At 61.7% G+C, this 57,671-nt stretch carries 44 protein-coding genes and 4 pseudogenes (2 of these 48 running past the window's edge); 25 read left to right on the forward strand and 23 right to left on the reverse strand.

What is annotated here, in order from left to right:
* From hisF to AC0V2S_RS01595, 3 genes are all read left to right on the forward strand, one after another.
* Positions 1-743, forward strand: partial view of an imidazole glycerol phosphate synthase subunit HisF gene (hisF, locus tag AC0V2S_RS01585; RefSeq protein WP_475508212.1) — the 3' portion only. Its footprint begins 28 nt before the window's first position; 743 of the gene's 771 nt are visible here — the last part of the coding sequence; its start codon lies off the left edge, out of view; it ends in the stop codon at positions 741-743.
* A gap of 232 nt (positions 744-975) precedes the next feature.
* The gene (locus AC0V2S_RS01590; protein WP_475508213.1) at positions 976-1,731 is read left to right on the forward strand and encodes a substrate-binding periplasmic protein; all 756 of its coding nucleotides are present in this window, start codon (positions 976-978) and stop codon (positions 1,729-1,731) included.
* A 256-nt stretch (positions 1,732-1,987) separates the two neighbouring features.
* The gene (locus AC0V2S_RS01595; protein ID WP_475508214.1) at positions 1,988-2,746 is read left to right on the forward strand and encodes a substrate-binding periplasmic protein; all 759 of its coding nucleotides are present in this window, start codon (positions 1,988-1,990) and stop codon (positions 2,744-2,746) included.
* Positions 2,747-2,867: 121 nt separating this feature from the next.
* Here AC0V2S_RS01595 and AC0V2S_RS01600 read toward each other — a convergent pair whose 3' ends face one another.
* From AC0V2S_RS01600 to AC0V2S_RS01610, 3 genes are all read right to left on the reverse strand, one after another.
* A complete protein-coding gene (locus AC0V2S_RS01600; RefSeq protein ID WP_475508215.1) occupies positions 2,868-4,199 on the reverse strand; it encodes a S41 family peptidase in 1,332 nt (443 codons plus the stop codon).
* A gap of 34 nt (positions 4,200-4,233) precedes the next feature.
* Positions 4,234-5,508 (reverse strand): murein hydrolase activator EnvC family protein, encoded by a 1,275-nt coding sequence (locus AC0V2S_RS01605; RefSeq protein ID WP_475508216.1) that lies wholly within the window; start codon positions 5,506-5,508, stop codon positions 4,234-4,236.
* 243 nt (positions 5,509-5,751) lie between these two features.
* On the reverse strand, positions 5,752-7,116 hold the full coding sequence (locus AC0V2S_RS01610) for a formimidoylglutamate deiminase (protein ID WP_475508217.1): 1,365 nt from the start codon (positions 7,114-7,116) through the stop codon (positions 5,752-5,754).
* Between the two features lie 137 nt (positions 7,117-7,253).
* On the opposite strand from AC0V2S_RS01610, the gene hutC reads away from it, so the two are divergent.
* Both hutC and AC0V2S_RS01620 read left to right on the forward strand, forming a co-directional pair.
* Entirely contained in the window at positions 7,254-7,985 is a 732-nt protein-coding gene (gene hutC, locus AC0V2S_RS01615; RefSeq protein ID WP_475508683.1) for a histidine utilization repressor, read from the forward strand.
* Positions 7,982-8,545: a HutD/Ves family protein gene (locus tag AC0V2S_RS01620; RefSeq protein ID WP_475508218.1), complete on the forward strand. Its 564-nt coding sequence runs from the start codon at positions 7,982-7,984 to the stop codon at positions 8,543-8,545. The genes hutC and AC0V2S_RS01620 overlap by 4 nt, the downstream gene beginning before the upstream one ends.
* Before the next feature lie 2 nt (positions 8,546-8,547).
* Here the strand turns inward: AC0V2S_RS01620 and hutH are convergent, their stop codons facing one another.
* The gene (hutH, locus tag AC0V2S_RS01625) at positions 8,548-10,080 is read right to left on the reverse strand and encodes a histidine ammonia-lyase (protein WP_475508219.1); all 1,533 of its coding nucleotides are present in this window, start codon (positions 10,078-10,080) and stop codon (positions 8,548-8,550) included.
* A gap of 213 nt (positions 10,081-10,293) precedes the next feature.
* On the opposite strand from hutH, the gene AC0V2S_RS01630 reads away from it, so the two are divergent.
* Positions 10,294-10,716, forward strand: coding sequence for an SDR family NAD(P)-dependent oxidoreductase (locus tag AC0V2S_RS01630; protein WP_475508220.1), 423 nt, complete (start codon positions 10,294-10,296; stop codon positions 10,714-10,716).
* Between the two features lie 2 nt (positions 10,717-10,718).
* On the forward strand, positions 10,719-11,126 hold the full coding sequence (locus AC0V2S_RS01635) for an SDR family NAD(P)-dependent oxidoreductase (protein ID WP_475508221.1): 408 nt from the start codon (positions 10,719-10,721) through the stop codon (positions 11,124-11,126).
* Positions 11,127-11,240: 114 nt separating this feature from the next.
* Here the strand turns inward: AC0V2S_RS01635 and AC0V2S_RS01640 are convergent, their stop codons facing one another.
* From AC0V2S_RS01640 to AC0V2S_RS01650, 3 genes are all read right to left on the reverse strand, one after another.
* Positions 11,241-11,699 (reverse strand): DUF2214 family protein, encoded by a 459-nt coding sequence (locus AC0V2S_RS01640; protein ID WP_475508222.1) that lies wholly within the window; start codon positions 11,697-11,699, stop codon positions 11,241-11,243.
* A gap of 62 nt (positions 11,700-11,761) precedes the next feature.
* Positions 11,762-12,823, reverse strand: coding sequence for a sensor domain-containing diguanylate cyclase (locus tag AC0V2S_RS01645; protein WP_475508223.1), 1,062 nt, complete (start codon positions 12,821-12,823; stop codon positions 11,762-11,764).
* Complete coding sequence (locus tag AC0V2S_RS01650; protein ID WP_475508224.1) at positions 12,798-14,177, reverse strand: MATE family efflux transporter; 1,380 nt, start codon at positions 14,175-14,177, stop codon at positions 12,798-12,800. Before AC0V2S_RS01650 ends, AC0V2S_RS01645 begins: the two co-directional genes overlap by 26 nt.
* 140 nt (positions 14,178-14,317) lie before the next feature.
* Between AC0V2S_RS01650 and AC0V2S_RS01655 the strand changes: the two genes are divergently transcribed.
* Positions 14,318-14,494 (forward strand): hypothetical protein, encoded by a 177-nt coding sequence (locus tag AC0V2S_RS01655; protein WP_475508225.1) that lies wholly within the window; start codon positions 14,318-14,320, stop codon positions 14,492-14,494.
* Between the two features lie 66 nt (positions 14,495-14,560).
* On the opposite strand, the gene AC0V2S_RS01660 is transcribed toward AC0V2S_RS01655, so the two are convergent.
* Together AC0V2S_RS01660 and AC0V2S_RS01665 are read right to left on the reverse strand one after the other, a co-directional pair.
* Positions 14,561-15,691 (reverse strand): M14 family metallopeptidase, encoded by a 1,131-nt coding sequence (locus AC0V2S_RS01660; RefSeq protein ID WP_475508226.1) that lies wholly within the window; start codon positions 15,689-15,691, stop codon positions 14,561-14,563.
* 135 nt (positions 15,692-15,826) lie between these two features.
* Complete coding sequence (locus AC0V2S_RS01665; RefSeq protein ID WP_475508227.1) at positions 15,827-16,120, reverse strand: hypothetical protein; 294 nt, start codon at positions 16,118-16,120, stop codon at positions 15,827-15,829.
* 327 nt (positions 16,121-16,447) lie between these two features.
* Between AC0V2S_RS01665 and AC0V2S_RS01670 the strand changes: the two genes are divergently transcribed.
* The 6 genes and pseudogenes from AC0V2S_RS01670 (at position 16,448) to AC0V2S_RS01695 (ending at position 22,023) form a co-directional block, all read left to right on the forward strand.
* Complete coding sequence (locus AC0V2S_RS01670; protein WP_475508228.1) at positions 16,448-17,578, forward strand: MlaE family ABC transporter permease; 1,131 nt, start codon at positions 16,448-16,450, stop codon at positions 17,576-17,578.
* Entirely contained in the window at positions 17,575-18,366 is a 792-nt protein-coding gene (locus AC0V2S_RS01675) for an ABC transporter ATP-binding protein (protein WP_475508229.1), read from the forward strand. The genes AC0V2S_RS01670 and AC0V2S_RS01675 overlap by 4 nt, the downstream gene beginning before the upstream one ends.
* A gap of 1 nt (position 18,367) precedes the next feature.
* On the forward strand, positions 18,368-19,306 hold the full coding sequence (locus tag AC0V2S_RS01680) for an MlaD family protein (protein WP_475508230.1): 939 nt from the start codon (positions 18,368-18,370) through the stop codon (positions 19,304-19,306).
* The gene (locus AC0V2S_RS01685; protein WP_475508231.1) at positions 19,303-19,926 is read left to right on the forward strand and encodes an ABC-type transport auxiliary lipoprotein family protein; all 624 of its coding nucleotides are present in this window, start codon (positions 19,303-19,305) and stop codon (positions 19,924-19,926) included. Before AC0V2S_RS01680 ends, AC0V2S_RS01685 begins: the two co-directional genes overlap by 4 nt.
* 210 nt (positions 19,927-20,136) lie before the next feature.
* A pseudogene (locus AC0V2S_RS01690) lies at positions 20,137-21,159 on the forward strand (cache domain-containing protein); the annotation flags it as partial.
* 135 nt (positions 21,160-21,294) lie between these two features.
* Entirely contained in the window at positions 21,295-22,023 is a 729-nt protein-coding gene (locus tag AC0V2S_RS01695) for a methyl-accepting chemotaxis protein (protein ID WP_475508684.1), read from the forward strand.
* 120 nt (positions 22,024-22,143) lie between these two features.
* Here AC0V2S_RS01695 and AC0V2S_RS01700 read toward each other — a convergent pair whose 3' ends face one another.
* Complete coding sequence (locus tag AC0V2S_RS01700) at positions 22,144-23,496, reverse strand: 3-oxoacyl-ACP reductase (protein ID WP_475508232.1); 1,353 nt, start codon at positions 23,494-23,496, stop codon at positions 22,144-22,146.
* Positions 23,497-23,655: 159 nt separating this feature from the next.
* Between AC0V2S_RS01700 and AC0V2S_RS01705 the strand changes: the two genes are divergently transcribed.
* Complete coding sequence (locus AC0V2S_RS01705; protein ID WP_475508233.1) at positions 23,656-24,933, forward strand: acetyl-CoA C-acetyltransferase; 1,278 nt, start codon at positions 23,656-23,658, stop codon at positions 24,931-24,933.
* A 622-nt stretch (positions 24,934-25,555) separates the two neighbouring features.
* On the opposite strand, the gene AC0V2S_RS01710 is transcribed toward AC0V2S_RS01705, so the two are convergent.
* The 3 genes from AC0V2S_RS01710 to AC0V2S_RS01720 all read right to left on the reverse strand — a co-directional run bounded on the left by AC0V2S_RS01710 (position 25,556) and on the right by AC0V2S_RS01720 (position 27,558).
* A complete protein-coding gene (locus AC0V2S_RS01710; RefSeq protein ID WP_475508234.1) occupies positions 25,556-25,999 on the reverse strand; it encodes a PaaI family thioesterase in 444 nt (147 codons plus the stop codon).
* Positions 26,000-26,095: 96 nt separating this feature from the next.
* Positions 26,096-26,530, reverse strand: a complete 435-nt coding sequence (trxC, locus tag AC0V2S_RS01715; protein WP_475508235.1) for a thioredoxin TrxC — start codon at positions 26,528-26,530, stop codon at positions 26,096-26,098.
* A gap of 50 nt (positions 26,531-26,580) precedes the next feature.
* Positions 26,581-27,558 (reverse strand): sulfite exporter TauE/SafE family protein, encoded by a 978-nt coding sequence (locus AC0V2S_RS01720; RefSeq protein WP_475508236.1) that lies wholly within the window; start codon positions 27,556-27,558, stop codon positions 26,581-26,583.
* 267 nt (positions 27,559-27,825) lie between these two features.
* Between AC0V2S_RS01720 and AC0V2S_RS01725 the strand changes: the two genes are divergently transcribed.
* Positions 27,826-28,530 (forward strand): aspartate/glutamate racemase family protein, encoded by a 705-nt coding sequence (locus AC0V2S_RS01725; RefSeq protein WP_475508237.1) that lies wholly within the window; start codon positions 27,826-27,828, stop codon positions 28,528-28,530.
* A 121-nt stretch (positions 28,531-28,651) separates the two neighbouring features.
* Here the strand turns inward: AC0V2S_RS01725 and selO are convergent, their stop codons facing one another.
* A complete protein-coding gene (gene selO, locus AC0V2S_RS01730) occupies positions 28,652-30,106 on the reverse strand; it encodes a protein adenylyltransferase SelO (RefSeq protein ID WP_475508238.1) in 1,455 nt (484 codons plus the stop codon).
* A gap of 141 nt (positions 30,107-30,247) precedes the next feature.
* On the opposite strand from selO, the gene AC0V2S_RS01735 reads away from it, so the two are divergent.
* On the forward strand, positions 30,248-30,670 hold the full coding sequence (locus AC0V2S_RS01735; protein ID WP_475508239.1) for a hypothetical protein: 423 nt from the start codon (positions 30,248-30,250) through the stop codon (positions 30,668-30,670).
* Between the two features lie 17 nt (positions 30,671-30,687).
* Here AC0V2S_RS01735 and mscK read toward each other — a convergent pair whose 3' ends face one another.
* The 3 genes and pseudogenes from mscK to AC0V2S_RS01750 form a co-directional block, all read right to left on the reverse strand.
* Positions 30,688-34,023, reverse strand: coding sequence for a mechanosensitive channel MscK (gene mscK / locus AC0V2S_RS01740; protein WP_475508240.1), 3,336 nt, complete (start codon positions 34,021-34,023; stop codon positions 30,688-30,690).
* Between the two features lie 34 nt (positions 34,024-34,057).
* On the reverse strand, positions 34,058-35,803 hold the full coding sequence (locus AC0V2S_RS01745) for a potassium/proton antiporter (RefSeq protein WP_475508241.1): 1,746 nt from the start codon (positions 35,801-35,803) through the stop codon (positions 34,058-34,060).
* Between the two features lie 219 nt (positions 35,804-36,022).
* Positions 36,023-37,824, reverse strand: a pseudogene (locus AC0V2S_RS01750) (acyl-CoA dehydrogenase).
* A gap of 174 nt (positions 37,825-37,998) precedes the next feature.
* Between AC0V2S_RS01750 and AC0V2S_RS01755 the strand changes: the two are divergent.
* Entirely contained in the window at positions 37,999-38,835 is an 837-nt protein-coding gene (locus AC0V2S_RS01755) for a 23S rRNA (adenine(2030)-N(6))-methyltransferase RlmJ (protein WP_475508242.1), read from the forward strand.
* 97 nt (positions 38,836-38,932) lie between these two features.
* Here AC0V2S_RS01755 and AC0V2S_RS01760 read toward each other — a convergent pair whose 3' ends face one another.
* The 4 genes from AC0V2S_RS01760 to AC0V2S_RS01775 form a co-directional block, all read right to left on the reverse strand.
* Positions 38,933-40,198, reverse strand: a complete 1,266-nt coding sequence (locus AC0V2S_RS01760; RefSeq protein ID WP_475508243.1) for an HD-GYP domain-containing protein — start codon at positions 40,196-40,198, stop codon at positions 38,933-38,935.
* 112 nt (positions 40,199-40,310) lie between these two features.
* On the reverse strand, positions 40,311-41,327 hold the full coding sequence (locus tag AC0V2S_RS01765; RefSeq protein WP_475508244.1) for a TRAP transporter substrate-binding protein: 1,017 nt from the start codon (positions 41,325-41,327) through the stop codon (positions 40,311-40,313).
* A 159-nt stretch (positions 41,328-41,486) separates the two neighbouring features.
* On the reverse strand, positions 41,487-42,131 hold the full coding sequence (gene msrA / locus AC0V2S_RS01770) for a peptide-methionine (S)-S-oxide reductase MsrA (protein WP_475508245.1): 645 nt from the start codon (positions 42,129-42,131) through the stop codon (positions 41,487-41,489).
* Between the two features lie 84 nt (positions 42,132-42,215).
* Entirely contained in the window at positions 42,216-44,912 is a 2,697-nt protein-coding gene (locus tag AC0V2S_RS01775; protein WP_475508246.1) for a sensor domain-containing protein, read from the reverse strand.
* A 65-nt stretch (positions 44,913-44,977) separates the two neighbouring features.
* Between AC0V2S_RS01775 and AC0V2S_RS01780 the strand changes: the two genes are divergently transcribed.
* Positions 44,978-45,511 carry a hypothetical protein gene (locus tag AC0V2S_RS01780; RefSeq protein ID WP_475508247.1) on the forward strand — a complete coding sequence of 178 codons (534 nt, stop codon included), beginning with the start codon at positions 44,978-44,980 and terminating at the stop codon, positions 45,509-45,511.
* 229 nt (positions 45,512-45,740) lie between these two features.
* On the opposite strand, the gene aceF is transcribed toward AC0V2S_RS01780, so the two are convergent.
* Together aceF and aceE are read right to left on the reverse strand one after the other, a co-directional pair.
* Positions 45,741-47,381: a dihydrolipoyllysine-residue acetyltransferase gene (aceF, locus tag AC0V2S_RS01785; RefSeq protein WP_475508248.1), complete on the reverse strand. Its 1,641-nt coding sequence runs from the start codon at positions 47,379-47,381 to the stop codon at positions 45,741-45,743.
* Between the two features lie 12 nt (positions 47,382-47,393).
* Positions 47,394-50,039: a pyruvate dehydrogenase (acetyl-transferring), homodimeric type gene (gene aceE, locus AC0V2S_RS01790; protein WP_475508685.1), complete on the reverse strand. Its 2,646-nt coding sequence runs from the start codon at positions 50,037-50,039 to the stop codon at positions 47,394-47,396.
* A gap of 263 nt (positions 50,040-50,302) precedes the next feature.
* Here aceE and glnE point away from each other — a divergent pair, with 263 nt between their 5' ends.
* The 6 genes and pseudogenes from glnE to AC0V2S_RS01820 all read left to right on the forward strand — a co-directional run.
* Positions 50,303-53,236 carry a bifunctional [glutamate--ammonia ligase]-adenylyl-L-tyrosine phosphorylase/[glutamate--ammonia-ligase] adenylyltransferase gene (gene glnE / locus AC0V2S_RS01795; protein ID WP_475508249.1) on the forward strand — a complete coding sequence of 978 codons (2,934 nt, stop codon included), beginning with the start codon at positions 50,303-50,305 and terminating at the stop codon, positions 53,234-53,236.
* Positions 53,237-53,330: 94 nt separating this feature from the next.
* A pseudogene (waaF, locus tag AC0V2S_RS01800) lies at positions 53,331-54,364 on the forward strand (lipopolysaccharide heptosyltransferase II).
* Positions 54,364-55,364: pseudogene (waaC, locus tag AC0V2S_RS01805) on the forward strand (lipopolysaccharide heptosyltransferase I). Before waaF ends, waaC begins: the two co-directional pseudogenes overlap by 1 nt.
* Positions 55,364-56,485, forward strand: coding sequence for a glycosyltransferase family 4 protein (locus AC0V2S_RS01810; RefSeq protein WP_475508250.1), 1,122 nt, complete (start codon positions 55,364-55,366; stop codon positions 56,483-56,485). The pseudogene waaC and the gene AC0V2S_RS01810 overlap by 1 nt, the downstream one beginning before the upstream one ends.
* On the forward strand, positions 56,482-57,303 hold the full coding sequence (gene rfaP, locus AC0V2S_RS01815; RefSeq protein ID WP_475508251.1) for a lipopolysaccharide core heptose(I) kinase RfaP: 822 nt from the start codon (positions 56,482-56,484) through the stop codon (positions 57,301-57,303). Before AC0V2S_RS01810 ends, rfaP begins: the two co-directional genes overlap by 4 nt.
* On the forward strand, positions 57,303-57,671 hold the 5' portion of the coding sequence (locus AC0V2S_RS01820; RefSeq protein WP_475508252.1) for a lipopolysaccharide kinase InaA family protein. 366 nt of this gene lie beyond the right edge of the window; the window shows 369 of its 735 coding nt (coding positions 1-369); its start codon is at positions 57,303-57,305; its stop codon lies beyond the right edge, outside the window. Before rfaP ends, AC0V2S_RS01820 begins: the two co-directional genes overlap by 1 nt.

A 57,671-nucleotide genomic window follows, 5' to 3' on the forward strand; every position in this document is an offset into this window, starting at 1 on the left:
GCCTCGACGTCGACAATGGCCGCGTGGTCAAAGGCGTCAAATTCGAGAACATCCGTGATGCCGGCGACCCGGTGGAAATCGCACGTCGCTACGACGAGCAGGGTGCCGATGAAATTACCTTTCTCGACATCACCGCCAGCGTCGATGGCCGCGACACCACGCTGCATACCGTGGAGCGCATGGCCAGCCAGGTGTTTATTCCGCTGACCGTCGGCGGCGGTGTGCGCACCGTGCAAGACATCCGCAACCTGCTCAATGCCGGTGCCGACAAGGTGTCGATCAATACCGCCGCTGTGTTCAACCCGGAGTTCGTCGGCGAAGCCGCTTCGCGGTTTGGCTCGCAGTGCATCGTGGTCGCCATCGACGCCAAGAAAGTCTCGTTGCCGGGCGAAACCCCGCGCTGGGAAATCTTCACCCACGGCGGGCGTAAACCCACCGGCCTCGATGCCGTGCTGTGGGCCAAGAAGATGGAAGACCTCGGCGCCGGTGAAATTTTGCTCACCAGCATGGACCAGGACGGCATGAAAAACGGTTTCGACCTGGGCGTTACCCGCGCTATCAGCGAAACCGTGGGCATTCCAGTTATTGCCTCGGGCGGGGTGGGCAATCTGCAGCACCTGGCCGACGGCATTCTGGAAGGCAAGGCGTCGGCGGTGTTGGCCGCGAGCATCTTCCACTTTGGCGAATACACGGTGCCGGAAGCCAAGGCTTATATGGCCAGCCGCGGAATCGTCGTTCGTTAGTTTTTTAATCGGCTCCCTATCCTGGATTCCGAATCGTCGGACCGCGGCCTACGCCGGAATGACGGTGGACTAACAGACACCTCCGTCATCCCGGCGTAGGCCGGGATCCAGGTACGCCGATCGGCAGGGGTTCGTTCTGGCTGCTAAGTTGCATAGTGCTTCACAGGGCGTGATCTAAAGCCACCAGGCCGAGGACCGCGCCTTCCAGATCCTAAATACCTAGAGAATCGACATGTTCAAACGCCTGCTGCTTGCGCTGGCAAGCACCGTTATGGTGCTCGCTGGCAGTGCTCGTGCTGAAGTAGACCCGGATTACAGCGTTGTGCTGCTGACCGAAAACTTCCCCCCTTACAACATGGCCATCAACGGCAAGAACTTCGCTCAAGAAGACAATATCGACGGCATCGCCGTGGATATCGTCAAAGAGATGTTCAAGCGCGCCGGCATCAAATACAGCCTGACCCTGCGCTTCCCGTGGGACCGCATCTACAAGCTGGCCCTGGAAAAACCCGGCTACGGTGTGTTCGTCACCGCCCGCCTGCCGGAGCGCGAGCAGTCGTTCAAATGGGTTGGCCCGATCGGCCCTGACGACTGGATCATGCTGGCCAAGGCCGACAGCCCAATCACCCTCACCACCCTCGACGACGCCAAGAAGTACAACGTAGGTGCGTACAAAGGTGACGCCATCGCCGAGTACCTGACCGAGCACAAGCTCGAGCCTGTTACCGCTCTACGCGATCAGGAAAATGCGCAGAAACTGCGCGATGGTCAGATTGATCTGTGGGCCACCGGCGACCCTGCCGGCCGCTATTTGGCCAAGCAGGAAGGCGTGACCGGTCTGAAAACTGTGCTGCGCTTCAACAAAGCCCAACTGTACCTCGCCCTCAACAAGGAAACGCCTGACGACGTGGTACAGAAGCTGCAGGGTGCATTGGACAAGATGCGAAGTGAGGGTTTCGTCGACGAAATCCTCAATAGCTATCTGTAGGATCGAGCTGATCGCGGCAGCCCCCGTTTACGGCGGGGTGCCCGGTCGAGCGTTCCAGATGCAACTTAGGCAATCCAAGAAAAAGAGCACGGTGATGCGCGCCACAAGCCCGCATTACGCCGACCTATATGCTCGATTTCAGCCCTCCAGCGAACGGCGGCCTTACCTGCCGCGTGCCGACTTATTGCATGCACAGGTGAGCGCTTAGCTATTGCGTTCTGGGCTGGATCGATGCGATCGCAGACAGGACAAAATCATGCTGAAAGTGTTCTCCCGTTCGTTGTTGCTGGGCCTGGCACTGGCTGCCAGCAGCGTCGCCCACGCCGAGTTGCCGTATGGCTACAAGGTGGTGTTGCTGACCGAAAACTTCCCGCCTTTCAACATGGCCATCGACGACAAGAACTTTGCCCGTGACGATGGTATCGACGGCATCAGCGCCGAGATCGTGCGCGAAATGTTCAAACGCGCCGGCATCGACTACTCCCTGAGTCTGCGTTTCCCCTGGGACCGCCTGTACAAGCTGACCCTCGACAAACCCAACTACGGCCTGTTCTCCACCACCTACACCGAAGAGCGCAAACCGCTGTTCAAGTGGGTCGGCCCGCTGGCGAAAACCGGCTGGGTATTGCTGGCCAAACCGGGTAGCACCCTCAAGCTCAATAACCTCAAAGAGGCGAGCAAATACACCGTGGGCGCGTACAAGAACGACGCCGTGAGCCAACACCTGGAAAGTCAGGGCATGGCCCCGGTGAACGCGCTGCGTGACCAGGAAAACGTCAGCAAGCTGATGGAAGGCAAGATCGATCTGTGGGCGACCACCGACCCGGTCGGGCGCTATCTGGCCAAGCAGGAAGGGGTGAGCGGGCTATCCACCGCACTGCGTTTTAACGATGCGCAGCTGTATCTGGCGTTGAACCTGGATACGCCGGATGAAGTGATTCAGCGCCTGCAAAAGGCATTGGATGAAATGCGTGCGGATGGGTATGTGGACGAAGTGACCAAGAACTACCTGTAAGCCTAAAAGCTTCGCGAGCAAGCTCGCTCCTACGAAAGACGGTGTGTCTGCCGGACCGTAGGAGCCAGCTTGCTGGCGAACCCTGGAAACGCTGGTTTTCCGGGGCTCGCTGCAATTAGCGTTACTCGCTACGCGTAACGTTCAACCCTTTCAACAAACTCAGCGCCTGGCTCAACTGGAAGTCCTGATCCTGCAGGTTGGCTTTGCCACTCTGCGCTTTCAGCTCGTTGCTGGTTTTGTCTTTGCCGCCATTGCCGTTGCCAAGGTGGCCGGCCAAGTCGGCTTCCTTGTAGCTTTCGCCGTCGTCTTCGCGGGTGATCTTGGCGCGTGCCACTTCGATATCCGGCACGATGCCTTGCGCCTGAATCGAACGGCCATTGGGCGTGTAGTACAGCGCCGTAGTGATCTTCAGGGCGCGGTCGTTGCTCAGCGGCAGCACGGTTTGCACCGAGCCTTTGCCGAAGCTGTTGGTGCCCATGAGAATGCCGCGTTTCTGGTCTTGCAGGGCGCCGGCCACGATCTCGGAGGCCGAAGCGCTGCCGCCGTTGATCAGCACCACCAATGGCACGCCTTCGCTGGCGTCGGCCGGGTCGGCGGAGAAGCGCAGTTCGGAGTTGGCGATACGGCCTTTGGTGTACACGATCAGGCCTTTGGTGAGGAAGTGGTCAGACACTTCTACCGCCGCCTGCAGCACGCCGCCGGGGTTGTTGCGCAAATCGAGCACCAGGCCGCGCAGTTTTTTGCCGCCGTTGTCTTTCTTCAGCTTGGCCAGCGCTTTGCCGACTTCGTCGCCGCTGTTGACCTGGAATTGGGTGATACGCAGGTAGCCATAGCCCGGTTCCAGGGTTTGGCTCTTCACGCTCTTGACCTTGATGACCGCGCGAGTCAGTTGCACGTCGAACGGGTCGCCGCCGTCGCGTACCAGGGTCAGGTTGATTTTCTCGCCTGCCTTGCCGCGCATCTTGTCGACCGCTTCCATCATCGACAGGCCCTTGGTGGGCTCGCCGTTGATTTTCACGATCAGGTCGCCTGGCTGAATGCCGGCTTTCGAGGCCGGGGTGTCGTCGATGGGCGAGACCACTTTGACGAAGCCATCTTCCAGACCCACTTCAATGCCCAGGCCGCCGAATTCGCCGCTGGTGCTTTCCTGCAGCTCAGCGAAGTCTTCCGGGCCCAGGTAGGCGGAGTGCGGGTCGAGGTTGCTGAGCATGCCCTTGATGGCATTTTCCAGCAGGGTTTTGTCGTCGACCGGTTCCACGTAGGCGGCTTTGATCCGGTCCAGCACTTCAGCGAAGGTGCGCAGCTCATCCAGCGGCAGCGGCGCCTTGGCGGTAGCCGGTGAAGCAGCCGGCACCTTGGTGTTTTCGACGTCGGTGGCGGCGTGCAGGAGCGGGGCGCCGAGCGCCAGCGCGATAGCCAGGGCCAGGGAATTAAGGCGAGACAAATGCGGCATATCGAACGAGCTCCACTATTAAGAGGTACTGGGCCTATCCCTGCGCCCGACACCATTGCGCGGGGTCGCTGGGGCGGCCCTGCTGACGAATCGCAAAATACAGCGCTGGCGTGTCTTGCCCGCCGCTGGTGCCGACAGTCGCAATCGGCTCGCCAGCTTTGACAATGTCACCGGCGTCTTTCAATAAGCTTTGGTTGTGCCCGTACAGGCTGAGATAACCGTTGCCATGGTCGAGGATCACCAACAGCCCCGAACCGCGCAACCAGTCGGCAAATACTACCCGGCCACCACTCACAGCACGCACCTGGCTGCCGGCGGCGGCGCCGATTAATACGCCGTCCCATGTTGTACGAGCGTCATCGCCGCGTTGGGTTCCATATCGCGCCACGATGCGGCCATTGACCGGCCACGGCAATTTGCCCCGGCTGCCGGCAAACGCACCGCTGTAGGCGGCGCCGTCGCTGGAAACCACCGGGCCGCTGACGGAAGCGGCGGGCTTTTGCCCAGGGTTGGCGTGGCGGTTGGCCAGGGCCAGTTGTTCTTCTTCCTGGGCACGCTTGCGCGCCTCTTCTGCGGCCTTGGCTTCGCGGGCCTGGCGGGCCAGGGTTTCTTCAATGGTTTTCAGTACATTGCCCAGCGCGGCTTGTTCCTGCTGGCGGGCCTTGAGTTTCTGGTCGCTGCTTTTGGATTCGTTATTGAGCTTGGCCAGGGCCTGCTGGCGCTCTTTGCGCACCTGGACGAGCTGGTCGCGGCGTTGGTCGAGCGCGCCTTTGCGTTGATCCAGCTGGGCCTTTTCCTCGGCGCTCTCGCGCTCGACGTTGGCCAGTTGGCGCAGGGTTTCATTAAAGGTATTGAGTTGTTCGAGGCGGGCTTGGCTGACGTAGTCGTAGTAGGTGAGGGTGCGGGCGAATTTCTCGGGGTTTTGCTGGTTGAGCAACAGCTTTAAATATTCCTGTCGCCCGCTCTGGTAAGCCGCCCTGGCCTGAATACCGATCAGCCTTTGCTGTTCGATACGCGCGCCTTCAAGTTTTTTTTTCTCACCATCGAGACGCTGGATCTCGGTCTCACTGTCCTTTTGCTGCTGCTCGAGGGTTTTGATCTGTTTCTCCAGATCGCCCATTTCGGTTTCAGTGCCGCGTAGCTGCTTCTGGATGCCGGACTTGTCCGCTTCGATTTTCTGCAGCAGCTTTTTCAGCTCGACGACGTCTTGCTGGGCAGCATCGAGCTGCTTTTGCGCGTCCGCGCGTTCGTCGGCCACGGCCGGGCACAGCAGGCAAGCAAGGAGAATGGCAGTCAGGGTGCGAAGCATGGGGCGGGCGATACCGGGATGAAGACGGCCTAGTATGCCCGCGGTGCGCAGCAAAAAAAACGTCCGCGCCACACTGCTGGAATAAATGTAGGCAGCGTCGGGCTGTCGGTTGCGGTTGGGCGCATAAACCACGTCGTCCCCGCGCAGGCGGGGACCCAGAATTTTGAAGCTGACGCAGATCGAGCAAGTCGCTCAATTCTGGATTCCCGCCTTCGCGGGAATGACGGAGTGGAGTCGGAAAGGTTAATGCAAAAGTGCTTTCAATACGGTGGCAAACGCCTGCGCGCTGACCTGCTCATCTTTATGCCGACCGTCACGCACCAACCACTGCCCGCCCACCAGCACATCACGCACCTGCCGATCGCCGCCGGCAAACAGCCAGCGGTTGAGGATGGCGTCACCCTCGGCGCAGGCGATATAGGGGTCGTTGCCGTCCAGCACTACGAAGTCAGCGCGCTTGCCCACGGCCAGTTCGCCGATTGGTTGCCCCAATGCCTGAGCGCCGCCGCTCAGCGCTGCGTCGTATAGCGTGCGGCCGATCATGGGCTGGTCGCTGCGGTACAGGCGGTTGCGTTTCTGGTCGCGCAGGCGCTGGCCGTATTCCAGCCAGCGCAGCTCTTCGGCCACGCTCACCGATACATGGCTGTCCGAACCAATGCCCAGATGTCCGCCCTGGGCGAGGTACTCCACGGCAGGAAAAATCCCATCGCCCAGGTTGGCTTCGGTGGTCAGGCATAACCCCGCCACGGCCTGGCTGGCCGCCATCTGCCGTACTTCATCGGCGTTGGCGTGGGTGGCGTGCACCAGGCACCAGCGCGCATCTACTGGCGCGTGGTCGAACAGCCATTGCAGCGGGCGTTGTTGGCTCCAGGCCAGGCAGTCGTCCACTTCCTTTTGCTGTTCGGCGATATGGATATGCACCGGGCTGTCGGTCGCGCTGGCGGCCAGAATCTGCTCGATCTGGCCAGGCGTTACCGCACGCAGGGAGTGAAAGCACAGGCCTAGACGCTGGCTGCTGCGGCCGGCGAGGGCACCTTGCAGGCGTTGCTGCAAATCGAGGTAGCTGTCGACGCTGTGGATAAACCGCCGCTGGCCTTCAGTGGCCGGCTGGCCGCCAAAGCCTGAGTGGGAATACAGCACCGGCAACAGCGTGAGGCCGATGCCGCTGTCGGCCGCCGCCTGGCTGATGCGCAGGCCCAGCTCGGCCGGGTTGGCGTAAGGCTGGCCGGCGCTGTCGTGGTGCACGTAATGGAATTCGGCCACGCTGGTGTAGCCAGCCTTGAGCATCTCGATATACAGCTGACGGGCGATGACTTCGATTTGCTCGGGCGTCAGTTTGGCCACCAGGCGGTACATCAGATCGCGCCAGGTCCAGAAGCTGTCATTGGGGTTGCCGGCCACTTCGGCCAGGCCCGCCATCAGCCGTTGGAACGCATGGGAATGCAGGTTGGGCATGCCCGGCAGCAGCGGACCGTTAAGGCGTTCGGCGCCTTCGTCACTGGCGTCGCTCAGCACCTGTTGCAGCAGGCCGTCGGTGCCCACCTGCAGGCGCACATTGCGCGCCCAACCGGTTGGCAGCAGCGCTCGCTCAGCGAAGAAAACAGGCATATTCCGGGCGCTCCAGGGAGTTGTTCAGGTTGTATATACATATACAGAGGCAAAGGGGAAACGTAAACTCTCGCCACCGTGGCGCCCCAGCGCGCTTGCTTGCCGAGGAGATTGCTGTGACCGCTCCACAGTCCGAGATGGCCACCCTGGCCGCCCAACTGGGCGACGAACCTGCGCCGCTGTACGCGCGGGTAAAGCAGATGATCAGCGCGCAGATTCAGACCGGCGCCTGGCCGCCGCACCACCGCGTGCCGTCGGAAAGCGAATTGGTGGCGCAGCTGGGTTTTAGCCGCATGACCATCAACCGCGCCCTGCGTGAGCTGACTGCCGATGGCCTGCTGGTGCGCATGCAAGGCGTGGGCACCTTTGTCGCCGAGCCCAAGGGCCAGTCGGCGCTGTTCGAAGTGCACAACATCGCCGATGAAATTGCCGCCCGTGGCCACCGTCACCACTGCGTGGTGGTGCGCCTGGTGGAAGAGAAAGCCGGCGCCGAGCGCGCGGTGCTGCTGGACGTACGCGAAGGCGAGCGGGTGTTTCATTCGGTGATCGTGCACTTTGAAAACGACGTGCCGGTGCAGATCGAAGACCGTTACGTAAACGCCGTCGTCGCGCCGGATTATCTGCAGCAGGATTTCACCGTCGCCACCCCGTACGCCTACCTGATGCAGATCGCGCCGATGAGCGAAGGCGAGCATGTGGTCGAGGCGATTCTGGCCGAGCCGGGCGAGTGCAAATTGCTGCAGATCGAACGCGGCGAACCTTGCCTGTTGATCCGCCGCCGCACCTGGTCGGGTCGCCGCACCGTGACCGTCGCGCGTTTGCTCTACCCCGGTTCGCGTCATCGCCTGGAAGGGCGTTTCGCCTCATGACCTGGCAAGTGCTGCGCGCCGCCGACTACCCGCGTATGCCGTGGAAAAACGGCGCCGGCATCACGCTGGAAATGGTGCGCGATGGCGACGGGCTGGACGCCTTCAACTGGCGTCTGTCGATTGCCGATGTTGGGCAGGCGGGACCGTTTTCGGCGTTTAACGGCTATCAACGGATTATCACGGTGCTGGAAGGCGAGGGCATGCAGCTGGACGTCGACGGGCAATTGAGCCGGCCGCTGCGGGCGTTGGATGCCTTTGCGTTTTCTGGCGACAGCACAGTGCAATGCAGCCTGCTCGGTGGGGCGATTCGTGACTTCAACCTGATCTATGCGCCTGAGCGTTGCCAGGCGAGGTTGCAGTGGATGGGAGCGGGGGAGAGCACGGTGTTTACGTCGGCCCAAACCGTTCTGGTGTTCAGTGCCGGTGAGGCGTTGCGCGTGGAGCTAGCGGGAGAGGGGGTGGAGTTGGGGCTGTACGATTGCCTGCATATTTCCGGCACCGAACTGCAAGCGTTGCGGTGCCAGGCCGTCCACCCTTATTGTCTGATAGAACTCACGTAGAGTTAGGCGTAAAGACGATCGAACGCCAACCAGCGCTCAAACGCCCCATTCTCAACCCACGCCCGCGCCGCCGCGATATCCGGGGCGAAGTAGCGGTCTTCGTCGTAATGCGCCACTTCGCTGCGCACCAGCTCAATCACTTCCACCAGCAGCGGCGAGGTTTTCAGCGGCGCGTGCAGCTCTACGCCCTGCGCCGCGCCCAGCAGTTCAATCGCCACGACGGCGCTGCTGTTGCCGGCCATATCCAGCAGACGGCGGGCGGCGAAGGTCGCCATCGACACGTGGTCTTCCTGGTTGGCCGAGGTCGGCAGGCTGTCGATGGACGCCGGGTGACCCAAGGTTTTGTTCTCCGAGGCCAGGGCCGCAGCGGTGACCTGAGCAATCATAAAACCGGAGTTCAGGCCGCCTTCGCGCACCAGAAAGGCCGGTAGGCCGGACATCGCCGGGTCCACCAGTTGCGCAATACGGCGTTCCGACAACGCACCAATTTCAGCAATCGCCAGAGCCAACACGTCAGAGGCCATGGCCACCGGTTCGGCGTGGAAGTTGCCGCCGGAGAGCACGTCGCCGTCGGCGCTGAATACCAGCGGGTTATCGGAAACGGCATTCGCTTCACGCAGGAAAATCTGAGCGGCGAAACGCATATGGTCCAGGCACGCGCCCATCACTTGTGGCTGGCAGCGCAGGGAGTAGGGGTCCTGCACGCGGGTGCAGTCGGCGTGGGATTCGCGAATCTCGCTGGTGCTGCCCAATAGCTCGCGGTAGAACGCGGCCACGTCGATCTGCCCGGCCTGGCCGCGCACCGCTTGGATGCGTGGGTCGAACGGCACGGCCGAGCCTTTCAGCGCTTCAACGCTCAGGCTGCCGGCCACGACGGCGGCGCTAAACAATTTCTCGGTGGCGAACAGACCACGCAGCGCCAGGGCGGTGGACACCTGGGTGCCGTTGATCAACGCCAGACCCTCTTTCGGCCCCAACACCATCGGCTTCATCCCGGCGATGGCCAGACCTTCCACGGCATCCATCTCACGACCTTCATGACGCACGCGACCAACACCGATCAGCACAGCCGACATATGCGCCAACGGCGCCAGGTCGCCCGAAGCACCGACCGAGCCTTGCGACGGAATGCACGGGTACACCTTGGCGTTGTACAGCGCCGTCAGCGCCTGAATCACTTCCCAGCGAATGCCGGAAAAACCGCGCGCCAGCGAACCGACCTTGAGCGCCATGATCAGCCCGACACTGGCGTCATCCAGCAGCGGCCCGGTGCCGGTGCAGTGCGACAGCAGCAGGTTGCGTTGCAGCTTGGCCAGCGACTCGGTGGGAATGGAGGTGCGCGCCAACAGGCCGAAACCGGTGTTGATGCCGTATACGGTGCGCTTGTTATCGATGATTTCCAGCACCGTGCGGTTGCTGGTGTCGACCACTGCTTTGGCCGCCGGGTCGAGTTCGACAGCGCATTGCTGCTGATAAATCGCGCGCAATTGATCGAGGGTGAGCAGGCCTGGCTGAAGAAGCAGTGGTTGCGACATGGGAATGATCCTGAAGAATGCCGGTGAAGGTGACGAGCACCTATATACACTTGTATATACAAGCTAGGCAAGCTGTACGTGGCGGTCTTTCACTCACACCAAAGACGTAGGTATGGATGAGGGCCGGTTGATATTCGCCGCATTGATTGGCTAGGCAGGTGGGCGCCGGGCTTCTACTGTCATCGGCAAATAACAATTAGAAGAAACCTCGCCATGGCGCTCCCCACCCTGCACCACAAACACGTTCTGATCACCGGCGCCGCCTCGGGTATCGGCCGTGCTGCCGCCTTGGCATTTGCCCGCGAAGGCGCCCATATCCATGCCGCCGACCTTAACGCCGAAGCCCTGCAGACCCTGGCCACCGAAGTACAGGCGTTGGGCCGTCAGTGCACCTGCTACACCGTCAACATGGCTGATGAAACGGCGGTGCGCGAATTTGCCGAGCAGGTAAACGGCAAAATCGGCGCGCTGGACGTGCTGATCAATAACGCCGGCATTGGCTACCTTGGTCGTTTTTTGCACAGCGACCTGGCGCACTGGCACCGGGTGATCAACGTCAACCTGATGGGCGTGGTGCACGGTTGTTACCACTTTCTGCCAGCGATGATTGCCGCCGGGGCGAGCGCCAGGTGCTGAACGTGGCATCCGCGGCGGGCATTTTCCCCTCCCCGACCATGGCGGCATATGCGGCGTCCAAGCACGGTGTGTTCGGTTTTACCGAAGTGCTGAAGATGGAGCTGGCGGCGACGTCGGTGGGGGTGACCACGGTGTGCCCGGGCATTATCAATACGCCGATTACGTACTCGGCGGGCGGCGTGTCGCCGTCGGTGACGGAAGACCAAATCAGCCGCTTGCGCGCTTACTACGATGCCAAAGGCTGTTCGCCGGATGTGGTGGCCGACGGGATGGTGCGAGCGGTGCTCAAGGGCGAGGATATTTTGCTGGTGGGGCCGTATGCCAAGTTGATCAATTTTATGCGGCGGTTATCGATCAAGGCGCTGCGGGGGATGGTGCTTAAGGATGCGCGCAAGATTGGGTACCTCTGACCCAGACCTGACTGTAGGAGCGAGCTTGCTCGCGAACCCTGGAAGAGGTGTTTTGTCGGCAGACCTCGTCGCGACCGTTCGCGAGCAAGCTCGCTCCTACAAGGGCGCGTTTGGTTAAGAGGTAAACGAGCCATACCCCCGCGCCATCAACGCCGCCAACAACGGCAACACCAACAACCCCAACAGCTCCAACCGAATCACGAGCGTCACCCACTTGGCCTGCTGCGCACTCACCTGCGGCACCTCGCCGGCCTTAAGCGCATTGCGCCAGTTGAGAAACACAAACGTCGGCACGATCGACACCAGGCCAATCAAAATAAACAGCCCAAATTTGGCGTGAAACACGCTGTTGCCCAGGTAGTAATCCAGCCCCTTGCCGTACCACAGCACCCGCGCCGCGCCGGTCATAAGCACCAGCCCGGCCGTGGCGCCATAGGCGATGTCGATCCGCACCAAGCTGCGCGCCCGCGGCAAATCCAGCGGCAGTTTGAACAGCTGGTGCTCCAGGGTCAGCAAGGCGAACAGCAGAAAGATCGACAGATAATGCAGGTACGCGGCAATCGCAGCGGCCATGGTGGTTCCTCGGGGCTTTTCAGGTTTTTTATGCTGCGCACTCTGCGGTGCGCATGCGCGGGTCAGTTAAGCGTGTCCTGCAGCTTTTTGCCCTCATAGGCGCTGAACTCCACCCGGTTTCGGCCATTGCCCTTGGCGTGGTACAGCGCTTTGTCCGCGCGTTTGAGGGCGCGTTCGGGGTTTTCCTGCGGTTCGGCCAGGGCGCAGCCGACGCTGATGGTCAGCGCCAGTTCCACTTCGCCCGCGTTGATGGGCGTGCGTGCCACGGAGTTACGAATACGCTCACCGATTCGCCGCAGTTCTTCTTCATCGTGCACCTGAGTCAGCACCACAAACTCTTCGCCGCCGCTACGAGTAACAACATCCTGCGGGCGTACGGCAGCGGCAATGCGCCGCGCACTTTCCCATAGCACTTTGTCGCCGGCGTCATGGCCGTGGGCGTCGTTTACCCGTTTGAAGTAATCGAGGTCGCAGAACAGCAGCCCCAGCTTCAGATCGCGCTCTTCGGCTCGCGCTTGCTCGCGGGGCAGAAAATGTTCGAGGCCGGCGCGGTTCCACACCTGGGTCAGGCTGTCGAGCATGGTTTTACGTTGTTCACGGCTGAGGGCGGCGCGCAGCTCTTTGGCGTGCTCGCTCATATGCCGAAGTTTCAGATAACCCTCGGCAAGGATGGCCATGTCTTTGAGCCGTTGCTTCTGTTTGCCGTTGAGCTGCTTGGGCTTAGGGTTGAGCAGGCACAGCGTGCCAATGGCGTGGCCGTCCTGGGTGAACAAGGGTTGGCCGGCATAGAAGCGCAGGAACGGCGGGTTGGTGACTATCGGGTTGTCGGCGAAGCGTGAGTCCTGGAGGGTGTCTTCGACCATAAACAAGTCATCTTGCAAAATGGCGTGGCCGCAGAAGGAAATATTGCGCGGCGTCTCCGGTACTTCTAGGCCGTGGCGGGCTTTGAACCATTGACGATCGCGGTCGATCAGGCTGATCAGCACCGTTTTCACCTCGAACATCTCGCCCACCACTTTCACCAACACATCGAGGTACGGGTCGGCGGGGGTGTCCAGTAACTCCTGGTTATCCAGCACTTCCTGACGAATAAGTTCGTTAACTGGGATTTCCGGGCTGAGCATGCGCTGATCCTTCGGGGCTAGACGAAACAAACCACTGATCGTGGCGGGTCAGGTGGTAAGCATAGACACCCAAACACAGGCTTCGTAGCAACATAAAGGCAAGAAACGCGATCCACAGGCCGTGGTTGGCAAAATCGCGCAGCCACCAGGCCAGCGGCAACGCCAACAGCACGCTCAGCAACATGGCATCGCGCATTTCCCGGGCGCGGGTGGCGCCGATAAACAGGCCGTCGAGCAGGTAACTCCACACCGCCACCAACGGCAGCAGCGCCAGGTACGGCAGGTAAATGTCAGCGGTGCTGCGCACTGACGGGATATCGCTTTGCAGGGCGATAAACAGATGGCCGCCCAGGGCAAAAAACAGTGCGAATACCAGGCTGGCAATCAGCGACCAGCCGCCAGCCACCACCAGGCAGCGTACCAAGCCTTGTCGGTCGCGACTGCCCAGGGCATGCCCGCACAGCGCTTCGACGGCGTGGGCGAATCCATCCAGGGCGTAGGCGGTGAGCAGCAAACCGTTAAGCAGAAGGGCGTTGGCCGCCACCGTCTCATCGCCCAGTCGCGCCCCCTGCACCGTGAGCAGAAAAAACACGCCTTGCAGCGCCAGGGAGCGGATAAAAATATCGCGGTTCACCGCCAGCAGCGGCCGCCAGCTATGCCAGAGCGCCATCGCCGCCCAGTGGGTGCGGCCGGGATAACGCTTCAGGGCACCGCCGGTCAGCGCCAGTCCCAGCAGCGCGCCGCCCCATTCGCTGAGCACCGCCGCCCGGGCAGCGCCAACCACGCCCCAGTCCAGCCCCAGCACAAACCACAGCGACAGCACGATATTCAGCCCATTAGTGCCGAGCAGAATCGCCAGGGGCGCACGGGCGTTCTGGGTGCCGAGAAACCAGCCGATCAGGGCGAAGTTGGCCAGCGCCGCCGGCAAGCCGAATAGGCGGGTATGGAAGAAGGCGCGGGTTTGTTCGTCGAGTTCGGCGGAGGGGTTCATCAGGTCCAGCGCCAGATCGCCGAAGGGCAGGGCGAGTAAGCCGAGGGTCAGTGCCAGCAATGCCGCCAAGGCCAGGCCCTGAATCAGCACCTGACGCAGCGCCCCGCCATCAGCGCGACCGCTGGCCTGAGCGGCAAAGCCGGTGGTGCCCATGCGCAGAAAACCGAGAATGCCGACGATCATCACGTACAGCGTGCTGCCCACCGCCACCGCGCCCAGTTGATGCGCATGGGGCAGATGGCCGACCACGGTGCTGTCCACCAGGGCCACCAGCGGCACGGAGATATTCGACAGAATCATGGGGGCGGCGAGCGCCCAGACACGGTTGTGAGTGGGCGTGTGGGCCCAGGCTTCGCGCAGCATCGTTAGCTCCCTATTAGCGGCGCAGTATAGAGCTCGCCATGGGCGCTTATACACCGGCTGAATAGAGCTAAACGGTCATTCACAAACACGGCGACTGGCCTACTCTGAAACAACGGACCCGATTCCGAGAGGTGGTAGCCATGACTATAAAAACAAGAAAGTGTCTGATCGCGTTTGGTTTGCTGGTGGTGTGCGGGTTATACGGCGCGGCAGCAGCGCGGGTGGAGTTGGCGCGCCAGGGCGCGCCGGTGGCGCAGGTGTCCTGTAAGCAGGATATGTGTGTGCCACATACCGGGTGGCTGAGCTCGATGCGCTAAAGATCAACAGCACCGAGGCGTAGGTTGGGTTGAGCCATCGGCGAAGCCCAACGTTTGCCCGCGATTTCAGCGCAACTCCCCAACCATCCCCGCCGTCACACTCAACACATCCTTGGCCAACTGCTTCGAGCGTTTGCCATCCCAGCCGGTTTGCGGATTCGGGCTGTCGTCGTGGTCTTTGAACGGCATCTCGATAGTGAACGACAGGCAATCGAATTCCTCTCCCACCGCATTGCAGGCTAAGGTCATATTGGCTTTGCCTGGCGCACTGCGCGGATAACCGAACTGGGTCTGAAATTCTGCACCGTGCGCCACTAACGCCTGGCGAAAACGGTTTTCCAACCCGGCGATACGCGACGTATACCCCGGGTTGCCCTCGCAGGCAGCGGTAAATACATGGGGGATTTCTTCGTCGCCGTGGATATCCAGAAACAGGTCCACGCCCACTTTGCGCATCTGCTGCTGCACAAAAAACACTTCCGGCGTTTCTGCTTCATTGGCCGACTGCCAGGCGCGGTTTAAATCTTTGCCGGCGGCATTGGTACGCAGGTGGCCACGGTAGGCGCCGTCGGGGTTTACGTTGGGCACCAGGTACAGATCGGCCTGGCTGAGCAGGGCATCCATCTCGGCGTCATCGCGCAGCTTGAGGCGCTCGATCAAGCCTTCCATAAACCACTCGGCCATATGCTCGCCGGGGTGTTGCTGGGCGATGATCCACACCTTGCGAGCCGCATGCGGGTTGCGGCTGATGCGCAGCAGTTGGATATCCCGACCTTCGATGCTTTTACCGCAAGCCACCAATTCGGCGTCGGCCTTGAACAGCGCCTGGTCGATCAACCAGTCATGCCGCTCGCGGCTATAGGGTTCGAAATAGGCGAACCAGATCTGCGGCTGCTCCACATCCAGGCCAAAGCTCAGGGTGCCGTTGATATAGGTGCTGGGTACGCGAAACCAGGTTTTCTGGTCGTAGGAAGCGGCCGCGTTGTAGCCATCCCACGCCCAGTTGTAGGCCGACTCGCCCGCATTGGTAATGCTGAAGTCGTAGCGCGTACCGGGTGTGAGGTCTTCGGCTTTGAAGTGAAACCACTGGAAGTGGGCGCTGTTGAGGTCTTTGCGCATTTTCAGCAGCGGATGCTGCGGGTTGCTGCTGTCGAGAACCTCGATATTGCCGCTGTCGAAGTGAGCGCTGATTTGCATGATTGGCCTCTACATCTGTTTATGGCCTTGGCTTTTAGCAAATGGCTAAAAGGGGCGGGCATATGGCGCGTAGCTTCGCAGGTGAACGCTAGCTTGCAAACGCAGAAGGCGACACAAACGTGCAAGGCACTCGGCTTAACCGATCAATAGACTCAGCAGCCACAACCCCAGCACCAGCCAGATCAGCCCCAGCACAATCGAGCGGCGCATAAACGCGCGCACGGCGCTGTACAGAAACAACAAGCCAATGATCAGCGCCACGATGCTAAGCAGCGACGGCGTGATGCCCAAAGCACTGGAGAGGCCGTGGAGGAACTGCCGCCCGGCATTGCCGATCAGATGCAGCAGGCCGCTCAAGCCATCGACGATAAAACGAATGACGCTGCCCAGCGCGTGGCCAAGCCAATCGAAGATCCCTTCTGACTGCATGCTCTGTCCTCAGTTGATGTTCAGGTTGGGCAAGCGCAGCGGCTGGCGGTTCAATCTGATGGTGGATGGCGCGAGGGCTGGCAACGATATACGCCTCAATATTCTGGATCCCCGCTTTCGCGGGGAAGACGAAGTACATCTCAAAACTTCCGTCATCCCCGCGAAGGCGGGGATCCAGAATCTCAAGAGATACTTAAATGGCCGGGCGATGGATTGAACCCTATGCATGAGGATTAACCCATCAACAGCATGAAACACCTTAACGCACAGGTGATGTAACCTGCCCTTGCTACGCTACCGGCCACCCAGGATGAGTAAGCCGTTTTTATGACTTCAGCCGCATTACGCTTGGACACCGCCGTAACGCCCGCGCAGTTGCTGGTCAGCGGAGACTGGACCCTGCCGCACTACAGCGAATTGACCCGCGAAGTGGCGAGCATGCGCCCCCAGCTCGACGGCCAAACCCATGTGCAACTGGCCGGCCTGCAAGGGCTGGACACCTCCGGTGCAGCTCTGCTGGCCGACCTGCTCGGCGCCGAGCGCCTGATCGACCTGGCCGCCAGCGACTCCAGCCTCAACCCCGCCCGCCAGGCCTTGCTCAATTCAGTCGGCGCCGCCCTGCGCGAATACTGCCAGCCAGAAAAACCAAAACCGCGCGCCGGCCTCGCCGATGTGTTGGCGCATATCGGTGATTTTGTCGCGAGCTTGTGGGAACGGGTAGCAGCGCTGCTCGGATTTATCGGGCTGGTGCTGGAAACACTCGTACGCGGCCTATTCAGCCCGCGCCGTTGGCGGGTGACATCCTTGGTCGCCAATATCGAACAGACCGGCCTCGACGCCGTGCCCATCGTGGTACTGCTCACCTTTATGGTCGGCGCCGTGGTGGCGTTTCTCGGTGCCACGGTGCTCGCCAACTTCGGCGCCACTATCTATACGGTCAACCTGGTGGCCTTCGCCTTTCTGCGCGAGTTCGGCGTGCTGCTTACCGCCATCCTCATGGCTGGCCGCACCGCCAGCGCGTTCACCGCGCAGATTGGTTCCATGAAGGCCAATGAAGAAGTCGACGCCATTCGCACCCTGGGCCTTAACCCCATTGAGTTGCTGGTGCTGCCACGGGTGTTGGCGCTGCTGGTGTCGCTGCCGATTCTGACCTTTCTGGCCATGCTCGCCGGCATTCTTGGCGGCGCCGTGGTGTGCGTGGTGGTGCTTAATATTTCGCCAACCATGTACCTCACCATTCTGCAAACCATCGAGGTCAAGCACCTGCTGGTGGGCCTGGTGAAAGCGCCGATCTTCGCCTTTCTGATTGCCGTGATCGGTTGCCTGGAAGGCTTCAAGGTCAGCGGTAGCGCGCAGTCGGTGGGTGAGCACACCACCTCGGCGGTAGTGCAGTCGATCTTCGTGGTGATTCTGCTGGATGCCGTAGCCGCAATGTTCTTTATGGAGATGGGCTGGTGACCGAGCAAACCGCACTCATCGAGGTCCGCGACCTCACCAACGCCTTCGGCTCGCAGGTGGTGCATCAGCACCTGGATCTGGACGTGATGCGCGGCGAAATTCTCGGCATCGTCGGCGGCTCCGGTACCGGCAAGTCGGTGCTGCTGCGCTCCATCGTCGGCCTGCAACGGCCCACCGCCGGCAGCGTGAAAGTGTTCGGCGAAAACCTGCTGAGCCTGTCGCCGGAAAAACGCTCGCAGGTGGAACGCCGCTTTGGTGTGCTGTTTCAGTCCGGCGCGTTGTTTTCCTCGCTCACCGTGTTGGAAAACATCGCCCTGCCACTGATCGAACATGCCGGCCTTAGCCGCGACGAGGCCGAGGGTCTGGCCGTGGTCAAACTGGCCTTGGCCGGGCTGCCCGCCACGGCGGCGTACAAATACCCAGACTCACTCTCTGGCGGCATGATCAAGCGCGCCGCCCTGGCCCGGGCGTTGGCACTGGACCCGGAAATCGTGTTTCTCGACGAACCCACGGCCGGCCTCGACCCCATCAGCGCCGCCGCCTTTGACCAACTGATTCTGACCCTGCGCGATGCCCTGGGCCTCACCGTGTTTCTGGTGACCCACGACCTGGACACCCTCTACACCATCTGCGACCGGGTGGCCGTGCTGTCGCAAAAACGCGTGCTGGTGGCGGGCGACCTGACCACCGTAGCCGCCACTCCAGACGCCTGGGTTCACGACTATTTTCATGGCCCCCGTGGCCGTGCCGCGCTGCAAGCCAGCGCCCGTTTAACGGAGAACAACTGATATGGAAACCCGCGCCCATCACGTGTTGATCGGCTTGTTCACGGTGCTGGCCGTCGGGGCCGCGCTGCTGTTCGGCCTATGGCTGGCCAAGTCGACGGCCGACCGCGAATTCGCCCTGTACGACATCGTGTTCTACGAAGCGGTGAACGGCCTGTCGCCGGGCAGTACCGTGCAGTACAGCGGCATCAAGGTCGGTGAAGTGATCGCCCTGAAACTCGACCCCAAAGACCCGCGCAAAGTGCGCGCGCGTATTCGGGTCGCCGCCGACACTCCGGTAAAACAAGACACCCATGCCAAGCTCTCGCTGGTGGGCATCACCGGCGGCTCGTTTATCCAGATGCACAGCGGCACGCCGGACAGTCCCAAGCTGCTGAGCAAAACCGGCAAGGTGCCGGTGATCGTCGCCGACAAATCGCCGATTACCGCGCTGCTGGCCAGCGGCGAAGACCTGCTGACCAATATCAACAAGCTGGCCGCTAGCGCCAATGCGTTGGTGTCGCCGGAAAACGTCGCCCGTATCAGCCGCACCCTCGACCACCTCGATCAAGTGACCGGCACCGTCGCCGAAGAACGCGAAGACATGCGCACCATCGTCAAACAACTGGCCGCCGCCTCGCGCCAGGCCAGCGAAACCCTGGCGCAAAGCAGCAAGGTCATGGCCAGTGCCAACAGCCTGCTCGACCAGCAAGGCAAGGACGCCCTGAACAGCGCCCGCGACGCCATGGCCTCGCTCGACCGCGCGAGCAAAAGCATCGAAACCTTGCTGAGCGAAAACCGCGACTCGCTGGATGCCGGCGCCCAGGGCCTGAGCGCCATCGGCCCGGCGGTGGGAGAACTGCGTGAAACCCTCAGCAGCCTGCGCGCCATCACCCGGCGCCTGCAGGAAGACCCGGCCGGCTACCTGCTCGGCGGTGAGAAGAACAAGGAGTTCCAACCATGAGTGTCCGCGCCATTCGCCCGTTGCTTGCTCTGGGCCTTTTGAGCCTGCTGTCTGCCTGCTCGATTCTGCCCAAGAGCGAACCGAGCAACGTCTATCTGTTGCCGGCCGCACCCGCCGCCAGTGCCAGTTCGGCGGCGCCGGTGAAGTGGTCACTTCGCATCGCCAAGCCGCAGGCCACCATGGCCCTGGATAGCCCCCGAATTGCCGTGGTGCCCGAGGGCAGTGTGATCAGCAACTACAAAGGCGCGCGCTGGAGCGATAACGGCCCGGTGCTGCTGCGTAACCGGTTGATCGATGGTTTTCAGGCCGATGGCCGCATCGCCGAGCTGAGCAGCGACGACGCCCAGTTGCAGGCCGATTTGGTATTGGTCAGTGACCTGCGCGACTTCCAGAGCGAATACCACAATGGCCAGGTGACCGTGGTGGTGCGCCTGGATGTACAACTGGTGAACAGCGCCAGCCGCAAAATCCTCGCCGCGCGGCGCTTCGATGTGCAGCAAGCCGCCAGCAGCGATCAGGTGGCCGATGTGGTGCGAGCCTTCGGCCAGGCGAGCAACAACCTGAGCACGCAATTGGTGCCGTGGGTGCTGGAGCAGGGGCAGCGCAATCAGCGTCCCTGACGAGCGGTAGGTGGGAATGTGGGGCCGCAGCTAAAGTCGGTTATGCCGACGGTCGATATGTACAGAGCACGCCGTCATAAGAGCGTAATTTTCTGACCGAACGGTCGGAAGCTTTGTATACAATCTGCCCAGAAATCCCCACCAAGCTCACACAGGTATTCGCCGATGCGCCTTTGGCAACGCAGTATTCAGTGGCAGTTAATCCTCAGCATGGGCGCCGCTCTGCTGGCCAGCATTCTGATTGTTGTGGGCATCTATGCGGCGGTGGTCAATCGCCTCGCGGAGAAAGCCCTGGTCGAACAGGCCTTGCCGGCCAGCGTGACGGCCATCGGCAATGACCTTGAACGCATCCTTACCGAACCCTTTACGGCGGCCCGCGCCATCGCCGAAAACACCATGGTGCAGGACTGGCTCTCCAGCGGCGAAGACGCCAGCCAGCAGCAAGCGTTCGTCCGTTATCTGAAAGGCGTGCAAACCCAGCAAAAAGCCCTGACCACCTTTATTGTCGGCGCCGGTAGCGGCAACTATTTCACCGACAAAGGCCTGGACCGCACCCTGACCCGCGGCCCGGCGGAAAACGGCTGGTTCTACAACTTCGTCGACGGCAGCGACAACCGCGCCGTGCAGATCGACACCGACAAATCCACCAACCAACCGACCCTGTTTATCAACCAGCGCATCAGCGCCAACGGTAAAACCATAGGTTTGGCCGGATTGGGTTTTGGCCTGCAGGCCATGTCGGATCTGGTGCGTAACTTCAAGTTCGGCAAAGAGGGGCGAATTTTCCTTGTCAGCGCCGATGGCAAAGTGAAAATCCATCCGCAGTCCGAATTCAACGACACCCGCCAACTCAGCGACCTGCTGGGCAAAGATGCTGCCGCCAAGCTGCTGGTCGACAACGGCAAGGCCGTGCACTTCCAGCGCGATGGCGAAGACTACCTGGCCCTGGCGCAACCGCTGAAAACCCTCGGCTGGCTGCTCGTCAGCGAAGTGCCGGAAGCGGAAATCTACGCCGACGCCAACCAGGCACTGATCACCAGCAGCCTGATCGGTTTGCTGGTGGCTTTGTTCTCCCTGGGCCTGGTCGTATTGCTCGCCCGTGGTCTGGTGAAACCGATCAAGCAGGTGACCGATGCGCTGGTGGAAATCGGCGGCGGCGGCGGCGACCTGACCCGCCGTCTGGACGAATCCCGCCAGGATGAACTCGGCGATCTGGCCCGTGGCTTCAACCGCTTTATTGGCAGCCAGCGCGATCTGATCAGCGCAGTGTTGGGCACCAGCGTCAAACTGCGCACCGCCGTGGGCCAGGTGGCCACCGTGGTCGAAAACACCGCCGGGCGTGCCGGGCGCCAACATGAAATGACCGATATGGTCGCCACCGCTGTGCACGAGATGGGCTTGACCGTGCAGGAAATCGCCCGCAACGCCAGCAACGCCGCCAGCACGTCGGCGAGCGCCCGCGACGAAGCCGTGCAGGCGCGGCATGTAGTGGGCGGGTCGATCAAGCAGATCGAGAAAATGTCCGATGACATCGGCGAAGCGTCCGGCGCAGTCGGCGAACTGGCCAATGAAGTGGCCTCGATTGACCAGGTGCTGTCGGTGATTCGCGGCATCTCTGAACAGACCAACCTGCTGGCCCTGAACGCGGCCATTGAAGCGGCACGGGCCGGGGAGATGGGCCGTGGGTTTGCCGTGGTGGCGGACGAAGTACGCACTTTGGCCAGCCGCACCCAGGCGTCGACCGGCGAGATTCAGCAAATGATTCAGCGCCTGAAAACCGGGGCGCAAACGGCGGTCAGTTCAATGCAGGCCGGGCAGTCGGCCACAGGCGAGGGCGTGCAATCGACCCAGCGTACCGGCGAGTCGTTGGGCTCGATTACTGCGCAGATCGAGCGCATCAGCGACATGAACACCCAGGTGGCCGCGGCGACCGAAGAGCAGTCGTCGGTGACCGAAGAGATCAACCGTAACGTGCAGGGGATTGCCGATCTGGCGCATGCCACCTCGGATGAAGTGCAGGCCTGTCGCCAGGATTGCCAGACCCTGTTGGGGCTGGCGGATGATCTTGGGAAGCAGATGGGCAGTTTCAGGCTTTAAACCGCAGCCCTCTCCCCCAGCCCCTCTCCCGCAAGCGGGCGAGGGGAGCTAATCGGTGACTCGGTCGGCCCCCTCTGCCCGCTGGCGGGAGAGGGTTGGGGAGAGGGTTTTAAGGCTGCATCAGGCGCCCAGCAAACTCTGCCCACACACCCGCAACACCTGCCCCGTCACCGCCCCACTGGTTGGCTGGGCAAACCAGGCCACCGTCTCCGCCACATCCTGTGGCAACCCGCCTTGCCCCATCGAACTCATCCGCCGTCCGGCTTCACGGATGGTCAGCGGAATAGCGGCGGTCATCTGCGTTTCGATAAACCCCGGTGCCACGGCATTGATGCTGATGCCGCGCTTGGCCAGCGTCGGCGCCCAGGCATTGGCCAGGCCGATCAAACCAGCCTTGCTCACCGCATAGTTGCTCTGGCCCATATTGCCGGCGATGCCGCTGATGGAAGCCAGCAACACCACGCGGCCGTTGTCGTGCAACTTGCCGCCGTCGAGCAGGGCTTTGGTAAGCACTTGCGGGGCGTGCAGGTTGACGTCGATGACCGAATCCCAGAACGCTTCGCTCATCTTCGCCAGGGTTTTATCGCGGGTGATACCGGCGTTGTGCACCACGATATCGACCCCATCGGGCAGCGCCGCCAACAGTAGTTCGGCGGCATCCGGCGCGCAGATATCCAGCGCCACGCTGCGGCCACCCAAGCGTGCGGCCAGGGCGTCGAGGGCGTCTTTCATCGCGGGTACATCGAGCAGCACCACGCTGGCGCCATCGCGGGCCAGGGTTTCGGCAATGGAGGCACCGATGCCACGGCTGGCGCCGGTCACCAGAGCGGTTTTGCCACCCAGCGGGCGGCTCCAGTCATTCACTTGCGTCGGACAGGCCACCAGGCGCACCACCTGGCCAGACACATACGCGCTTTTCGGCGAGAGGAAAAAGCGCAGCGCGCCTTCCAGCTGGTCTTCGGCGCCCTTGGCCACATAGAGCAATTGCACGGTGCCGCCACGGCGAATTTCTTTGCCCAGCGAACGGGTAAAGCCTTCCAGCGAGCGTTGCGCACTGGCGGCGAACGGGTCCTTTAGCGACTCCGGCGGACGGCCCAGCACCACCACGTGCGGACACATAGCCAGGCCCTTGAGCGCCGGCTGGAAGAACTCGCGCAACTGGTCGAGCTCCTCCGTGCTGCTGATGCCGCTGGCATCGAAAATCAGCGCCTTGAGTTTGGGCCCGTGCTCGGCGGTCCAGCGGGTCAGGCCAAACAGCCCGTCTTCGCTGGCGAAGGCTTGGTCGGTCAGGCGATTGAGGCTGGCGCTGGCCGCTTCGGCCAACACGCCGCCACTAATCAACAACGCGCCTTCCACCGGCCGCATGCGCCCGGCAGTCCAGCGCTCCAGGCGTACCGGCGCGGGCAGGCCGAGGGCGCCGACCAGGCGGTGGCCCATGGGGGAGTTGGCGAAGTTCAGGTAACGGTCAGACATGGCAGAAGGCTCCAGCAGGAGAGTCAAATGTAGGCCCACTCTACGCAGACCGACAGCGTGCGTTATTGACCGTGCCGCTTGCGCCGCCGGCAAGGCGGCCAATGCGACAAGTTAATGGCAAGCTAGTCTTGTGACCACGTATCTCCCAAGGAGTCTCACATGACCCAGCTGCGCCGGGTCGCCATCGTCGGCGGCAACCGTATTCCCTTCGCCCGCTCCAACACCGTGTATGCCACCACCAGCAACCAGGAAATGCTCACCGCCGCCCTGGAAGGCCTGATCGAGCGCTACAAGCTGCATGGCGAAATCATCGGTGAAGTGGTGGCCGGCGCCGTGCTCAAGCACTCGCGCGACTTCAACCTGACCCGCGAATGCGTACTCGGCTCGCGCCTGGCCCCGGAAACGCCGGCCTACGATATCCAGCAAGCCTGCGGCACCGGCCTGGAAGCGGCCATTCTGGTGGCCAATAAAATCGCCCTCGGGCAAATCGACAGCGCCATTGCCGGCGGCGTGGACACCACCTCCGACGCGCCGATTGGCGTGAACGAAGGCCTGCGCAAAATTTTGCTGCAAGCCAACCGGGCCAAAAGCAACGGCGACAAAATCAAAGCCCTGCTGCAAATTCGCCCCCGCCACCTGGCCCCGCATATTCCGCGCAACGGCGAGCCGCGCACCGGGTTGTCGATGGGCGAGCATTGCGAACTGATGGCGCAAACCTGGTCCATCCCCCGTGATGAACAAGACCAACTCGCCGTAGCCAGCCACCAGAAACTCGCCGCCGCCTATGCCGAAGGTTGGCAAGACGATTTGCTCACGCCATACCTGGGCCTGACCCGCGACCAGAACCTGCGCCCGGATATCAGTCTGGAAAAACTAGCCACGCTAAAACCGGTCTTCGAAAAAGGCCCTCGTGGCACCATGACCGCCGCCAACTCCACACCGCTTACCGACGGCGCCTCGGTGGTGCTGCTAGCCAGCGAAGAATGGGCGAAAGCGCGTGGCCTGCCGATCCTCGCGTATTTCCGCGACGGCGAGGCAGCGGCGGTGGACTTCGTCAACGGCAAGGAAGGGCTGCTGATGGCGCCGGTGTACGCCGTGCCGCGCCTGCTCAAACGCAACGGGCTGACGCTGCAAGACTTCGACTACTACGAAATTCACGAAGCGTTTGCCGCGCAGGTGCTCTGCACGCTCAAGGTTTGGGAAGACCCCGAATACTGCAAAACCCGGCTGGGATTGGACGGCGCATTGGGCTCGATAGACCGCAGCAAGATGAACGTCAAAGGCAGCTCGCTGGCCGCCGGCCACCCGTTTGCGGCAACCGGCGGGCGCATCGTCGCCAACCTGGCCAAGCTGCTATCGGTGGCTGAAAGCGGTCGCGGTTTGATCTCGATTTGTGCCGCCGGCGGCCAAGGTGTGACTGCAATCATCGAAAAGTGATCTAACCCCTGCCGACACAATCGATCGTGTTGGCAGGATGTAGCAACTCCGTGATTCTCTTCCCCGTAAGAGCGCGGCATCGCCCCCGGCGATGCCGTTTTTTTTGTGTTCGGCAACGATCGGCTGCGCGTCGGCATTGCTGCGTTGAAATGGATTTTTAAATGCTCATGGGCACCAGCCCACTGCGCTTTAAAAAACCATTTCGCCCGGGCCGTATTGGCCTTGCACTGCTCTAGCTCGCTCGATCTCGAGATGTGTGAGGCCACAAAGATCAAAAGCTTTTGATCTACGGCTTTTGATCTTGATCTACCCGCCCCTTTAGCGCAGGCCGAGCGGAGTCGCCGTGGAAGGGGTTGAGCGGCAGGAGCCGCGAAAGGCAAAGACGGGCCATGGATGGCCGCGTTTTGCCGGCCCCTGGAGCGGCGACGGAGGGAGGGAAGTTTTCACGCAGTGAAAACCCAAGGTAGGGGCAAGATTTTTTGGTGTCTTTTTCATCGACTGGAAAAAGATACTCGCGCGTAAGGCGCGAAACAAACGCTCAGCACACGCGGCCCCATAGAAATACACCGCAACTCGCGAATAACGTTTCCAGTGTTCGCCAGCAAGCTGGCTCCTACGAAGATCAATGGCGGCGTAGCTGATAAACCCCACGACTCTCCGCCACCACCTCCCCGCCCCCATCCACCAGCTTCAACTCCAACACATACTCCGCCTTGCCCGTCTCGCTAGCCTCACCCTGCAACCGCTCAATCTCCTCCGCCGCCAACCGCGCTTCCACCCGAATATCTCCCGTCGCCGGGCGGCGAAAGCGCAGGTTCATTTCCTTGATTACGGGGTAGTAATGCTGGGTGTCGAAGCTGGTGAGAAACAGCGCGCCGCCGGGGATTTCGGCGAGGGTGAAGAGCGCCCCGGCATACATGCTGCCGATATGGTTCTGGTTGCCCAATAGCGGCATCAACAGTTGCACAAACCCAGGCTCAAGCACCTCGGCCTTGAGGCCGCTGCGTTTTACGAAGGCGATCTGTTCTTCGGTGAGCTGACGGGCGATTTCAACGGGGAAACTCATGGCTGGCTCCTTCTTGTTATTGAGGAGCCAGCCTAGTCGTTGGTTGGTTTACAGCAATGACCTGAATGCTCGCCGCGCCTGACTAAAAGTGACGCCTCAGACCCCTTGGGTCTTGAGCCACGCCAACAACTGCGGCAATGGCATCGCGCCACTTTGCCGTGCCACTTCCTTGCCGTTCTTGAACAACAACAGGCTCGGAATCGAACGAATATTCAGCTGCGCCGACAACTGCTGATTAGCCTCGCTATCAAGCTTGGCCAACCGCGCACGGCCCACCAATTGCCCAGCCGCTTGCTGGAAGGTGGGCGCAAAGGCCTGACACGGGCCGCACCAACTGGCCCACACATCCACCAGCAGCGGCAGGTCGCCTTTTATCTGACTGGCGAAGCTCGCCTGGGTCAGGTCGAAGGGTTTGCCTTGCAGCACAGCGTCTTTGCACTTGCCACAACGCGGGCTGTCGCCGAGGCGCTCGGCGGGAATGCGGTTAAGGCCGTTGCAGTGCGGGCAGGGGATAACGAGGGAATCAGACATGACGAGCTCCAGAAGCGATAGACGCTATCTGGAGCCGTGCGGGCCTGGTTTCAAGCCGAGATGGCCATATAGATGTTGTAGGCGCTGATCAGGGTGATCAGGCTGCCGATCAGCATCAGCAGGGTTTTGGCATGCAGCTTCTTGCACAGCAGGGCGGCAAACGGCGCGGCGAACAGGCCGCCAAACACCAGGCCCGCGACCAACTGCCAGGTGCTGGGCTGGCCGGCCAGCAGGATGAACGAGGTGGCGCTGGCGATGGTCAGGAAGAACTCGGCGAAGTTAACCGAGCCGATGGTGGTGCGTGGATCGCTGCCCGAGCCGATCAACGTGGTGGTCACCACCGGGCCCCAGCCACCGCCGCCGGCGGCATCTACAAAACCACCGAACAGCGCGAGCTTGGCGATATGTTTGGGCTCGCGTTTTTGCACCACATGCAGAAAGGCTTTGCGCAAAATGTAGAGGCCCATGATCAGCAAGTACGCCGAAATAAACGGCTTGAGCGCCTTGCCGTCGAACTGGGTAATCACCACCGCACCGAGCACGGCGCCGATCATGCCGGGAATCAGCAGGCGCAAGAACAGCTGCTTGTTTACGTTGCCCAGCTTCACATGGGAGATGCCGGAAAGGCCGGTGGTAAACACTTCGGCGATATGCACGCTGGCACTTGCGGCAGCCGGTGAGGCGCCGGCGCTAAGCAGAAAGGTGGTGGCGGTGATGCCGTAGGCCATGCCCAGCGCACCATCGATAGCCTGGGCGAAAAAGCCCACGGCGACGGCGCTCCAGAAGAGTCGGCTGTTCAGCGCGTCTTCGATAATTTCCAGGCCGGTGCTTTCATGGTTGCCGAAAAACAGACGCCAGGCCAGCACACCCAACAGGCTGATCAGAATGGCCACAGCCAGCCACATGGCGATACGCAGCACGGGATGGTTGGCGGGGTGGGAAACGTAGTCTTCGACTGGCGGCAAGCCCATTGCCTGGTGTTCGGTGTTGATCGGGCTGGGGGTGTAATCGAGTTCGCGGATTTTCATCTACAGCGGAGCCTTAAGATCGGGTCGAGCGGTTAGCCGTTCGGTGGCGCCACGATAGAGAGCTTTGCTTAGAGAGTCTAAGAATCGTTAGATAGGTTTATATGCCTTACGGTTATGTGTGGGGTGGCTGTACCGCCGGCTCGGCGACTGTCTGTGCCTATGTATGCCCGCGTGTCGACCGTAGGATGGGTAGAGGCATAGCCGAAACCCATCAATTCGCGTAACGATGGGTTTCGCCACGCTCTACCCATCCTACAGGCGGCGGCGATGAACACTTTGGGCGTTTTGGGCGGAATGAGTTGGGAGTCGACGGTCACCTATTACCGTCTGCTCAACGAAGGCGTACGCGATCACCTCGGCGGCCTGCATTCCGCGCCCTTGCTTCTGCACTCGGTGGACTTCGCGCAAATTGCCGCCCTGCAAAAAAGCGGCGACTGGCAAACCGCCGGCGCCGTGCTCGCCCAGGCCGCCCACGGCCTGCAACAGGCCGGCGCCACCGCACTGCTGCTAGCCACCAACACCATGCACAAAGTCGCCCCGGCCATCGAGGCAGCCGTAAACATTCCTTTGCTGCATATCGGGGACGCCGTCGGCCAGGCGCTGAAAACCGATGGGGTAAAGAAGGCGGCACTGCTCGGCACGCGCTTCACCATGCAGGAAGCCTTTTACCGTGACCGGCTGAGTGAGGGGTTTGGTATCGAAGTGCTGGTGCCGGCGCTCGAGGAACAAGCCGAAATCGACCGCATCATTTTTCAGCAGCTGTGCCTGGGGCAATTTCCTGAAGAGTCCAAGCGCTATTACCTCGACAGTCTGATGCGCCTGAAAGACCAGGGCGCCGAAGCGGCGATTCTGGGCTGTACGGAAATCGGGCTTTTGCTGGAAGGTTGTGAGTCGCCGCTGCCCTTGCTCGATAGCGCCCATCTGCATGTGCAGATGGGCTTGGACTGGCTGCTCAGCGCCGACTCGTTCTAGGTTCTTTGGGCTAAGGCCAGACAAGGCGCAACCGAGCCGAACAGCGCAGCGTAGTGCACTACGTGAGCATGTGAGGCGAGGTTGCAACGCAGTATGGCCGACGACCAGAGGGCCGAATGTCTTACGAAGAACAGCTGATTTCTAGGTGTTTGCCCCACTCTGGCGGGCGCTCGGCAAACCGTTCCATGCCCGGTTGCTCATCAAAGGGCTTGCTCAGCACTCCATGCAGTAACCGCACTTCGCTGTAATCGCCTTTCTCGGCCGCCTCGATAGCCTGCTGCGCCAAGTAATTGCGCAGGATGTATTTCGGGTTGACCGCATGCATACGCGCGCGCCGCTCGGCTGGGTCGAGGTCGCCGCAACGCGCCAGATAGTCTGCGGCCCAGGCGTCGAAGCCGGCCAGATCGATAAAGTCATCGCGCAAACGCTTGAGTGCATCGGCCGGCGCGCTGTCGCCCAGCTCGCGGAAGAATCGGGTGTAGTCCACCGGGCTGGTTTGCATCAGTTGCAGCAGGCGTTCGATCAGTTTTTCGTCCTGCTCATCGGCTTCAAACAAGCCCAGCCGTTTGCGCATCAGGTCCAGGTAATGCGCCTGGTACAACGGCAGAAACAGGTTCAGCGTTTCGCGCAAGGCGTCCACGCTGATAAACGGCGTCAGCGCCTGGGCCAGGGCCGAGAGGTTCCAGTGGGCAATCGGCACCTGATTGCTGAAGGAGTAGCGGCCGGCATCGTCGGAGTGGTTGCAGATAAATCCCGCATCAAAATCGTCGAGGAAGGCGAACGGGCCGTAGTCGAAGGTGATGCCCAGAATCGACATGTTGTCGGTGTTCATCACCCCGTGGCAGAAGCCGTAGGCCTGCCAGTAGGCGATCATTTCGGCGTTGCGCTCCAGCACTTCGCGGAACATGGCCAGGTACGGCTCGGGCTGTTCCAGGCACTGCGCGAAATGGTTTTTCAGCACATGCTCGCCGAGGGTTTTGAGCTGCTCTTCCTGCTTGGTGTAATAGAAGTACTCGAAGTGGCCAAAGCGCACATGGCTGGGCGCCACGCGCAGCACCATGGCCGCGCTTTCCTTTTTCTCGCGCCACACCGGGGTGGTCGAACCCACGACACAAAGCGCCCGGCTGCTGGGAATGCCCAGGGCGTGCAGGGCTTCGGAGGCGAGAAACTCGCGGATGGAAGAACGCAGCACCGCGCGGCCATCTCCCATGCGCGAGTACGGCGTTTGCCCGGCGCCTTTGAGGTGCAGGTCCCAATGCTCGCCGGCATCGTTTACCACTTCACCCAGCAGCAAGCCGCGACCATCGCCCAGGCGCGGGTTGTACGAGCCGAACTGATGCCCGGAATACACCATCGCCCGCGGCTCGGCGCTTTCCCAGAGTTTGTGGCCGGCGAAGATTTCGGCGAATACCTGCTGTTCGGCCTCGGCCGGGTCGAGGTCCAGCAGCGCCAAGGCGGCGGGGCTGACCACGACCAGGCGCGGTTCGTCGATGGGCTCTGGCAGCACCTCGGTGGAAAACGCATCGCCCAGGCGGGCGAAGCGGTTATCGAAGGTCAGGTCGGCGAGGGTTTTCAACGGCGGTGTCCGTAAGGTGACCAGCGCAGCACTTTGCTATCGCCGGCAGGGTTGCTAGAGTCTGGCGCGCCCACGGAGGGGCAGGTCCATTACTGGACGGTGGCTGCTCCGTGGTCTTCCACTCTATAGAGCCATGCCGTCATGAAAAAGATCTGTGTGTTTGCGTTGGTGATTCCGTTTTTGGGTGCTTGCTCGACCGTGCAAAAAGTGGAGCCTGCCGTGACCACGCCCGGCGAAGCGCTGTGCGTCATCGACAACACCACGGTGCAGGCCAGCTTTCTTCCGGCGTACCGGGATGCGCTGACGGCCAAGGGCTTTAAAGTTACGGTGTTGCCGTTTGGCGCCGGCCTTGATGCCTGTTCGCTCATCACGGTTTACGACGCACATTGGACCTTCACAATGCCCGTCTGGTACATGAACCGCGCCCAAATGATTGTGTACCGCGACGGCCAGCGGATCGGTAGCGCCATGTATTCGGCCCACACCGCCGGCCCCAACCGGTTTATCAGCGCGCGGGACAAGGTGCAGGAACTGGTTGGCCTGATGCTGCCATCAGCCCAATAAACCCTCCTACACGGTCGTTATGGTTTCGGGGCTTCTGGCTCTTCTGCTGCCGACACCTTCTGCTCCTGCCCCTCCCGATTAGCCAGGAAAATTTCCATCTTCGGCGTGCTGCTGGAGTTGATGTCGTTGGCGCGGAACAACTGGTCGATGCGACGGTTCAGTTCATCCGTGGCCGGGCCACGGTCGCCGAGTTCGCGCACGTAAATCTTCAGTTCGTGGTCCAGGGTGCTGGCGCCGTATGAGGTCAGTTGCACAGTGGGTGCCGGGTCGCGCAGTACGCGGGAGTTTTCCTGCACGGCCTGCATCATCAGTTTGCGCACCAGCTCCAGGTCGCTGCCGCGCTGTACGTTGAACGTGAGCACGATACGGGTGACGGTGTCGGTCAGCGTCCAGTTGATCAGCTGACTGGTGAGGATGGTCTGGTTCGGCACGATCACCGCTTTGCGGTCGCCGTCAGTGATGTGCGTGGCGCGGATGCGAATCCGGTTCACGGTGCCGGTCACCGTGCCGATGGTCACCAGGTCGCCGATGCGCACCGGCCGTTCGAACAGCAAAATGATCCCGGAAATAAAGTTGGCGAAAATCGCCTGCATACCGAAACCGATACCAACCGACAGCGCGGCCACCAGCCATTGCAGCTTGTCCCAGCTCACCCCGAGGGTCGACAGGGTGCTGACGATACCGATGCCGGCAATGGCGTAGGAGAGCAGCGTGGTGGTCGCATACGCGCTGCCTTGCGCCAGCGATAGCCGCGACAGCACCAACACCTCCAGCAAGCCGGGCAGGTTGTTCGCCAGAGCGATGGTCACGCCGATGATCAATAGCGCACCCAGTACGTCCATCAGGCTGATGGGTACCTGGGTGACGGCCGCGCCGGTGCCCGAGGTGTATTGGTACAGGGTGACGTTATCGAGGTAGGCGAACACGCTGATCAGGTCGGCCCACACCCAGTACAGGCAGCCGATAAAACCGGCCAGCAGCGCCAGGCGGATCAGGCGCAGGGACTGCTGGTTGACCTGGTCGATGTCCAGCGTCGGGGTTTCCACCGGCACTTCGTCACCGTCGACATTTTCCTTGGCTTGCGCCTGGCGTTTGGCCAGGGCGCGGGCGTAGGCCAGACGCCGGGCGGCCACGGCCAGGCCGCGGACAAAGGCGGCTTCGATAATCAACCAGACAATCAACAGGTACAGGGTGTTGATCAAGCGGTCGGTGAGCTTCAGCGAGGTGTAGTAATAGCCAAAACCCACGGCAATGATTAGCGCGAACGGCAGCAGGGTGAAGGCAGCGCCGATCACCAGGCGGAACGGCGAGGCATGTTCGCGCAGTTGTTCACCGAGCAGCAGTTTGCCCAGCAGAATGGTCATCAGGCAGAAGCAGGTCAGCACGGTCACGATGCCGATGACATCCTCGGCGAGTGCCGCCGGTTGTTGTTCCGCCACGCTCACCACCGCCACGAGCGCCATGACCACAAAGCCGAGATTGCGGACTTTCTTGCTGAGAAAATCCACTTGTGGACGCGGCCAGCGGAAGTGCAATTCGGCCACGCCGCCGGGCGCGAGAATGCGGTACAGGGTGTAGAACACCAGCCAGGCCTGGGCCATTTCCAGCAGGGCCAGACCTAGCGCGGCGTTCTGCCCGCGGGCGTCGGCGCGCAGCGCAAGGCCGCCGAGCGCCAGCAGCAGCGACACGGGTAAGGCCAGGAGAATATTCAGCAGCAGCGCCAGCGGTGTATGCAATTGGCTGTCGCGTTTGTAGTGGCCGATGTCTTCGTGCAGCTCGTTGAGCTTGCGGTAGATGGTGCTGCGCTGCCAGATCAGCAAGCCGGACACCAACAGCAGCGGCAGGAAGAACCACGGTCGCTCGCCCAGCGCTTCGAACAGCTGCTTGAGGCCGGCGCCCCACGGCAGGTCGGTCATCTGGCTCTGCAAGTAGCGCGGGGCAACGCGCACCCAGCTCAAATCCAGCGGCTTGTTGCTGGGAATCCAGAACATCTGTTCTTCCAGCGTGGCGCGCAGGGCCTTGGCGGTGGCCTGCAGTTGTTTCTGGTTGAGTTGCAGGGTGATGGATTCGTTGAGCAGCGCATTGAGCTCGCGGCTCAAGCGGTCCAGCAGCTCGCTGCGGGTGTTGGCCAAATCCAGCAGGGTGCGGCGCAGTTCCGGGGTTACCTGCTCGGCCGGCTGTTTCTCCAGCAGGCTGTCTACATAGGCTTGCGGCGTGCTGTATTGGTCGCGGCTCTGGTCGAGGTTGAACTGGTACAGACGGATGTCGGCAATCTCGTCGGCCAGGTCTTTGTTCATCGTCAGGTGGGGCAGCGATTGCTTCTGCTGGTAGAGAATTTTCGACAGCAGCAGGCTGCCTTTGAGCACGTTGATCTGTTCTTCCAGCGACTGGTCGGCCTGGTTGACGCTGTCCAGTTGCTGCTTGGTCAGCAGGTTTTCCTTGGTCAGGTCGTTGAGGCGGTCGGTGGCACGCAGCAGGTAGTCGGAGAGTTTGAGGTTCTGCGCGCTTTCCAGGGCAACCACGCTGTCGGAACCGACGTTCTGCGCTTCTTTGGAAAGCTCGACCAGGGTTTTTTCCGATTGCGCGCGGCGTTTTTCGCTGATCAGGGTTTGCAGGTCGTTGCTGGTCCGTTCGGCGCGGGCGATGCGCTCAACCAGCAGGTCGCGCTGGCCGTTGCCCAGGTCTTGCAGCACGTTGTTGCCTGCCAGTTCGGCGCGGCGCAGGGCTATTTTCGCGGTCAGGGCTGCCTGTTCGGCATTGAGTTGGTCGCGGCGTTCGGGCGGCAGCGGTTTGTTGGCTTCCTTACCGACCTTGAGCAGGTTGCTGATGGTCTGGGCGCGGGTCTGGCCGCTGCTGATTTCCGCCTGGGCTCGCTCCGGCCGGGTTTGCGCGGTGAGGATGTCGCTGTTGGCCTCGGCCAGGGCCTTTTGCCAGTCGCTTAGCTGGGTGCTGAGGTCGGTCAGCTTCTGTTCAAGCTGCGGGATGGTCAGCGAGCCATAACGCTGGCGAAAGTCGTCGACTTGGGTGGCTTTGAGTTTGGTCAGTTCGCGCTGGTTTTCGGCGGTCAGCTTCGGTGCTTCGGCGAGCTTTTGCTTGAGCTGGGTAAGGCCTACTTCGGCATCAGTTTTTTCCGCCAGCAGGGCCAGGGTGTTTTCCAGCGTCTGCTTGATGGTGGCGGCATCGGTTTCGGCCAGTTTGCGCGCGGCCAGGCCGTCGAGGCTGCGTTGCACGTCATCGGCGGACGGCGGCTCGGCGGCCTGCAGGGCGGGAACAATAAGGGCAAGGCCAAGCAAGCTGGCCGTAACCCATTTGCTAATAAATCGGGAACGGAGCGAATACGGGAACAGAGACATGGTCGCCAATCTTGCGGCTCGGGAAGCGAGCAGTTTAGAGGAACAAGCCAGGGCCGGGGCGGCTGCCTTCGGGGAATTTGACGCCGACCTTGCGGATCTTGTTCCCTTCCATGGCTGCAACCGTCCAGGTCAGGCCATTCCACTCCACTTGGTCACCGATAACTGGCTCGCCGCCGATCTCGTGGGAGATAAACCGGCCCAAGGCCATGGTGCCGTCGGTATCGCCGACTTTAAGGCCATAGAGCGCGGCGATGGCGTTGAGTTCGGCGTCGCCTTCGAGCACGAAGTCGCCGAAGAAACGCAGGTCCAGGCCGCGTTTGGGCGCTTGGCTGAACAGCTTGCCGAGGGCCGGCAGGTCGTGTTCGTGGCCGACCACGCAGAGCATATCGCCGGCTTCCAGCGTGGTACTACCAGAGGGGTGCAGCAGTTCGGTGCCGCGGAACAGTGCGGCGATGCGCGTACCCTCGGGCATGTTCAGTTCGCGCAGGGCGGCGCCGATGCACCATTTTTCCGCGCCCAGGCGGTACACAAACAGTTCCCACTGGCTGGTGGGGTGCACTTCCAGGCCGGCGCGGGAAATCGGAGCTGGCTCGGGCGGAACGGTCACGCGCAGCCACTTGGCCACCCACGGCAGGCTGGTGCCTTGCACCACGAGCGAGACCAGCACGATAAAGAACGCCAGGTTGAAGTACAGCTGCGCGTGTTCCAGGCCGGCCATCAGCGGGAACACCGCGAGAATGATCGGCACCGCGCCGCGCAGGCCCACCCAGGCGATAAAGACTTTCTCCCGGTCGTGGAACGCCTTGAACGGGAACAGGCCGACGGCCACCGACAGGGGCCGGGCGATCAGAATCATCCACAGCGCCAGGGCCAAAGCGGGCAGGGCGATGGGCAGCAAGTCGTGCGGGGTCACCAACAGGCCCAGCACCAGGAACATGCCGATCTGTGCCAGCCAGGCCAGGCCGTCGAGCATATGCAAAATGCCGTGGCGCGAACGAATGGCCTTGTTGCCCAGCACCAGGCCGCACAGGTACACGGCCAGAATGCCGCTGCCGTGCAGGGCGTTGGTCAGGGCAAACGTCAGCAGGCCGCCGCTTACCACCAGCAATGGATACAGGCCGTGGGCCAGGTGAATACGGTTGACCAGCTTGAGAATCACCCAGCCGCCGCCCAGGCCAATCACGGCGCCAATGCCGAATTCACGCAGCAGGTGCAGCAGCAGGCCGAAGCCGAATTCGTCTTGGCCGCTGGCGAGCATGTCGATCAGCGTAACGGTGAGAAACACCGCCATGGGGTCGTTGCTACCGGACTCGATTTCCAGGGTAGCGTTTACCCGCTCGTTCAAGCCCTTGCCGCCGAGCAGCGAGAACACCGCCGCGGCGTCTGTGGAGCCAACAATGGCGCCCACCAGCAGGCCTTGCATGATGTTGAGGTTGAACAGCCAGGCGGCGGCCATGCCGGTCAGCCCGGTGGTAATCAGCACGCCCACCGTGGCCATCGACAAGGCCGGCGATAACGCCACGCGGAAACTCGACACCCGGGTGCGCAAGCCGCCATCCAGCAGGATCACCGCCAGGGCCAGGTTGCCGACCAGGTAGGACAGGGGATAGTTGCTGAAGCCGATACCGCCGGGGCCATCAATGCCCGCCATCATGCCGACGGCAAGAATGATCACCAGAATGGGGATGCCGAGGCGTGAAGAAAGCGAGCTCACCAGAATGCTCGCGCCCACCAGCAATGCGCCGATCAGAAACAGGCTATTGATGGCGGTGGCATCCAAGGCGGAACTCCAGAAAGCAGGGGATAGATCGAAAATGGCATATTGCATGCAGCTGGCATGCCAGACGATTCTAACCCGCGTTTTCGCGCACCTGTCAAAAAAATGCCCCGCGTGTGGGCGGGGCATGATTTTTGGCGTTTTTAAGTTCTTGTGGGAGAGGCTTCAGCCTCGAAGCTTTTGAAGAGCATCGAGGCTGAAGCCTCTCCCACAAGGATCGCTTTAGAACCAGGCGTCTTTCATGCCTAAGCACGTATCGTCCTTGGCCTCAAGAATCGCCAGATCATGGTGCATGCTCGGCACTTCCCAGGTCAGGAAGTAGCGCGCGGCCTGCAACTTGCCGGTGTAGAAGTCGTGGTCTTGGGCGTTGCCCTTGGCCAGCCCTTCTTCGGCGCGAATGGCCTGTTCCAGCCAGCGCCAGCCGATCACCATATGGCCGAACACCTTCAAATACAGCGCCGAGTTGGCCAGGGTGTCGTTGACCTTGCCCTTCATCAGGTCGCCCAACAGGCTCAGGGTGACGGTGGAGAGGCGCGACAGCAGGTGCTCCAGCGGTTCACGCAGCGCAGTCAGCGACTCATGGGCTTCGGCGCGCTGGCAGCAGCCCTGCACCAGTTTCACCAGTTGCTTAAGCGCGGCGCCGCCGTTCATGGACACCTTGCGACCGAGCAGGTCGAGGGACTGAATGCCGTAGGTGCCTTCGTGAATCGGGTTCAGACGGTTGTCGCGGTAGTACTGCTCCACCGGGTATTCGCGGGTGTAGCCGTGGCCGCCGAGAATCTGGATGGCCAGTTCGTTGGCTTTCAGGCAGTAATCCGACGGCCAGGATTTAACGATCGGGGTCAGCAGGTCGAGCAATTCCAGGGTGGTTTTGCGGTCTTCTTCGCTTTCCAGGGTCTGGGTGTCGTCGAACAGGCGGGCGGCGTACAGGCCCAGGTCGAACGAGCCTTCCACGTAGGCCTTCTGGGTCAGCAGCATGCGGCGCACGTCGGCGTGCTCGATGATGGCGACCTGCGCGGTGGTTGGGTCTTTGCCGTCCGGCAGGCGGCCTTGCGGGCGCTGACGGGCGTAGTCGAGCGAGTACAGGTAGCCGGCGTAGCCGAGCATTACCGCGCCCATGCCGACGCCGATGCGCGCCTCGTTCATCATCTGGAACATATACGACAGACCCGCGTGCGGCTTGCCGACCAGATAGCCCACGCACTCACCGTTATCGCCGAAGTTCAGCGCGGTGGAGGTGGTGCCGCGCCAGCCCATCTTGTGGAACAGGCCGGCGAGAATCACGTCGTTGCGCTTGCCGAGCGAGCCGTCGTCGTTCACCAGGAACTTGGGCACGATAAACAGCGAGATGCCTTTAACACCGGCGGGGCGTCCGGCAGCTTGGCCAGCACCATGTGCACGATGTTTTCCGACAGCGGATGGTCGCCGCCGGAGATAAAGATTTTGTTGCCCTTGATGCGGTAGGTGCCATCGCCGGCCGGTTCAGCGCGGGTGCGCAGGTCGGACAGGGACGAACCAGCGTGCGGTTCGGTCAATGCCATGGTGCCGAAAAAACGGCCTTCGATCATCGGCTGCAGAAAACGCTGCTTTTGTTCTTCGTTGCCGAAGCTCTCGATCAGGTTGGCCGCGCCCATGGTCAGGAACGGGTACGAGGTGGTGGCGGCGTTGGCCGACTGGAAGTGGCAGAAGCAGGCCTGCGACAGCAGGGTCGGCAGTTGCATGCCGCCGGCTTCGAAGTCGCGCGAGGCATTCAGAAAACCGGCTTCCAGGAAGGCGTCGACAGCCGGTTTCACTTCCGGAATCAGCACCGCGGCGCCGTCGACGAATTGCGGTTCGTTTTCGTCGTTTTTGCGGCAGTGCGGGGCAAACAAGTTTTCGGCGATGCTGCGGGCTGTGCCGATGGCGGCATCGAAGGTTTCGCGGCTGTGCTCGGCGAAACGCTCGCGTTGGGTCAGGGCTTCGGCATCCAGCACTTCATAGAGTTCGAAGGCCAGGTTACGGGAGCTGAGCAGAGTCTCGGACATGCGGCTTACCTGTTTTTGTTGGACGGTTAAAAACTACGTTGCCGGAGTCTATTGCGGCTTCATGGCAGCGCCTAGCTTCATACAGGCCAGTGATAAAGCAGCAAAACCCACTGCCCATGGCAGTCTAGCGGGCTGGTAAACTTCGCCGCCTTAGCGCGCCCGAGGACCTGCAACATGAACTACCGCCACGCCTTCCACGCCGGCAACCATGCCGATGTGCTCAAACACCTGATCATTAGCCGCATCATTGCCTTGCTGGCGCGCAAGGAAGCTCCGTTCGTGTGCCTGGACAGCCATGCCGGCCTGGGCCTCTACGATCTTAAAGGTGACGAAGCCAGCCGCACCGGCGAATGGCAGGAAGGTATTGCCCGCCTGTGGAATGCCGACGACCTGCCGGCCAGCACCGACGACTATTTCGACGTGCTCAAGGCCATGAACCCGGATGGCGAGTTGCGCTACTACCCAGGCTCCCCGGAATTGGCCCGGCAACTGAGCCGTGACCAGGACCGCGTGCTGCTCAACGAAAAGCACCCGCAAGACGGCCAGCTATTGAAAGAAAACATGCGCGGCGACCGCCGTGTGGCCGTGCACCTGGGCGAAGGCTGGCATGTGCCGCGCGCCTTGCTGCCGGTGGCGGAGAAACGCGCGCTGCTGCTGATCGACCCGCCGTTCGAACAAAGCGACGAGCAGGACCGCTGCATCGCCGCGCTGAACGAAAGCATCAGCCGCATGCGCCAGACCATCGTCGCCATCTGGTACCCGATCAAGGACGAGCGCCAGCTCAAGCGGTTCTACCAAGGCCTGAGCAAATCCACCGCGCCAAAACTGCTACGCGCCGAATTGTTTGTGCACAGCCCGGACGACGCCACGCGCCTGAGCGGCTCAGGGCTGGTGATTGCCAATGCGCCGTGGGGGCTTGAGGACGAGCTGAAGGAATTGTTGCCGTGGCTGGCCAAGAACCTGGCGCAGAGCGAAGGGAATTGGCGCCTTGACTGGTTGATTGCCGAATAATTTAAGGGCCAATCGAGGCTGAAGCCTCTCCCACAGTTGACCGCGGTTCTTGTGGGAGAGGCTTCAGCCTCGATGCTTTTGATTGTATTGGCGGCGGCTATTTAGAGCGCTTGGGATCCACGTAGTAACTCACCTGCTGCCGCGGATTTAAATACTCGCTCGCCGCTTCATCCAGCTCCGACGCCCGCACGCTCTTGGCTATCGCCAGCTCGGGCTCATTCTCCAGATTGACGATCAGCGCCTCGCTCTTGGGAATATTCGGCTCGTACAGAATCAGCGTCGGCTTGAGCGGCAGCGTCGGGTGCATGCCCAGCACCAGGCCGAAGCGGCCATCCTGCAACTGCACGAGACTGCCCGGCGGGTACACGCCCATGCAGCGGATAAACGCCTTTAGTGCCACCTGATCGAACCGTTCCTTGTGCTGATTGAACATCCGCGCCAGCGCCTCATGCGGGCTAATGGCCTCGCGCGGGTTGTGCGGGTTGCACAGGTTGTCGAAGTGGTTGGTGATGCACACCACGCGGCTCAGGCGGCCGATGCTGGCCTCGTGCAGTTTGTTCGGGTAGCCCGTGCCGTCGCAGTATTCGTGGTGCTCGTAGATGATGCGCAGCACCTCGTCGTCGAGCATCAGCTTCTGCCCGCGACGGCGCCCAAATTCGGTGTGCATCTGCAAAAACTGCAATTCCGGGCGGTTCAGCGGCTCGGTTTTGAGCAGCACTTTGCTCGGCACATCCATCTTGCCGATGTCGTGCAGCAGCGCGCCGAGGCCCAGGGAGTGACAGGCCTCGCTGTCGTAGCCGAGCTGGCGGCCGAGCATCATCGACAACACGGTGACGTTCAAGGCATGGGAGTAGGCATCTTCGGCGGCTTTGCCGTTGATGCTGTGCAGCACCACGCCGTCCTCGGCCATCATGGTGCCGACCAGTTCGCGCACCACTTCACCGGCCTGTTTCACCACGTCTTCAGGGGCGCGGTGCAGGGTTTTGGTGAGCTCTTTGACCATGTGGCTGGTGTGAATGAACTTGCGGTCCACCTCGGCCAGGCGCTTGCGCAGCTTGCCGAGTTTTACCGCGCGTGCCTCTGCGGCTATTTCTTCGGCGGTAGGCGGCTGGGGCGGGGGCGGCGGTTCTTCGACGATCACCGGCGGCAATTCGTCCGGGTGCGGCAGCGGCAGGCAGTCGCTTTTCGTGGGGTCGTAGCGCACCTGCGGCAAGCCCAGGGCGAGCACGGCATCAAGTTGAGCCTGGTCTTTGATTTTGAAGCTGTTGAACGCGAAGTCGTGCTCCCACCAGTTCAGGTCGAGCTGAACAAAGAGGCCAACACAAAGTTGTTCGGGAACGAGCAGTCGTTTGGAATCTGGCATGCCGGGCTCATGGGGCCACTGGTTATTTGCCCTAAGTCTAGCGTGCCAACGGCGGGCTGTGACCCGCCTAATGGCTAACAGCCAGCTTTTACCTGGCTGACGTTGCTTTCCGTTATTTGCCGGCGCTCTTGCGATTGACCTGTTCGGCTGCATGGATGATGTCGCTGCCGATCACCGCTTCGTACTGTTTCCACACCGGTTGCATGGCGGCGCGCCAGTGGGTGCGCTCCTGTTCGGTCAGGGTAAGCAGGTGGGTTTTGCCCTGGCTGAGCTGCTGGCGCGCCTCGACGTTCTGCTGCTCGGCGGCGTTGTTCACGGCAAAGGTTACTTCTTCGACGATGCCTTCCAGCTCGGTGCGCGTGGCGTGGGGAATGGCGTACCAGAACTGGGTATTGGTCACCAGCATGTAGTCGAGCACGCCGTGGTTGGTTTCGGTCATGTAGGGCTGCAGCGGTGCGTATTTCTGGCTGTAAAGGTTCGACCAGGTGTTCTCGGTGCCCTGCACCTTGCCCTCTTGCATGGCTTGCAAGGTGGCGGCGAATGGCAGTTTCACCGGCGTGGCGCCCAAGGCGTTGAACTGGCTTTCGATGACCGGCGAAGGCTGGATGCGGAAGGCCAGGCCCTTGGCGTCGGCGGGGTTGTTCAGCGCCTTGGTGGCCGATAGCTGTTTCATGCCGTTGTGCCAATAGGCGAGCCCGGTGATGTTGTGTTTCTGCATGCCGGTTAGCAGTTGGCGACCCTTGGCCCGTTGCTGAAAGCGATTGACCGCCGCCAGGTCGTCGAACAGAAACGGCAGGTCGAAGATTTGCAGTTGCTGGTTGTACTCACCGAACTTGGCCAGCGAGGGTGCGAGGATCTGCACCTTGCCGTCGCGCAGGGCCTGCAATTCATCAGCATCGCCGTACAGGCTGGAGTTGGGGAATACCTCGACGCTGACCTTGCCGGCCAGGCGTTCTTCCACCAGTTTTTTGAACAGCAGGGCGCCTTGGCCCTTGGGAGTGTCTTCGGCGACGACGTGGGAAAACTTGATAACGATGGGGGCGTCTTCGGCCAGTACAGCGCTGGCGACACCCAATAGCGCGGCAAAACCTACGACCAGGCGGCAGCGCCCGAGGCTAAACGTGTTCATGCAGATTCTCTCTTTTTTATAGTCGCGTCCGGTGCGGCACCGGCATGACAGCTGGCAGAGAGTCATCCTACAACTTGCGTGTTACAGGAGCACTTAGACGTTCGCCAGGGCGTGAACCGGTCGAGACTGTTGGGCAGCCAAGACCGGTTCAGTGCGGATTTACAGCAGGCACACCCCAGTGCCACCGAGCCCGCAGTAGCCATTCGGGTTCTTGGCCAGGTACTGCTGGTGGTAGGCCTCGGCGTAGTAAAACGCCGGCGCTTCGATGATTTCCGTGGTGATGGCGCCGAAGCCGGCCGCTTCCAGTGGCTTCTGGAAAGCCGCCTGGCTGGTCAGCGCGGCGTCGAGCTGGGCCGGGCTGGTGGCGTAGATGGCCGAGCGGTATTGGCTGCCGACATCGTTGCCCTGGCGCATACCCTGGGTCGGGTTATGCGCTTCCCAGAACACTTTGAGCAGGACGTCGTAGCTGGTCACTTTCGGGTCGAACACCACCAGCACCACTTCGCTATGGCCGGTCAGGCCCGAGCAGGTTTCATCGTAGGTCGGGTTGGGCGTATGGCCGCCGGCATAACCCACTGCCGTGCTGTACACGCCGGGTTGTTGCCAGAAGCGCCGCTCGGCCCCCCAGAAACAACCGAGACCGAAGATTGCGGTTTCCAGGCCAGCCGGGAACGGACCCTGCAACGGGTTGCCGTTGACGAAGTGCTGCTCCGGCACCGGCATCGGGCTTTCACGGCCGGGCAGGGCTTGCTCGGCGGTGGGCAGGTCGAGCTTGTGGGCGAGAATTTGCGAACGCAGCACCATGGCAGGCTCCTTGGGTTAACGGATGGGGTTTTGCAGATATGGCGTCTCAGTAGACTGAATGCAACGCCAGACGTTACAGCGAATTCAGTTGGCCGGGCGGCACGGGTAGCGGCGTAGGCTTTCCAGCAGGTCACGGCCGGGAATCGGCCGGTCGAACAGGTAACCCTGGCCGATATCGCATTTATGCCGGCGCAGAAAGCTCAGCTGGGCGGCATTCTCGATGCCTTCGGCCACGACTTTGAGCTTGAGGTTGTGGGCCATGGCGATCACCGCGGAGGTGATTTCCATGTCGTCCTGGTTGTCCGGGATGTCTTTGATAAAGCTGCGATCGATCTTGATCACATCGATGGGGAATTTCTTCAGGTAGCTGAGCGACGAGTAGCCGGTGCCGAAGTCGTCCATGGCCAGAGTCAGGCCCAGGCTTTTCAGGCGATTGAGTTGCTGGCGGGTGTCGTCGGTGGCTTCCAGCAGCAGGCTTTCGGTCAGCTCCAGCTCCAGCAGGTGCGGCGGCAGCTGTTCTTCTTCGAGGATATCGGCGATGGAGCCCACCAGGTCCGGGTCGGAAAACTGCTTGGGCGACAGGTTGATGGCCACCTGAATATCGCCAAGGCCCAGGGCCGTGAGCTGCTTGCTCATGCGACAGGCCTGGCGCGCCACCCATTTGCCGATGGGGATGATCAGGCCGGTGTCTTCGGCCACGCTGATAAATTGGTCCGGCTGGATCATGCCCTTTTCCGGATGGTTCCAGCGCAGCAGCGCTTCCATGCCGGTGAGGTGGCCGCTGCGCAGGTCGAGCTTGGGCTGGTAGAACACTTCCAGCTCGTTCTGGGTCAGGGCGCGGCGCAGGTTGTTTTCCACAAACAGCTTGTAGTTGGCCTCGGCGTTCAGCGCCTCGGTAAACACCTGCACCTGATGTTTGCCGTTGGCTTTGGCTTTGTGCAGCGCCAGGCCCGCGTGTTTCATCAGGGTGTGGGAGTCTTCGCCGTGCAGCGGTGCGCAGGCCAGGCCGACCGAGCCGGTAACGCTGATGAGCTGGTTGTCGACGAAAAGCGGTTTATCCAGGGTTTGCAGAATTTGCCCGGCAATGCGCTGGCCTTCGGCGACGTCGCAGTTATCCAACAGCACGGCAAATTCGTTACTGGCAAACCGCGCCAGGCTGTTGTTGGCGTTCAAGCTGTTGCGCAGGCGGCGGGCCAGGCTCATCAGCAGCTTGTCCCCGGTCTGGTGGCCGAGGCTGTCGTTGATGCGCTTGAAGTTGTCGATATCCACCAGCAGCAAACTGGTGGGTTTCTCGCTGTTGCCGGAGAAACGCTCTTCCATGCTGCGGATAAACGCCGGGCGGTTGCCCAGGCGCGTGAGGTTGTCGGTGTAGGCCAGGCGCTCGATGCGCTGCTGGGCCAGCTTGCTCTGGGTGATGTCTTCGTAAATGCCAATGTAGTGGGTCAGCTCGCCATCGCCGCCATACACCTTGGAAATCGACAGATGCCCCCAGTAGGGCTCCAGGCTCTTGCGGCGGCTGCGGAACTCGCCGTGCCAGCTGTTTTGCTGGGCGAGGTTCGAATGGGCGTCGAACAGCAGGTCGCTGAGGTTGGCCAGCGCCGGCAGGTCGGACAGGCGCCGGCCTTGCACTTCTTCGGGGCTGAACAGGGTGATGGCGGTAAAGCTGGAGTTCACGTACTCGACGATGCCTTCGCGGTCGATCAGCAAAAACGCGCTGGCGCTTTGCTCCACGGCGCGGCGGAACAGTTGCAGCTCGCTGCTGGCGCTGCGCCGCTGCTGGTTGACCATGGCGTGGGCGAACTGGTCGGCCAGCTCACCGGCAAAGGCGATTTCATCGGCCTGCCATACCCGCTCGCTGCCGGCGTGTTCCAGGCACAGCACCGCCACCACTTCACCGGCCACCCGCACGCTGGCATCCAGCATGGCGGTGACGCCACGCGGCAGCAGGTGGGTTTCGGCCAGCTCGCGGGTGCGCGGGTCGCGCATGGCGCTGTGGGCATCAATGGCGCGGCCGCTGTGCAGAGCGGCGAGGTAGTGCGGGTAGGTGCTGGCGTTGATGGCGGTCGGCAACTCGTGCTGACCGATATCGGTGCTGTACATGGTGATGGGGTCGAGCATTTCCTGGCGCAAGTGCCAAAGGCTGGCGCGGGCGACATTGAACGTCTCGCAGGCGGCCTTTGTGATCAGCTGCGCGGCCTCGAAAACCTGGTTGTCTGAGCTGTAACGATGGCGCGCCAGGCGCACGATCATGCTCTGCTGCGCGCGGCTGCGCACCAGGTGCTGCAAGTGTTCTTCCTGGGAGCGTTGATAGAGTTCGAGGGAGGCTTGCAGGCGGTTGTTCTGGATTTGCAGTTCGGACTGTTGCGGCTGGCGGTCGGGGAAGACCGGTTCGTCTGCCGGTAATAGATAGCCGCGTAACAGCTGGCGTCCGTGTTGCTTGAAGGCTTCGCCCAGCTCCACCAGGTGGAGCAGGCCGTTGGGCGTATGCAGCTTGTAGTGCACTTTGTAGTGCGGGCTGTCTTTGAGTTGCAGGGCAATGGTGTCGTGCAACTGGTAGCGTTCTTCGGGCTCCATGAGGCTCGCGTAGGGCGAGCCGATCAAGCCGCAAAGTTCCCCGGCGGCCAGGCCCAATTGGGCTTCGCAGGAGGCGTCGAGAAATAGGAGAGTCCAGCTAGCCTCATTAAGCCGCTCGAAACGCAACATGCCGAGCCGCGAGGGCACTGGCAACTGCGTCACAACCTCGACCGCCGGACGGCTGGCGGCATCGGTATGGCTTTTCATCGGGAGACTCGCTTCCAGTATGCTGAACGAGTGGCTCGGGGCCACTTCATTCGTAAGGGTGCATCATGCGAACAAGACTGACAAGGCGGCTGGGAACATTGCCTGCAATTGCCGCTGTAATGCTGGCAGCGTCTACCGTGCAGGCGGCTGAACCCGCCCCTGAATTGAACGGTGCCGAACAGACGCGCTACCTCAATGAACTCAAGCATCTGTACCTCACCAGTAACGAGCGCCAGGCCTTGCTGGCGCAAAGCAACGAGCTGCTCGACACCTATGCCGTGCGTGCGGCTTTCCAGGTGGGCCAGGCCGAACGCCATGATCAGGTGTATCAGCTTAGTGTCGGCGGGCCGGGTGAGTTGCTGGTTCAGCAGACAGTCCGCGAAGCGCAAGGCGTGAACTTGGCGGTAAGCAATGCGCGTCTTGAGGTGTTTGGCGTCGATCCATACATCAAATACGAATGCCCGCCGACCGAGCAGGTGTGCGTGCTGAAAAATCCCCAGGACGGCAGCCCGTGGCTGACCATTCGCCGCGATCATCAGGGGGCGGCGGAGTTGGCCAAGGCGTTGACGTTTCTTTTGCGCAATATTCAGAAGGGTTGATTTCCTTCCAGACGCACCGTCGTCCCAGCGCAGGCTGGGACCCAGAATGTGGCGTCGATCCTCGTTGGTCGTCCTCTCCAAGACTCTGGATCCCAGCCTGCGCTGGGATGACGGATGTTTTGTTTGAGTGATCCGCTCCCCCGCCAAAAAAAACGCAAAAAAAACCCCGCCAAAAGGCGGGGCTGAGGTACGAGCGTGGCATGCCCGAAATAGTTGAAGCGTTACAGCCTTACAGCAGCATGGTGCGGATATCGCCCAATACGTCGCTCAGACGTTTGGTGAACCGGGCGGCAGCAGCACCATTGATTACGCGGTGGTCGTAAGACAACGACAGCGGCAGCATCAGTTTTGGCTGGAACGCTTTACCGTCCCAAACTGGCTGCATGGTCGCCTTGGAAACCCCGAGAATCGCCACTTCCGGCGCGTTGACGATCGGCGTGAAGCCTGTGCCGCCAATATGGCCGAGGCTGGAAATGGTGAAACAGGCGCCTTGCATGGCGTCGGCCGAGAGCTTCTTGGTGCGCGCTTTTTCCGCCAGTTCCGCGGCTTCGGCAGCCAGTTGCAGCAAGGTCTTCTTGTCGACGTCCTTGATGACCGGTACCAGCAGACCGTCCGGGGTGTCCACGGCAAAGCCGATGTTCACGTATTTCTTGCGGATGATCGCTTTGCCCGACGGCGCCAGGGAGCTGTTGAAGTCCGGCAGTTCCTTGAGCAGGTATGCACAGGCCTTGAGCAGCAGCGGCAGCACAGTGAGCTTCACGCCGGCTTTCTCGGCCACGGCTTTCTGCGCAATGCGGAAGGCTTCCAGCTCGGTGATATCGGCCGAATCAAACTGCGTTACGTGCGGCACGTTGAGCCAGCTGCGGTGCAGGTTGGCGGCGCCCACTTGCATAAGGCGGGTCATCGGCACTTCTTCAATTTCACCAAAGCGGCTGAAATCGACTTCCGGAACCGGCGGAATGCCTGCTCCACCGGTAGCGCCGGCGGCCGGTGCTTCCTTGGCCTTCTGCATCATGGCTTTGACGTAGACCTGCACGTCTTCTTTCAGCACACGACCGTGTGGACCGCTGGCGGCCACCGCGCTCAATTCAACACCGAACTCACGGGCCAGTTGGCGTACAGCCGGGCCGGCGTGGGTTTTGGCGCCGTCTTTGGCAGGCGCTGCGGGGGCGGCCGGAGCTGCCTCCGCTTTGGCGGGTGCGGCAGCTGCTGGCGCTGGCGCTGCTTCGGCTTTAGCGGCAGGCGCTGCGGCTGGAGCAGGGGCGGCAGCAGGTGCGCTACCCGCCACTTTCAGTTTCAGAATCAAGTCGCCGGTGCCGACTTCATCGTCCAGCTTCACGCTCAGGCTTTCCACCACGCCGGCAGCCGGCGACGGGATTTCCATGCTGGCCTTGTCAGACTCCAGCACCAGCAGCGATTGGTCGGCTTCTACCGTGTCACCGACTTTTACCAGCAGTTCGATGATTTTGGCTTTGCCCGACGAACCAATATCCGGCACGTGGATATCTTGCACCGAGCTGCTTGCGGCAGCGGCTGGCGCCGCAGCAGGTGCGGGCTCGGCGGCTTTGGCAGGCTCAGCAGCAGGCGCGGCTTCAGCTTTAGCGGCAGGTTCGGCGGCGGCCGGGGCTGCTTCAGCGCCGTCCACTTCCAGTTCCAGCAGCTCATCGCCTTCTTTCAGGCGATCGCCGAGTTTGACCTTGAGGCTTTTCACCACGCCGGCTTTCGGCGCGGGGATTTCCATGCTGGCTTTGTCCGACTCGAGGGTGAGCAGGCTTTGATCGGCTTCAATCCGATCGCCTACTTTCACCATCAATTCGATGACTTCCCCTTCACCGCTGCCAATGTCGGGTACGCGAATTAGTTCACTCATCTCGGCGCTCCCTTAGCAGTCCAGTGGGTTACGTTTTTCTGGGTTGATGCCGAACTTGACGATGGCTTCGGCCACCACTTTCGGTTCGATATCACCACGGTCAGCCAGGGCCTCCAGGGCGGCCAGCACCACGAAGTGACGGTCAACTTCAAAGAAGTGACGCAGCTTCTTGCGGCTGTCGCTACGGCCGAAACCGTCGGTGCCCAACACTTTGTATTCCTTGACCGGTACCCACTGACGAATCTGTTCGGCGAACAGTTTCATATAGTCGGTAGAGGCGATAACCGGACCTTTGCGGCCGCTCAGGCACTCTTCGACGTAGGTTTGCTTCGGCTTCTGGCCCGGGTGCAGACGGTTGCTGCGTTCCACGGCCAGGCCGTCACGGCGCAGTTCGTTGAAGCTGGTAACGCTCCACACATCGGCGCTGACGTTGAACTCGTCACGCAGAATCTTCGCCGCTTCGCGCACTTCACGCAGGATGGTGCCCGAACCCAGCAGTTGCACGTGGTGCGCCGAGTCGCGCTTGTCTTCTTCGAGCAGGTACATGCCCTTGACGATGCCTTCTTCCACGCCGGCCGGAATCGCTGGCTGGGTGTAGGACTCGTTCATCACGGTGATGTAGTAGAAGACGTCCTGTTGCTCTTCGGTCATCTTCTTCATGCCGTCCTGAATGATCACCGCCAGCTCGTAGCCGTAGGTGGGGTCATAGGTGCGGCAGTTCGGGATGGTGGCCGCCAGCATATGGCTGTGACCATCTTCGTGCTGCAGGCCTTCACCGTTCAGGGTGGTGCGGCCGGCGGTGCCGCCGATCAGGAAGCCACGGGTGCGGCTGTCGCCAGCGGCCCAGGCCAGGTCGCCGATACGCTGGAAGCCGAACATCGAATAGAAGATGTAGAACGGCAGCATCGGCTGGTTGTGGCTGGAGTACGAGGTACCGGCAGCAATGAACGACGACATGGCGCCGGCTTCGTTGATGCCTTCTTCGAGAATCTGGCCCTTCTTGTCTTCGCGGTAGAACATCACTTGGTCTTTATCCACCGGCTCGTAGAGCTGGCCGACCGAGGAGTAGATACCGAGCTGACGGAACATGCCTTCCATACCGAAGGTACGGGCTTCGTCCGGGATGATCGGCACGATGCGCTGGCCGATTTCCTTGTCCTTGACCAACTGCGACAGGATGCGCACGAAGGCCATGGTGGTGGAGATTTCGCGGTCGCCGCTGCCGTCCAGAATGGCCTTGAGGCTTTCCAGTGGCGGGGTCGGAATGCTGAAGCTCTTGGCGCGGCGCTGGGGCACGAAACCGCCCAGGGCGCTGCGGCGTTCGCTCAGGTAACGGGCTTCGGCGCTGCCTTCTTCGGGTTTGAAGAACGGCAGGTTTTCCAGCTCTTCGTCTTTCACCGGAATATCGAAGCGGTCGCGGAATTTCTTCAGGCTGTCGACATCGACTTTCTTGGTGTTGTGCGCGGTGTTCTTGGCTTCGCCAGCACCGGTGCCGTAACCCTTGATGGTCTTGGCCAGAATGACGGTCGGCTGCTCTTTATGGTTAACCGCCTGGTGGTAGGCCGCATACACCTTGTACGGGTCGTGGCCACCGCGGTTGAGCTTCCAGATTTCGTCGTCGGACAAATCGGCAACCATCGCCTTGAGTTCCGGCGAGTTGAAGAAGTGTTCACGCACGAAAGCGCCGTCTTTGGCTTTGTAGTTCTGGTACTCGCCGTCGATGACTTCGTCCATACGGCGTTGCAGGATGCCGTCGGTGTCTTTGGCCAGCAGCGGGTCCCAGAAGCGGCCCCACACGACCTTGTTCACGTTCCACTGGGCGCCGCGGAACACGCCTTCGAGTTCCTGGATGATCTTGCCGTTACCGCGCACCGGGCCGTCGAGGCGCTGCAGGTTGCAGTTGATGACGAAGATCAGGTTGTCGAGTTTTTCGCGGCCAGCCAGGGAGATGGCGCCGAGGGATTCCGGCTCGTCGCACTCGCCGTCGCCCATGAAACACCAGACTTTCTGCTTGCCAGCCGGAATAAAACCACGGCTTTCCAGGTACTTCATGAAGCGTGCCTGGTAGATCGCCTGAATCGGGCCAAGGCCCATGGATACAGTCGGGAACTGCCAGAAATCGGGCATCAGCCACGGGTGCGGGTACGACGACAGGCCGTTGCCGTCCACTTCCTGACGGAAGTTGTTCATCTGGTCTTCGCTGATGCGCCCTTCCATAAAGGCACGGGCGTAAACGCCGGGGGAGGCGTGGCCCTGGAAGTAGATGAGGTCGCCGCCGTGCTCGTCGGTCGGGGCCTGGAAGAAGTAGTTGAAGCCAATGTCATACAGCGTGGCGCTGGAGGCGAAGCTGGAGATGTGGCCGCCCAGGTCCGAGTCGCGCAGGTTGGTGCGCATCACCATGGCCAACGCGTTCCAACGTACCAACGAGCGAATGCGGCGTTCCATGAACAGGTCGCCAGGCATGCGTGCTTCGTGGGTTACGGGGATGGTGTTGCGGTACGGCGTGGTGATGGCGTAGGGCAGTTGCGCACCGCTGCGGGTGGCCAGTTCGCCCATACGGGTCATGAGGTAATGAGCGCGGTCTTCACCTTCACGGTCTAGGACGGATTCAAGCGCGTCCAGCCATTCCTGGGTTTCGACGGGATCGAGGTCTTGCATGGCTTGCTCCATGGCGGAAAGGCTTCCAGAATCGAAAACCTTGTGTTCGTTGCCGGCCTTATGGGCGGGCACGTAAATTCTTGGATTTACCGGAGGTAGGACCGGCCGCGTGTAGTTTTACTACAAATCGACGGAGGTTTCAGCCCTTGGGACACATTCTTTCGTAGTAAAACTACATTGTGTACACATTAGAACGAAAGAATCGCGACAATCCGGGGCTTCCAGCGGGTTGTACGCCGATCAGCAGTTCAACAGGATAGATCATGAACCTGCCGTCGCTTGTCGAGTTGCCGTCCTCGCTTCAGTCTTTTGTCCTTCGCGCCGAGCAGTCGTTCCGAGCGGCGCTCGGCGATGCCGCTGCCCAATTCGATGCCTGGCCCCCCGACCGCCTCGACGCCTTCAAGCGCGTCGTCGGCGCCAGCGACTTCGTCAGTGAACAAGCCGTACGCGACCCGCAGATGCTCATGGCCCTGGCCGCCAGCGGCGAGCTGGACCGCCCGCTGCAGCCGGGTGAGCTGCGCGAACAAATGGCCGCCGCCCTGGCCGAATGCACCGACGAAGCGCAGCTGGGTCAGGTGCTGCGCCGTCTGCGCAACCGTCAGCAGGTGCGCATCATCTGGCGCGATATCAACCGCCAGGCTGATTTGGCGCAGACCTGTCGGGATCTTTCCGATCTCGCCGATGCCAGCATCGACCTCACCTACCACTGGTTGTACCCCCGCCACTGCGAGCAGTTCGGCACACCTATGGGCCGACGCAGCGGCGAGCCTCAGCACATGGTTGTGTTGGGCATGGGCAAGCTGGGGGCGGTTGAGCTCAATCTGTCGTCGGATATCGACCTGATCTTCGCCTACCCCGAAGGCGGCGATACCGAGGGTGTGAAACGCTCGCTGGATAATCAGGAGTTCTTTATCAAGCTCGGTCAGCGGCTGATCAAGGCGCTGGATGCCATTACCGTCGACGGTTTCGTGTTCCGCGTCGACATGCGCCTGCGCCCGTACGGCTCGGCCGGTTCGCTGGTATTCAGCTTTAACGCGTTGGAGCAGTACTACCAGGACCAGGGCCGCGACTGGGAACGCTACGCCATGATCAAGGCGCGCGTGGTCGGCGGTGACCAGGCTGCCGGCGCGCAATTACTCGATATGCTGCGCCCCTTCGTGTACCGCCGTTACCTCGACTTTTCCGCCATCGAAGCGCTGCGCGCCATGAAACTGCTGATTCAGCAGGAAGTGCGGCGCAAGGGTATGTCGGAGAACATCAAGCTGGGCTCCGGCGGCATTCGCGAGGTGGAATTTATCGCTCAGGCCTTCCAGCTGATCCACGGCGGCCGCGATCTCAGCCTGCAACAACGCCCGCTATTAAAGGTGCTTAAAACGTTGGAAGGGCAGGGTTACCTGCCGCCCGCCGTGGTCGCTGAAATGCGCGATGGCTACGAGTTTCTGCGCTACACCGAACACGCTATCCAGGCCATCGCCGACCGCCAGACCCAGATGCTGCCGGACAACGACGACGAGCGCGCCCGCGTCGCTTTCATTATGGGCTTTGATACTTGGGCCGCGTTCCATGAGCGCCTGATGTACTGGCGCGGCCGCATCGAATGGCACTTCCGCCAGGTGATTGCCGACCCCGACGAAGACGAAAACGGCGAGGCCGACCTGTGTGTCGGCAGCGAATGGCTGCCGCTGTGGGAAGATGCGCTGGACGAAGAAAGCGCCTGCCGGCAGTTGGCCGACGCCGGTTTCGCCGACCCGCAATCGGCTTGGCAGCGCCTCGCCGGCCTGCGCAGCGGCAACCAGGTGCGCGCCATGCAGCGCCTGGGCCGCGAGCGGTTGGATGCCTTTATTCCCCGTCTGCTGGCGCAGGCAGTCGAACATGAAAACCCCGACCTGGTGCTGGAGCGCGTGCTGCCGCTGATTGAAGCGGTGGCGCGGCGTTCGGCGTACCTGGTGCTGCTCACCGAAAACCCTGGGGCCTTGCAGCAGTTGCTGACGCTGTGCGCCGCCAGCCCGTGGATTGCCGAGCAGATCAGCCGCTTCCCGCTGCTGCTGGACGAACTGCTTAATGAAGGGCGCCTGTTCAAACCGCCGTTGGCGCCAGAGCTGGCCGCCGAATTGCGCGAACGCCTGACCCGCATTCCCGAAGACGATCTGGAACAGCAGATGGAAGCCCTGCGCCACTTCAAGCTGGCGCATCGGCTGCGGGTGGCGGCGTCGGAAATCTCCGGCGCATTGCCACTGATGAAAGTGAGCGACTACCTGACCTGGCTGGCCGAAGCCATCCTTGACCAGGTGCTGGCCCTGGCCTGGCGGCATACCGTGGCCAAGCACGGCACACCGCAACGCGCGGATGGCGGGCTGTGCGATCCGGACTTCATCATCGTCGGGTACGGCAAGGTCGGCGGCATCGAGCTGGGCCATGGCTCGGACCTCGACCTGGTGTTTATCCACGACGGCGACCCGCAGGCCGAAACCGATGGCGCCAAACCCATCGACGGCGCGCAGTTCTTCAATCGCCTGGGGCAGCGGATCATTCACTTGCTCACCGCGCAGACCAACTCCGGCCAGCTCTATGAAGTGGATATGCGCTTGCGTCCGTCCGGTTCTGCGGGCCTGCTGGTGAGTTCGCTGGGCGCTTTCGAGCGCTATCAAGAGAACGAAGCCTGGACCTGGGAACACCAGGCGCTGGTGCGCGCCCGGGTGCTGGTGGGCAGCGAGCGGGTGGGTGCAGCGTTTGAAGGTGTACGTGCCAAGGTGCTCGGCAAAGCGCGGGAATTGGACAAGCTGCGCGTTGAAGTCAGCGAGATGCGCGCCAAGATGCGTGACAACCTCGGCAGCAAGCAGACCGCCGCCGGCACCGGGCAAAATGCCTTCGAGGCCGCAGCGCCGTTCGATCTCAAGCAGGATGCCGGTGGTATCGTGGATATCGAATTTATGGTGCAATACGCGGCCTTGGCGTGGTCCGGCGCGTATCCGCCGCTGCTGCAATACACCGACAACATTCGCATTCTGGAAGGCCTCGAGCGCCTGGGCTTGTTGCCCGCCGCCGATGCCACGCTGCTGCAAGAGGTCTACAAGGCCTACCGTTCCGCTTCGCACCGCCTGGCATTGCAAAAGCAGCCCGGCACCGTGAGCGGCGAGCAGTTCCAGCATGAGCGCCAGGAAGTGATGCGCATCTGGCGCGAACTGGGGCTTAGTTAACCGCCCCGGGTCCACGTAGCTGGCAGACTGAAAAAATTGCATTTGGCAGTGACAGGGAGGCTTAAACGCCTCCCTGCTCATTTGCGGAGTTTGAATGAACATACTGATCGTAGGGCCAAGCTGGGTAGGCGACATGGTGATGGCGCAGACCCTGTTCCAGTGCCTGAAACAGCGCCACCCCGACTGCCAAATAGATGTGCTGGCGCCCGACTGGAGCCGGCCGATTCTCGAACGCATGCCCGAAGTGCGCAAAGCCCTGAGCTTTCCCCTGGGCCATGGCGCGTTGGAATTGGGTACGCGGCGGCGTATCGGCAAGTCGCTGGCTGGCCAGTACGATCAAGCCATTCTGCTGCCCAACTCGCTCAAGTCTGCGCTGGTGCCGTTCTTCGCCGGTATCCCCAAACGTACCGGCTGGAAAGGCGAGTTGCGCTACGGCTTGCTCAACGATGTGCGCAAGCTCGACAAAGAGCGCTACCCGCTGATGATCGAGCGCTTTATGGCCCTGGCTTACGAGCCCGGCGCCGAGCTGCCGCAACCTTATCCACAGCCCAGCCTGCGCATCGAGCCGCAAAGCCGTGACGCGGCGTTGGCCAAGTTCGGCCTGACACTCGATCGTCCGGTTTTGGCCCTGTGCCCCGGCGCCGAATTCGGTGAGGCGAAGAAATGGCCTAGTGAGCACTACGCCAAAGTCGCCGAGCTGAAAATTCGCGAAGGCTGGCAGGTGTGGTTGTTCGGCTCAAAAATGATCACCCGGTGGGTGAGGCTATTCGAGCTCGTCTGATTCCGGGCCTGCGTGAAGAAGCCCATAACCTTGCCGGCGAAACTTCGCTGGCCGAGGCAATCGATCTGCTGTCCTGCGCCACCGCAGTCGCGTCCAACGACTCGGGTCTGATGCACGTGGCCGCCGCACTGAATCGCCCGCTGGTGGCCATCTATGGTTCCACCTCGCCCGGCTTTACCCCGCCGTTGGCCGAAAAAGTGGAAATCGTGCGCCTGGGCATCGAGTGCAGCCCGTGCTTTGACCGCACCTGCCGCTTTGGCCACTACAACTGCCTGCGCGAACTCAAGCCGCGGCCAGTGGTGGGAGCCCTGGCGCGTCTGGCGCCCGACCCGGTCGAGGTCGATTGATGCGGGTTCTGCTGATCAAAACCTCGTCGCTCGGCGATGTGATTCATAGCCTGCCGGCGCTGACCGACGCGGCCCGCGCCATTCCGGCATTCAATTCGACTGGGTAGTGGAAGAGGGCTTTGCCGAGATTCCCGCCTGGCATCCGGCCGTGGCCCAGGTGATTCCGGTGGCCATCCGCCGCTGGCGGAAAAACCTCTGGCAGACCTTCAAGAACGGCGACTGGAAACGCTTCAAACAGCGTCTCGGTGAAACCAAGTACGACCTGGTGATCGACGCCCAGGGCCTGTTGAAAAGCGCCTGGCTGACCCGCTACGTGCAGGGTCCCATCGCCGGCTTCGACCGCGACTCGGCGCGCGAGCCCATCGCCTGCCGCTTCTATGACCGCACCTATCACGTGCCGCGTGAGCAACATGCGCTGGAGCGCGTGCGCCAATTGTTTGCCCAGGCACTGGACTACCCGCTGCCGGCGGGAATAGGTGACTACGGCTTGAACCGCGCGCAACTGGCCGACCCCAACGCCCCGCCGTACCTGCTGTTTCTGCACGGCACCACCTGGGCCAGCAAGCACTGGCCGGAAACCTATTGGCGCAGCCTGGCCGAGCAGATGAGCGAATTGGGTTACGCCATTCGCCTGCCGTGGGGCAGCGATGCCGAGCAGCAACGCGCCGAACGCATTGCCGCGGGGTTGGAAAACGCCGTGGTACTGCCCAAATTAAACCTGGCGGGCGTAGCGAAGGTGATCGCCGGGGCGCAAGCCTGTGTGGCGGTGGACACCGGCCTCGGCCATCTGGCCGCCGCGTTGGATGTGCCAACTATTTCCTTGTATGGCCCAACCTTGCCGGGCCGCGTCGGCGCTTATGGCCGCTCGCAGATTCACCTGTGCGCCACCGGCCCGAATGCCGGTTTGGGCGATCGCGATAAACCCTGTTTCGATGACCTGCTGCCCGAGCGTGTGGCCACCGAGTTACAAGCCCTGCTACTGGCGCCGGAGACTGTGTGATGCAACTGGCTTTTGTTCTGTACAAGTACTTTCCCTTCGGCGGCCTGCAGCGCGACTTTATGCGCATCGCCCTGGAGTGCCAGCAGCGTGGCCACAGCATTCGCGTCTACACCCTGATCTGGGAGGGCGATATTCCCCCCGGTTTCGAAGTGTTGGTGGCGCCGGTCAAAGCCCTGTTCAACCACCGCCGCAACGAAAAACTGCTGGCCTGGGTGCAGGCCGACTTGGCCAAGCGCCCGGTGGACCGCGTAGTTGGCTTCAACAAAATGCCGGGCCTGGACGTGTACTACGCCGCCGACGGCTGCTTTGAAGACAAAGCACAAAACCTGCGCAATGCGCTGTACCGCAAGTGGGGCCGCTACAAGCACTTCTCCGATTACGAACGCGCGGTGTTTGCCCCGACGGCCAAGACCGAAGTACTGATGATTTCCGAGGTTCAGCAGCCGCTGTTCGTCAAACACTACGCCACCCCGGCCGAGCGCTTTCACTTGCTGCCGCCGGGCATCGCCCCGGACCGTCGCGCGCCGGCCAACGCCGCTGAAATTCGTGCCGAATTCCGCCGTGAGTTCAACCTGGCCGATAGCGATTTGTTGCTGGTGCAGATCGGCTCCGGTTTCAAGACCAAGGGTCTGGATCGCAGCCTGAAGGCCGTGGCCGCGTTGCCCAAAGAATTGAAAAAACGTACGCGCCTGATCGTTATTGGGCAGGACGATCCCAAGCCGTTCCTGTTGCAGGTCGCGGCATTGGGCATCAGCGAGCAGGTGCAGATTCTCAAAGGCCGCAGCGATATTCCACGCTTTCTGCTCGGCGCCGATCTGCTGATTCACCCGGCCTACAACGAAAACACCGGCACCGTTTTGCTTGAGGCCCTGGTGGCCGGTTTGCCGGTGCTGGTCACCGATGTTTGCGGTTACGCCCACTACATCGAAGAAGCCGATTGCGGCCGCGTGGTGCCCAGCCCGTTCCAGCAGGAACAACTGAACAACACCTTGTTGGCCATGCTCGAAGACGACGCCCAACGCGCCACCTGGGCAGCCAACGGCCTGGCGTTTGCCGACACGGCGGACCTCTACAGCCTGCCGCAGCGCGCTGCCGATGTGATTCTGGAGACCCGCGCGTGAAGCTGATGCTGACCGAACCCTTCAAACGCCTGTGGGCCGGGCAGGACGCCTTCGACGCCGTCGAGCGCCTGGACGGCCAGGTGTACCGCGAGCTGGAAGGCCGCCGCACTCTGCGCACCGAAGTCGATGGCCGTGGCTACTTTGTGAAGATTCACCGCGGCATTGGCTGGGGCGAAATCTTCAAGAACCTGTTTACCGCCAAGCTGCCGGTGCTCGGCGCCGGGCAAGAGCTGAAAGCGATTGAGCGGCTGACCGAAGTGGGCGTGCCGACCATGACCGCCGTGGCCTTTGGCGAGCGCGGCAATAATCCTGCGGCGCAGCATTCCTTTATCGTCACCGAAGAGCTGGCGCCCACCGTCAGCCTCGAAGACTTCAGCATCGATTGGGTCAAGCAGCCGCCCGAGCCACGCCTCAAACGCGCGCTGATTGCCGAAGTGGCGCGCATGACCGGGATGATGCACCACGCCGGGGTAAACCACCGCGACTGCTACATCTGCCACTTTCTGCTGCACACCAATAAACCGGTGACGGCCGATGATTTCAAGCTGTCGGTCATCGACCTGCATCGCGCGCAAAGCCGCGAGAAAATCAGCCGCCGCTGGCGCGACAAAGACCTCGCCGCCCTGTACTTCTCAGCGCTGGATATCGGCCTGACCCAACGGGACAAACTGCGTTTTTTGCGCAGCTATTTCCTGGCGGCCAAAGGCACCTGCAACCTGCGCCAGATTCTGCGGGAAGAGGCCGAGTTGCTGGCCTGGCTAGAGCGCAAGGCGGCCAAACTGTATGACCGCAAACAACGCTATGGGGACGCGCTCTGATGGCGTCGTGGCACCTGGAACCGCACTACCAGCACCTCGCCGCCGACTTCGGCAGCCTCGATGCCGTGTTCGCCTTGACCGGCGAACGCATGACCCGCGACCCGGTGTCCGAAGTCATCCGCATCGAGCGTGACGGCGTCAGCTATTACGTCAAACGCTACCGCAGCGCCGGCAAAGGCTTGCGCCCGTATCTGGGCCGTTTGCGGGTACGCAGCGAATGGCAGAACCTCAAGCGCTTCGCCGAGTGGGGCTTGCCCACCGCCGAAGTGGTGGCCCGTGGTTACGAGCGCGCCAAGGGCGCCTTCGTGCGCGGCGCGATGATCACCCGCGAGTTGCCCAATACGGACGACCTCGGCCGCATGGCCAAA

The organism is Pseudomonas sp. CC11G (assembly GCF_056174845.1).

Bases quoted from the DNA above. Each gene is read 5' to 3' on its own strand.
- AC0V2S_RS01590 (WP_475508213.1), top strand. From the start codon at position 976: ATGTTCAAACGCCTGCTGCTTGCGCTGGCAAGCACCGTTATGGTGCTC.
- AC0V2S_RS01595 (WP_475508214.1), top strand. From the start codon at position 1,988: ATGCTGAAAGTGTTCTCCCGTTCGTTGTTGCTGGGCCTGGCACTGGCT.
- AC0V2S_RS01600 (WP_475508215.1), bottom strand. From the start codon at position 4,199: ATGCCGCATTTGTCTCGCCTTAATTCCCTGGCCCTGGCTATCGCGCTG.
- AC0V2S_RS01605 (WP_475508216.1), bottom strand. From the start codon at position 5,508: ATGCTTCGCACCCTGACTGCCATTCTCCTTGCTTGCCTGCTGTGCCCG.
- AC0V2S_RS01610 (WP_475508217.1), bottom strand. From the start codon at position 7,116: ATGCCTGTTTTCTTCGCTGAGCGAGCGCTGCTGCCAACCGGTTGGGCG.
- hutC (WP_475508683.1), top strand. From the start codon at position 7,254: ATGGCCACCCTGGCCGCCCAACTGGGCGACGAACCTGCGCCGCTGTAC.
- AC0V2S_RS01620 (WP_475508218.1), top strand. From the start codon at position 7,982: ATGACCTGGCAAGTGCTGCGCGCCGCCGACTACCCGCGTATGCCGTGG.
- hutH (WP_475508219.1), bottom strand. From the start codon at position 10,080: ATGTCGCAACCACTGCTTCTTCAGCCAGGCCTGCTCACCCTCGATCAA.
- AC0V2S_RS01630 (WP_475508220.1), top strand. From the start codon at position 10,294: ATGGCGCTCCCCACCCTGCACCACAAACACGTTCTGATCACCGGCGCC.
- AC0V2S_RS01640 (WP_475508222.1), bottom strand. From the start codon at position 11,699: ATGGCCGCTGCGATTGCCGCGTACCTGCATTATCTGTCGATCTTTCTG.
- AC0V2S_RS01645 (WP_475508223.1), bottom strand. From the start codon at position 12,823: ATGCTCAGCCCGGAAATCCCAGTTAACGAACTTATTCGTCAGGAAGTG.
- AC0V2S_RS01650 (WP_475508224.1), bottom strand. From the start codon at position 14,177: ATGCTGCGCGAAGCCTGGGCCCACACGCCCACTCACAACCGTGTCTGG.
- AC0V2S_RS01655 (WP_475508225.1), top strand. From the start codon at position 14,318: ATGACTATAAAAACAAGAAAGTGTCTGATCGCGTTTGGTTTGCTGGTG.
- AC0V2S_RS01660 (WP_475508226.1), bottom strand. From the start codon at position 15,691: ATGCAAATCAGCGCTCACTTCGACAGCGGCAATATCGAGGTTCTCGAC.
- AC0V2S_RS01665 (WP_475508227.1), bottom strand. From the start codon at position 16,120: ATGCAGTCAGAAGGGATCTTCGATTGGCTTGGCCACGCGCTGGGCAGC.
- AC0V2S_RS01670 (WP_475508228.1), top strand. From the start codon at position 16,448: ATGACTTCAGCCGCATTACGCTTGGACACCGCCGTAACGCCCGCGCAG.
- AC0V2S_RS01680 (WP_475508230.1), top strand. From the start codon at position 18,368: ATGGAAACCCGCGCCCATCACGTGTTGATCGGCTTGTTCACGGTGCTG.
- AC0V2S_RS01685 (WP_475508231.1), top strand. From the start codon at position 19,303: ATGAGTGTCCGCGCCATTCGCCCGTTGCTTGCTCTGGGCCTTTTGAGC.
- AC0V2S_RS01695 (WP_475508684.1), top strand. From the start codon at position 21,295: ATGGTCGCCACCGCTGTGCACGAGATGGGCTTGACCGTGCAGGAAATC.
- AC0V2S_RS01700 (WP_475508232.1), bottom strand. From the start codon at position 23,496: ATGTCTGACCGTTACCTGAACTTCGCCAACTCCCCCATGGGCCACCGC.
- AC0V2S_RS01705 (WP_475508233.1), top strand. From the start codon at position 23,656: ATGACCCAGCTGCGCCGGGTCGCCATCGTCGGCGGCAACCGTATTCCC.
- AC0V2S_RS01710 (WP_475508234.1), bottom strand. From the start codon at position 25,999: ATGAGTTTCCCCGTTGAAATCGCCCGTCAGCTCACCGAAGAACAGATC.
- trxC (WP_475508235.1), bottom strand. From the start codon at position 26,530: ATGTCTGATTCCCTCGTTATCCCCTGCCCGCACTGCAACGGCCTTAAC.
- AC0V2S_RS01720 (WP_475508236.1), bottom strand. From the start codon at position 27,558: ATGAAAATCCGCGAACTCGATTACACCCCCAGCCCGATCAACACCGAA.
- AC0V2S_RS01725 (WP_475508237.1), top strand. From the start codon at position 27,826: ATGAACACTTTGGGCGTTTTGGGCGGAATGAGTTGGGAGTCGACGGTC.
- AC0V2S_RS01735 (WP_475508239.1), top strand. From the start codon at position 30,248: ATGAAAAAGATCTGTGTGTTTGCGTTGGTGATTCCGTTTTTGGGTGCT.
- mscK (WP_475508240.1), bottom strand. From the start codon at position 34,023: ATGTCTCTGTTCCCGTATTCGCTCCGTTCCCGATTTATTAGCAAATGG.
- AC0V2S_RS01755 (WP_475508242.1), top strand. From the start codon at position 37,999: ATGAACTACCGCCACGCCTTCCACGCCGGCAACCATGCCGATGTGCTC.
- AC0V2S_RS01760 (WP_475508243.1), bottom strand. From the start codon at position 40,198: ATGCCAGATTCCAAACGACTGCTCGTTCCCGAACAACTTTGTGTTGGC.
- AC0V2S_RS01765 (WP_475508244.1), bottom strand. From the start codon at position 41,327: ATGAACACGTTTAGCCTCGGGCGCTGCCGCCTGGTCGTAGGTTTTGCC.
- msrA (WP_475508245.1), bottom strand. From the start codon at position 42,131: ATGGTGCTGCGTTCGCAAATTCTCGCCCACAAGCTCGACCTGCCCACC.
- AC0V2S_RS01775 (WP_475508246.1), bottom strand. From the start codon at position 44,912: ATGAAAAGCCATACCGATGCCGCCAGCCGTCCGGCGGTCGAGGTTGTG.
- AC0V2S_RS01780 (WP_475508247.1), top strand. From the start codon at position 44,978: ATGCGAACAAGACTGACAAGGCGGCTGGGAACATTGCCTGCAATTGCC.
- aceF (WP_475508248.1), bottom strand. From the start codon at position 47,381: ATGAGTGAACTAATTCGCGTACCCGACATTGGCAGCGGTGAAGGGGAA.
- aceE (WP_475508685.1), bottom strand. From the start codon at position 50,039: ATGCAAGACCTCGATCCCGTCGAAACCCAGGAATGGCTGGACGCGCTT.
- glnE (WP_475508249.1), top strand. From the start codon at position 50,303: ATGAACCTGCCGTCGCTTGTCGAGTTGCCGTCCTCGCTTCAGTCTTTT.
- AC0V2S_RS01810 (WP_475508250.1), top strand. From the start codon at position 55,364: ATGCAACTGGCTTTTGTTCTGTACAAGTACTTTCCCTTCGGCGGCCTG.